This is a genomic window from Burkholderia sp. Leaf177 (assembly GCF_001424345.1).
Classification (GTDB): Bacteria; Pseudomonadota; Gammaproteobacteria; order Burkholderiales; family Burkholderiaceae; genus Caballeronia.
In genome coordinates this window covers 115,344-173,014 of sequence record NZ_LMPF01000021.1, presented here as the reverse complement: position 1 = coordinate 173,014, position 57,671 = coordinate 115,344, and the positions used below count along the sequence as shown (strand labels likewise).

General features: G+C 58.9%; 53 protein-coding genes. 24 read left to right on the top strand and 29 right to left on the bottom strand.

Features of this window, described 5'->3' with window-relative positions:
* Positions 1 to 43: 43 nt before the first annotated feature.
* Positions 44 to 886 (bottom strand): DMT family transporter, encoded by an 843-nt coding sequence (locus tag ASG35_RS16245; protein WP_056359347.1) that lies wholly within the window; start codon positions 884 to 886, stop codon positions 44 to 46.
* A 102-nt stretch (positions 887 to 988) separates the two neighbouring features.
* Here ASG35_RS16245 and gcvA point away from each other — a divergent pair, with 102 nt between their 5' ends.
* Together gcvA and yghU are read left to right on the top strand one after the other, a co-directional pair.
* Positions 989 to 1,897, top strand: coding sequence for a transcriptional regulator GcvA (gcvA, locus tag ASG35_RS16240; RefSeq protein WP_056359344.1), 909 nt, complete (start codon positions 989 to 991; stop codon positions 1,895 to 1,897).
* 87 nt (positions 1,898 to 1,984) lie between these two features.
* A complete protein-coding gene (yghU, locus tag ASG35_RS16235) occupies positions 1,985 to 2,857 on the top strand; it encodes a glutathione-dependent disulfide-bond oxidoreductase (RefSeq protein ID WP_056360739.1) in 873 nt (290 codons plus the stop codon).
* Positions 2,858 to 2,875: 18 nt separating this feature from the next.
* On the opposite strand, the gene ASG35_RS16230 is transcribed toward yghU, so the two are convergent.
* Both ASG35_RS16230 and ASG35_RS16225 read right to left on the bottom strand, forming a co-directional pair.
* Positions 2,876 to 5,140: a two-partner secretion domain-containing protein gene (locus tag ASG35_RS16230; RefSeq protein WP_056359342.1), complete on the bottom strand. Its 2,265-nt coding sequence runs from the start codon at positions 5,138 to 5,140 to the stop codon at positions 2,876 to 2,878.
* 336 nt (positions 5,141 to 5,476) lie between these two features.
* A complete protein-coding gene (locus tag ASG35_RS16225; protein ID WP_056359339.1) occupies positions 5,477 to 6,214 on the bottom strand; it encodes a hypothetical protein in 738 nt (245 codons plus the stop codon).
* 211 nt (positions 6,215 to 6,425) lie between these two features.
* Here ASG35_RS16225 and ASG35_RS16220 point away from each other — a divergent pair, with 211 nt between their 5' ends.
* From ASG35_RS16220 to ASG35_RS16210, 3 genes are all read left to right on the top strand, one after another.
* The gene (locus ASG35_RS16220; protein WP_056359333.1) at positions 6,426 to 6,740 is read left to right on the top strand and encodes a DUF4148 domain-containing protein; all 315 of its coding nucleotides are present in this window, start codon (positions 6,426 to 6,428) and stop codon (positions 6,738 to 6,740) included.
* Positions 6,741 to 6,812: 72 nt separating this feature from the next.
* Entirely contained in the window at positions 6,813 to 7,856 is a 1,044-nt protein-coding gene (locus ASG35_RS16215) for an alpha/beta fold hydrolase (RefSeq protein ID WP_056359330.1), read from the top strand.
* A 55-nt stretch (positions 7,857 to 7,911) separates the two neighbouring features.
* Entirely contained in the window at positions 7,912 to 8,439 is a 528-nt protein-coding gene (locus ASG35_RS16210) for a GNAT family N-acetyltransferase (RefSeq protein WP_056359326.1), read from the top strand.
* A gap of 10 nt (positions 8,440 to 8,449) precedes the next feature.
* Here the strand turns inward: ASG35_RS16210 and ASG35_RS16205 are convergent, their stop codons facing one another.
* Entirely contained in the window at positions 8,450 to 9,349 is a 900-nt protein-coding gene (locus tag ASG35_RS16205) for a LysR substrate-binding domain-containing protein (protein ID WP_056359322.1), read from the bottom strand.
* A 151-nt stretch (positions 9,350 to 9,500) separates the two neighbouring features.
* On the opposite strand from ASG35_RS16205, the gene ASG35_RS16200 reads away from it, so the two are divergent.
* On the top strand, positions 9,501 to 10,352 hold the full coding sequence (locus tag ASG35_RS16200; RefSeq protein ID WP_056359319.1) for a class II aldolase/adducin family protein: 852 nt from the start codon (positions 9,501 to 9,503) through the stop codon (positions 10,350 to 10,352).
* 93 nt (positions 10,353 to 10,445) lie between these two features.
* A complete protein-coding gene (locus tag ASG35_RS16195; protein ID WP_056359316.1) occupies positions 10,446 to 11,807 on the top strand; it encodes an MFS transporter in 1,362 nt (453 codons plus the stop codon).
* Here ASG35_RS16195 and ASG35_RS16190 read toward each other — a convergent pair.
* The gene (locus tag ASG35_RS16190) at positions 11,792 to 12,490 is read right to left on the bottom strand and encodes a GntR family transcriptional regulator (protein WP_056359312.1); all 699 of its coding nucleotides are present in this window, start codon (positions 12,488 to 12,490) and stop codon (positions 11,792 to 11,794) included. The two genes, ASG35_RS16195 and ASG35_RS16190, sit on opposite strands and share 16 nt — an antisense overlap.
* Positions 12,491 to 12,722: 232 nt before the next feature.
* On the opposite strand from ASG35_RS16190, the gene ASG35_RS16185 reads away from it, so the two are divergent.
* From ASG35_RS16185 to ASG35_RS31410, 3 genes are all read left to right on the top strand, one after another.
* Positions 12,723 to 14,264: a Rieske 2Fe-2S domain-containing protein gene (locus tag ASG35_RS16185; RefSeq protein WP_056359309.1), complete on the top strand. Its 1,542-nt coding sequence runs from the start codon at positions 12,723 to 12,725 to the stop codon at positions 14,262 to 14,264.
* 69 nt (positions 14,265 to 14,333) lie between these two features.
* Entirely contained in the window at positions 14,334 to 15,329 is a 996-nt protein-coding gene (locus tag ASG35_RS16180; protein ID WP_056359307.1) for a PDR/VanB family oxidoreductase, read from the top strand.
* A 23-nt stretch (positions 15,330 to 15,352) separates the two neighbouring features.
* The gene (locus tag ASG35_RS31410; protein WP_156393197.1) at positions 15,353 to 15,526 is read left to right on the top strand and encodes a hypothetical protein; all 174 of its coding nucleotides are present in this window, start codon (positions 15,353 to 15,355) and stop codon (positions 15,524 to 15,526) included.
* Here ASG35_RS31410 and ASG35_RS16175 read toward each other — a convergent pair.
* From ASG35_RS16175 to ASG35_RS16130, 12 genes are all read right to left on the bottom strand, one after another.
* On the bottom strand, positions 15,504 to 15,908 hold the full coding sequence (locus ASG35_RS16175) for a cupin domain-containing protein (protein ID WP_056359304.1): 405 nt from the start codon (positions 15,906 to 15,908) through the stop codon (positions 15,504 to 15,506). The genes ASG35_RS31410 and ASG35_RS16175 overlap by 23 nt on opposite strands.
* Complete coding sequence (gene ampC / locus ASG35_RS16170) at positions 15,905 to 17,065, bottom strand: class C beta-lactamase (RefSeq protein ID WP_056359301.1); 1,161 nt, start codon at positions 17,063 to 17,065, stop codon at positions 15,905 to 15,907. Before ampC ends, ASG35_RS16175 begins: the two co-directional genes overlap by 4 nt.
* A 316-nt stretch (positions 17,066 to 17,381) precedes the next feature.
* Positions 17,382 to 17,786, bottom strand: a complete 405-nt coding sequence (locus ASG35_RS16165; protein ID WP_056359297.1) for a hypothetical protein — start codon at positions 17,784 to 17,786, stop codon at positions 17,382 to 17,384.
* 196 nt (positions 17,787 to 17,982) lie between these two features.
* Positions 17,983 to 18,387 (bottom strand): hypothetical protein, encoded by a 405-nt coding sequence (locus ASG35_RS16160; protein WP_156393196.1) that lies wholly within the window; start codon positions 18,385 to 18,387, stop codon positions 17,983 to 17,985.
* A complete protein-coding gene (locus ASG35_RS16155; RefSeq protein WP_235527567.1) occupies positions 18,384 to 21,383 on the bottom strand; it encodes an ImcF-related family protein in 3,000 nt (999 codons plus the stop codon). Before ASG35_RS16155 ends, ASG35_RS16160 begins: the two co-directional genes overlap by 4 nt.
* Before the next feature lie 694 nt (positions 21,384 to 22,077).
* A complete protein-coding gene (locus tag ASG35_RS16150; RefSeq protein WP_156393194.1) occupies positions 22,078 to 23,376 on the bottom strand; it encodes a hypothetical protein in 1,299 nt (432 codons plus the stop codon).
* Between the two features lie 65 nt (positions 23,377 to 23,441).
* Positions 23,442 to 23,699, bottom strand: a complete 258-nt coding sequence (locus ASG35_RS16145; protein WP_056359286.1) for a PAAR domain-containing protein — start codon at positions 23,697 to 23,699, stop codon at positions 23,442 to 23,444.
* 662 nt (positions 23,700 to 24,361) lie between these two features.
* The gene (locus ASG35_RS31405; RefSeq protein WP_235527566.1) at positions 24,362 to 24,865 is read right to left on the bottom strand and encodes a hypothetical protein; all 504 of its coding nucleotides are present in this window, start codon (positions 24,863 to 24,865) and stop codon (positions 24,362 to 24,364) included.
* Positions 24,866 to 24,993: 128 nt separating this feature from the next.
* A complete protein-coding gene (locus tag ASG35_RS16140; protein ID WP_156393192.1) occupies positions 24,994 to 27,393 on the bottom strand; it encodes a M23 family metallopeptidase in 2,400 nt (799 codons plus the stop codon).
* A gap of 4 nt (positions 27,394 to 27,397) precedes the next feature.
* Entirely contained in the window at positions 27,398 to 29,722 is a 2,325-nt protein-coding gene (locus ASG35_RS16135) for a type VI secretion system Vgr family protein (RefSeq protein WP_056359280.1), read from the bottom strand.
* A gap of 277 nt (positions 29,723 to 29,999) precedes the next feature.
* On the bottom strand, positions 30,000 to 30,293 hold the full coding sequence (locus tag ASG35_RS31400) for a hypothetical protein (RefSeq protein WP_156393191.1): 294 nt from the start codon (positions 30,291 to 30,293) through the stop codon (positions 30,000 to 30,002).
* Between the two features lie 66 nt (positions 30,294 to 30,359).
* Positions 30,360 to 31,241, bottom strand: a complete 882-nt coding sequence (locus ASG35_RS16130) for an aldo/keto reductase family oxidoreductase (RefSeq protein WP_056359278.1) — start codon at positions 31,239 to 31,241, stop codon at positions 30,360 to 30,362.
* Between the two features lie 100 nt (positions 31,242 to 31,341).
* Here ASG35_RS16130 and ASG35_RS16125 point away from each other — a divergent pair, with 100 nt between their 5' ends.
* From ASG35_RS16125 to ASG35_RS16065, 13 genes are all read left to right on the top strand, one after another.
* Positions 31,342 to 32,247 (top strand): LysR family transcriptional regulator, encoded by a 906-nt coding sequence (locus tag ASG35_RS16125; protein ID WP_056359276.1) that lies wholly within the window; start codon positions 31,342 to 31,344, stop codon positions 32,245 to 32,247.
* Between the two features lie 120 nt (positions 32,248 to 32,367).
* Positions 32,368 to 33,063 (top strand): GntR family transcriptional regulator, encoded by a 696-nt coding sequence (locus ASG35_RS16120; protein ID WP_235527564.1) that lies wholly within the window; start codon positions 32,368 to 32,370, stop codon positions 33,061 to 33,063.
* 37 nt (positions 33,064 to 33,100) lie between these two features.
* Entirely contained in the window at positions 33,101 to 34,372 is a 1,272-nt protein-coding gene (mtnK, locus tag ASG35_RS16115; RefSeq protein ID WP_056359269.1) for an S-methyl-5-thioribose kinase, read from the top strand.
* A gap of 13 nt (positions 34,373 to 34,385) precedes the next feature.
* A complete protein-coding gene (gene mtnA, locus ASG35_RS16110) occupies positions 34,386 to 35,465 on the top strand; it encodes an S-methyl-5-thioribose-1-phosphate isomerase (protein WP_056359267.1) in 1,080 nt (359 codons plus the stop codon).
* A complete protein-coding gene (locus ASG35_RS16105) occupies positions 35,462 to 36,124 on the top strand; it encodes a class II aldolase/adducin family protein (protein WP_056359264.1) in 663 nt (220 codons plus the stop codon). Before mtnA ends, ASG35_RS16105 begins: the two co-directional genes overlap by 4 nt.
* Positions 36,125 to 36,200: 76 nt before the next feature.
* A complete protein-coding gene (locus ASG35_RS16100; RefSeq protein WP_056359261.1) occupies positions 36,201 to 37,310 on the top strand; it encodes a sugar ABC transporter substrate-binding protein in 1,110 nt (369 codons plus the stop codon).
* Between the two features lie 88 nt (positions 37,311 to 37,398).
* The gene (locus ASG35_RS16095) at positions 37,399 to 38,952 is read left to right on the top strand and encodes a sugar ABC transporter ATP-binding protein (RefSeq protein WP_056359258.1); all 1,554 of its coding nucleotides are present in this window, start codon (positions 37,399 to 37,401) and stop codon (positions 38,950 to 38,952) included.
* Positions 38,949 to 39,950 (top strand): ABC transporter permease, encoded by a 1,002-nt coding sequence (locus tag ASG35_RS16090; protein ID WP_056359255.1) that lies wholly within the window; start codon positions 38,949 to 38,951, stop codon positions 39,948 to 39,950. Before ASG35_RS16095 ends, ASG35_RS16090 begins: the two co-directional genes overlap by 4 nt.
* Before the next feature lie 31 nt (positions 39,951 to 39,981).
* Positions 39,982 to 40,992, top strand: a complete 1,011-nt coding sequence (locus tag ASG35_RS16085) for a dihydroxyacetone kinase subunit DhaK (RefSeq protein ID WP_056359252.1) — start codon at positions 39,982 to 39,984, stop codon at positions 40,990 to 40,992.
* Between the two features lie 10 nt (positions 40,993 to 41,002).
* Positions 41,003 to 41,629 carry a DAK2 domain-containing protein gene (locus tag ASG35_RS16080; protein WP_056359249.1) on the top strand — a complete coding sequence of 209 codons (627 nt, stop codon included), beginning with the start codon at positions 41,003 to 41,005 and terminating at the stop codon, positions 41,627 to 41,629.
* A gap of 400 nt (positions 41,630 to 42,029) precedes the next feature.
* Positions 42,030 to 42,473, top strand: coding sequence for a DUF2231 domain-containing protein (locus ASG35_RS16075; protein ID WP_056359248.1), 444 nt, complete (start codon positions 42,030 to 42,032; stop codon positions 42,471 to 42,473).
* Complete coding sequence (locus ASG35_RS16070; RefSeq protein WP_056359245.1) at positions 42,466 to 43,785, top strand: PQQ-dependent sugar dehydrogenase; 1,320 nt, start codon at positions 42,466 to 42,468, stop codon at positions 43,783 to 43,785. Before ASG35_RS16075 ends, ASG35_RS16070 begins: the two co-directional genes overlap by 8 nt.
* Positions 43,786 to 43,964: 179 nt before the next feature.
* Positions 43,965 to 44,357 (top strand): tautomerase family protein, encoded by a 393-nt coding sequence (locus ASG35_RS16065; protein ID WP_056359242.1) that lies wholly within the window; start codon positions 43,965 to 43,967, stop codon positions 44,355 to 44,357.
* On the opposite strand, the gene ASG35_RS16060 is transcribed toward ASG35_RS16065, so the two are convergent.
* Positions 44,358 to 45,014 carry a ProQ/FinO family protein gene (locus ASG35_RS16060; protein WP_056359239.1) on the bottom strand — a complete coding sequence of 219 codons (657 nt, stop codon included), beginning with the start codon at positions 45,012 to 45,014 and terminating at the stop codon, positions 44,358 to 44,360.
* Between the two features lie 144 nt (positions 45,015 to 45,158).
* Between ASG35_RS16060 and ASG35_RS16055 the strand changes: the two genes are divergently transcribed.
* Positions 45,159 to 45,851, top strand: a complete 693-nt coding sequence (locus ASG35_RS16055; RefSeq protein WP_056359236.1) for an HAD family hydrolase — start codon at positions 45,159 to 45,161, stop codon at positions 45,849 to 45,851.
* Positions 45,852 to 45,869: 18 nt separating this feature from the next.
* Here the strand turns inward: ASG35_RS16055 and ASG35_RS16050 are convergent, their stop codons facing one another.
* The 11 genes from ASG35_RS16050 to ASG35_RS16000 form a co-directional block, all read right to left on the bottom strand.
* Entirely contained in the window at positions 45,870 to 46,817 is a 948-nt protein-coding gene (locus tag ASG35_RS16050; protein ID WP_056359233.1) for a Dyp-type peroxidase, read from the bottom strand.
* 166 nt (positions 46,818 to 46,983) lie between these two features.
* Complete coding sequence (locus ASG35_RS16045) at positions 46,984 to 47,487, bottom strand: DoxX family protein (protein ID WP_056359230.1); 504 nt, start codon at positions 47,485 to 47,487, stop codon at positions 46,984 to 46,986.
* Positions 47,480 to 48,280 carry an HvfC/BufC N-terminal domain-containing protein gene (locus ASG35_RS16040; RefSeq protein WP_056359227.1) on the bottom strand — a complete coding sequence of 267 codons (801 nt, stop codon included), beginning with the start codon at positions 48,278 to 48,280 and terminating at the stop codon, positions 47,480 to 47,482. The genes ASG35_RS16045 and ASG35_RS16040 overlap by 8 nt, the downstream gene beginning before the upstream one ends.
* Positions 48,270 to 49,217 (bottom strand): MNIO family bufferin maturase, encoded by a 948-nt coding sequence (gene bufB, locus ASG35_RS16035; RefSeq protein ID WP_082508413.1) that lies wholly within the window; start codon positions 49,215 to 49,217, stop codon positions 48,270 to 48,272. The genes ASG35_RS16040 and bufB overlap by 11 nt, the downstream gene beginning before the upstream one ends.
* Positions 49,218 to 49,247: 30 nt before the next feature.
* Positions 49,248 to 49,559, bottom strand: a complete 312-nt coding sequence (locus tag ASG35_RS16030; RefSeq protein ID WP_056359217.1) for a BufA1 family periplasmic bufferin-type metallophore — start codon at positions 49,557 to 49,559, stop codon at positions 49,248 to 49,250.
* Positions 49,560 to 49,760: 201 nt separating this feature from the next.
* A complete protein-coding gene (locus ASG35_RS16025) occupies positions 49,761 to 50,660 on the bottom strand; it encodes an SDR family oxidoreductase (RefSeq protein ID WP_056359216.1) in 900 nt (299 codons plus the stop codon).
* Positions 50,661 to 50,778: 118 nt separating this feature from the next.
* Positions 50,779 to 51,498: a hypothetical protein gene (locus tag ASG35_RS16020; protein WP_056359214.1), complete on the bottom strand. Its 720-nt coding sequence runs from the start codon at positions 51,496 to 51,498 to the stop codon at positions 50,779 to 50,781.
* Between the two features lie 138 nt (positions 51,499 to 51,636).
* Entirely contained in the window at positions 51,637 to 52,779 is a 1,143-nt protein-coding gene (locus ASG35_RS16015; RefSeq protein WP_056359212.1) for an ACT domain-containing protein, read from the bottom strand.
* 146 nt (positions 52,780 to 52,925) lie between these two features.
* Positions 52,926 to 54,095 (bottom strand): zinc-dependent alcohol dehydrogenase, encoded by a 1,170-nt coding sequence (locus ASG35_RS16010; protein WP_056359210.1) that lies wholly within the window; start codon positions 54,093 to 54,095, stop codon positions 52,926 to 52,928.
* Positions 54,096 to 54,199: 104 nt separating this feature from the next.
* A complete protein-coding gene (locus ASG35_RS16005; RefSeq protein WP_056359209.1) occupies positions 54,200 to 55,087 on the bottom strand; it encodes an alpha/beta fold hydrolase in 888 nt (295 codons plus the stop codon).
* Between the two features lie 170 nt (positions 55,088 to 55,257).
* Positions 55,258 to 57,573: an NfrA family protein gene (locus tag ASG35_RS16000; protein ID WP_156393190.1), complete on the bottom strand. Its 2,316-nt coding sequence runs from the start codon at positions 57,571 to 57,573 to the stop codon at positions 55,258 to 55,260.
* Positions 57,574 to 57,671 lie beyond the last annotated feature (98 nt).

Below are 57,671 nucleotides of genomic sequence, written 5' to 3'. Positions count from 1 at the left end.
AAGATCGGTTTCAGGCGTCCCATCGCAGATAAAGCAATGCTGATCAAAGCCCCAGACAAACCGCTCCAGCCGCGACGATTACGCACGCCATCCATCGCCTTGCACTAACCGCTTCGCGCAGGAACATGCGCCCGATCAGCACCGCAAATACCACGCTCGTCTCACGCAACGCCGATACCGCGCCCATCGCGCCGGATTGCATCGCCCAGATCACGATGCCATACGCGCCTATGGAAACGAGGCCGCCCGCAAGCGACGAGCCGATTGCAAGGGGTGCGTCGCGCACGGACGTCCACAGCGCCGCAGCCCCGCGCATGGCAATGAACAACACCGGCATGAGCCAGTAGAAGAGGAACATCCACGCGGTGTAGGTGAGCGCCTCGCCGTTGGACAAGCGCACGCCGATGCCATCGATCACCGTGTAAAGCGCGATCGTCGCGCCTGTCGTCAACGCGGATAAAACGCCCGCGCGCGACACATTCCCGCCTTCCAGCGCGAGCGTCATGATGCCACCCGAGATCATCACGATGCCGATCGCGTGCAATGGTCCGATTGCCTCATGCGCAAAAAGCGCCGCGCCGAGCGTGACGAGCAAGGGCGAGGAACCTCGCGCAATCGGATACGCCTCGCCCAGATCGCTGCGCCGGTAAGCGCGTACGAGGCTCATGTTGTACACGATGTGCGTCAGCCCCGACGCCACGATATACGGCCATGCCGCGCGCGTGGGCCACGGGGCGAACAGCACAACCACGCTCGATACCACCGAGATCGCGATGCTCATCCACGTCATGGACAGGAACCGGTCGTGGTTGCCGTGGAGCATCGCGTTCCATGTCGCGTGGAGCAGCGCGGCAACGAGGACGAGACCACCGGTGTAAGTGAGCATTGCAGGTTCGAAGCGGGAAGAGATACAGTGAGCAGGATAACTATCTTGTCGTGGGCGAACAAACCAGATAAATTGGCTCATCGCGTTAGATAAACTATTTCGATGAAACGGACTCTGCCTCCGCTGAATGCCGTGCGTGCTTTCGAAGCCGCAGGTCGACTCGGCAGCTTCAAGGAAGCCGCAGCCGAATTGCACGTGACTCACGGCGCGGTGAGCCAGCATGTGCGTCTGCTGGAAGAGTGGCTGGGCGCGCCGCTATTCGAGCGCCACAACCGGCGCGTGGTACTTACGCCCGCGGCCGTGGTTTATTTGAATGAGATCGGGCCGTTGTTCGAGCAGCTTTCTCAGGCAACCACGCAATACGGCTCGCCCGGGACGATTGCCCGGACGCTGTCGGTGAATGCGCCGGCCACGTTCACGTTGCGATGGCTCGTGCCGAGGCTCGCAAAGTTTCATGCCGAGCATCCGGACGTGGACGTGAGGGTGGAGACATCGAACGAATCGGTGGAAAGTCTCAAGGACATTCACGACATCGTGATCCGGGGCGGTCCGGACACGTTCTACGGTTATTCCATGCAACCTTTCCTGGTCGAGGAACGGCTTCCGGTCTGCAGCCCGACATTGTTGCAGCGCGTGCCGCTCGGTGCGCCGGACGAACTCGCGCGGCATACCTTGCTGCATACGTCGAGTCTTCCGCGACTCTGGCCTGACTGGCTGGCGAAGGCGCAGATTCCCGCGCTGCGGCCGGCGGCGGTCATGACATTCGATCACTTTTATCTGACGCTGCAGGCTGCCATCGACGGAATAGGTATTGCAATGGGGCCAACGGCACTGGTAGCGGACGATCTCGCCGCCGGCCGACTCGTCAAGCCGTTTGCGGGACCTCGTCTGCCATCGCGGAGTTATTGCAGCTACATCCCCGACGGCAAGTCCACCGATGATCTTGTCTTGCTGTTCCGCTCATGGCTCGAGCGTGAGGGACTGCATTCGCGGATGGAAACGCCGGCTTGAGCGCTCCCGGCAGCATTTGTGCTGGTTTGTTATCCTCGCTTCGATATTTCGAGACAAACATCCCAATAGCTGCAAGGAGCCATGAGCATGAGCGATTCCGCCGATTACGTGCCGCCAACAGTCTGGACGTGGAACCAGGAAAACGGTGGGCACTTCGCGAACATCAACCGCCCGATTTCCGGGCCGACGCACGACAAGGAACTGCCAGTCGGCAAGCATCCGCTCCAGCTTTATTCGTTGGGGACACCAAACGGCGTGAAAGTCACCGTGATGCTGGAAGAGCTGCTGGCGCTGGGCCACAGCGGCGCGGAGTACGACGCGTGGCTGATCAAAATTGGCGATGGCGACCAGTTCGGCAGCGGCTTCGTGGCAGCGAATCCGAACTCGAAAATTCCCGCGCTCGTGGACCGCAGCGGCGCCGAGCCGATCCGCGTTTTCGAGTCGGGCTCGATCCTTCTTTATCTCGCCGAAAAATTCAAGGCTTTCCTGCCAACGGAGCCGGCCGCGCGCGCTGAGTGTCTATCGTGGCTGTTCTGGCAAATGGGAAGCGCGCCTTATCTGGGCGGCGGCTTCGGCCATTTCTACGCTTACGCGCCCACGAAGATCGAGTACGCAATCAACCGTTTCGCGATGGAAACCAAGCGCCAGCTCGACGTCCTCGACAAACGGCTCGCGGACAACGAATACATATCGGGCAGCGAATACACGATTGCCGATATCGCCATCTGGCCGTGGTACGGCGGACTGGCCAAGGGCTGGCAGTACGGCGCGGGCGAGTTTTTATCGGTGCAGGAATACACGCATGTCCAGCGATGGGCCAACGCCATTTTCGAGCGCCCGGCCGTGCAGCGCGGCCGGATGGTCAACCGGGTTTCCGGCGAGCCATCGAGCCAGCTGCACGAACGCCACGACGCCAGCGACTTCAATACAAAGACGCAGGACAAGCTCGCGGCAAAGTAGAAGTAGCGTCAGCCCGGCCTAGTTCGCCACTTGCCAGCGCAACACCGGATGGGTTGCGCCTGCCGGTAGCGCCCATACGCCGGTAGGGCTGAAGTCATACGACACGAACGACGTCTCCGTGCTCATTTGCGCGGTGGTGAGACCGTTCGATGCCGGCAGTTGCGTGCCAGCGCGAACCCCTTGCGTTTGCGTCGTGGTCTCTATGTTCCAGTACGAGTCGGGCGAGATCGTTCCATTGTTGACGAACGCAAAGCCGGCAGATCCTTGCGAGCCGAATCCCACTTTGCCGGTTGCGAACGACTGGCTGATCGTCCCTTCGTTGAAGCCGACGAATCCGCCGCCCGAACCGGTCGAGTATTGCGGCGTGACATTGCCGGTTGCGTACGACTGGGTGATCGTCCCGGTGTTGTAGCCAACCAGGCCGCCGTTGATGGCGTCGCCGGAAACGCTGGCGCTGCTCCACGATCGCGCGATCAGGCCTTCGTTCGTGCCAACCAGTCCGCCGAACGTGTTGCCGTCCTGAGAAGGGTCGAAGACACTTCCGGTCGAGTACGCGTTGACGATCGTGCCTTGATTGTCGCCGGCAAGCAGCCCGCTGCCACGCAACGATATCCCGGCCTTGCTGGTGACAACGCCGATATCGCGCACCACACCCGTCGGGCCGATAACGCCAAACAGCCCCGCGTTCAGGTCATTCGAAAAGTCCATGACTTGCGGCGACAGATTGGCGATGGTGTGCCACATGCCATCGAACTGGCCGGTGAATGGCGTGCCGTGGTTTCCTATCGGCCGCGACGCAACGCCGCCTGCATCGATATCCTTGCCAAGCGCATAAATGCCCGCAAGATCCAGCGATACGTTTTGCAAGTCCGCCATCGAGTTGACGAGTTTGTACGCGGTGATCTGGGTCAGCAGGCCGCTGTATTGCGGCGCCTTCCATGCCGTATTGCTGCGCAATGTTCCGGGCGTGAAGCTGCCGTTCATATCGTAGAGCGCGCTGACAATACCAGTGCTGCCCGACCAGTCGATAACCCCGCGGTTGATCACGCTGCCGCCGTTATCAATAGCCGAGGCGTCACTGCGCAGCGTCAGGTTACCGCCGCCTTTGTTAACCAGCGTGGCGTTCTTCCCGATCGTCAACGTCCGGTAAGCGGCGAGCGTCAGCGACGCCGGGCCTTGCCATCGGATATCCGAGTTCACGGCGATATCCCCGGCCGATCCCACGTTGACCGATGTCCCTCTGTTCAGGCTGCGCGAAAGTGCGCCGGCGGCGGCATCGCCGGCGGTGAAGGCCTGTGTTGTCACGTTCCATTGGCCAGCCACGACGGCCGGGTTGGTCGACTCGGCATTGCCGAACGACAACGTTTGCGCGTTTGTGTCGACAATGCCGCCCGCGCCGTCTGCATTCTCCGCGCGAACGACGCCCGTCTGGCGCACCGTTCCGGTATCGGCGACGAGCCACACGTGCCCATCGCGCGTCGCGGTGCCGGTGGCGCGGATCACGCTGTGATTGCCCGCCAGCGCATAGACGTTGCCGTCCGCCGCTTCGAGATTAACCTGGGCCGCGCGCAGCGTGCCGCTATTGACCACCGTGCCGCCGCTGCCCGCTTGCACGAATGTCTGCTTGCCACTCGATGAATCCTGCAGCAGCACTTGCGCGCCGGCGGCGAGTTCGGCCGTGCCGGTCGGCGCGCTTAGGGTGCCCTGGTTGTTCACCTCGCTTCGTGCAATCAGGAAGATATCGCCGCCGCTCGATGCAATCCTGCCGAGGTTGATCACGCTGGCGTTCGATGTGCCCGAAAACGTCAATGGACCGCCCTGCATGAACGCGGTGTTGGTCGTATCCAGCGTCGAGCCGACAAATCGTCCGCCTGTGCTGATCACGCCGTTCTGGCCAACGAGAATGCCTTGCGGGTTGATGAGATATACGCTGCCGGTTGCGCTGAGCGTGCCGAGGATCACCGACTGATTGCCGCCGGTCACCCGGTTCAGGGTCGCGCCGTTCGGGTTATCGAACTTGACCTTGTTGCCGTTGCCAATCGAAAAGCTGTTCCACTCGATGACCGTGCGCGATCCCGCGGCCTGCGTGATCGTCATTGCATTTGCGTTTGCGCTGATCGAGCCCGCGCCCGCAACGAAGTGTCCGCCGCCGGGCAGCGGTCCGGCTGCGTGCGCCGCGGGAATCAGCATGACGCTCGTCCCCATGCATGCACACAATGCCAACGACAGAGGACGCAAGCGCCCGGGAACAGATGCCAGTCTCAACGAGATAAGACGCGCCATGACGTCTCCGATTTAGAGTGCCGGGAAACACGCTCGCCGCAATGCGGGACGTGTGGTTTTTTCGACTTTTCAAACACGCAGACGTGCTCTTTCGCCGGGATTGAAACCCGGAGAACGATCTGGTGGTTTGCTGCAAACAGTGCTGTTGAATGCGGCGGTGACCGCAATCTGCGGTGCCGCTGAATCGGCGCGAATGATCGAAGTTTCACGGCTTGCGTGATGTTGATCCGTGGCCCTCGCGAAGAGTAAACGAAAGCAGCCTGACGATTTTGCAAGGGCCGAAAATCTTGAAATCTTGACCGATTTAGTTGAATGCCGAATGTTGTTTTCGTTGGATCAGCCGGGCTTGATCCATCGGCCGGAATCGGGGCAAAGCGTCACGCGTATGCCGTCAAGCCAGACCTGTTCCTCCGCTGGTTGCGGCGAAGCAGAAGGCGCTGTGTCGAAGACGATGCCAAGCGCCTGGGCGATGCGTTCGTTTTCAACCGGAAGCTCCCACGTCAGGAACAGTTGCGTGAAGTCCTGATCCGCCGGAAAGTCGGCGGTACTGAAACCGTCGCCATGACGCCGGATTACGCCGTGAGGCTGACAGGTATCGAAGATCACGACGGTGCCGCGCGTCAACGGAATGCGCAGGTCTATCGACGGGAAATGCAGATCCAGTCCTTTATCGTTGCTTACGAAAAGATTGCAGAAAACCGCGCTGCCATATTGCTCGCCATCGTGGTGGTATCGCGCGCCGCGGCAGACCATGAGCGCTACGTCGCTCGCAGCCACCACGCCGGGCAGTCCGAGCGCGCTCGTCCAATCCACGATCGCCTGCACGCAATGCTTGAAGTCCGGCCAGCGTGCGCGGGCGCGCGCCAACGGCATTTCTTCCACGTCGCCAGGTTCCAGATCCAGGCGCGTCGATATTTCCCTCTCCCAATCTGCAAGAAGGCGTGGCGGCGGCGCGGGTATATCGACGGTGTTTGTCAGCACGATGCCGCTTACGCAGCGGCTGCGGATGACTTCGTCACCTTCGTCACTCCAGAACCAGGAAGTGAGCCGATGTTGATGGGCGAGGGGATTCATCCGCGCATTGTAGATCGATCGGTTTGTATCCCAATGTATCCCGTGCGCCGGGCGTTACACAGCGTTTCATAAGCCGCCTTTCACGACACAAGCCAGATACGTCCAGCGGTTCTAATGATTTCAAGCCAGACGAACTGGCTTCGATGAACCGAATACGCAAACGGGCGTTTGCTGAAAGAACCATTCAAACATTCTCTGAAAGGTGCAAATCATGAAACTGATTCAATCGATGATCGTTGTTGCTGTTGTCGCTATTCCGGCATTGTCGTTCGCGCAATCGAACCCGCCGCTCACGCGCGCCGATGTCCGCGCGCAACTCGTCGACTTGCAAAACGTGGGTTACAACCCGTCGAGCGATCACACGCAATATCCGAGAAATATTGAAGCGGCGCAGGCGCGCGTGAATGCCGAACACGGTGTTGCGGCGTCGTCGTATGGTCCGTCGTCTTCTGGTTCGTCGCAATCCGGTTTGGGCACGACGGGCACGGACGTCATCGGTCTCGGCCCGATTTATTCGAATCCGTGAACGCCAAAAGCGCGCTGCTTTGGCTTGATGCCAGGCGCTCAAATACGACTCGTCTTTTAAGGAGAATCAGCCATGTCGGATCAGATCAACACGCGACGCCGCCGTTTGCTGGGAACGACCATCGCCGGTATCGGTTTGATGGATCTGGGTTTGAGCGGACTCGTCCACGCACAATCCAGCACCGCGCCTTCAGGCGCAAAGCCGTCAACGCGACTGGCTTCATTCGATACCATTCGCCAGGTCAACGCGGGCGCGCTCAACATGGGTTACGCGGAAGCGGGCCCGCAAAACGGACCTGTCGTGATCCTGCTGCACGGCTGGCCCTACGACATCCATAGCTTCGCGGAAGTCGCGCCGTTGCTGGCATCGGCGGGTTATCGGGTAATCGTGCCGTATCTGCGGGGCTATGGTTCGACGCGCTTCCTTTCGGCAGACACGCCACGCAATGGCCAGCAAGCGGTTGTAGCCGTCGATATCATCGCGTTGATGGACGCGTTGAAAATCGATCAGGCGATCTTTGGCGGCTTCGACTGGGGGGCGCGCACAGTGAACATCATCGCGGCGCTGTGGCCTGAACGATGCAAGGCGATGGTCTCGGTCAGCGGTTATCTGATCGGCAGCCAGGCGGCGAACAAAGCGCCGCTGCCGCCGAAGGCCGAGCTCACGTGGTGGTATCAGTTTTACTTTGCAACCGACCGTGGTTACGCGGGTTATGAAGCGAATCGCCATGATTTCAACAAGCTGATCTGGCACACGGCATCGCCAAAGTGGAATTTCGACGATGCCACCTTCGAGCGTTCCGCTGAATCGTTCAACAATCCGGAGCACGTTGCCGTGGTGATTCACAATTATCGCTGGCGTCTGGGACTGGTCGAGGGCGAGGCGCAATACGACGATCTCGAAACGCGTCTGGCGATGGCGCCGCCCATCTCGGTGCCGACCATCACCATGGAAGGCGATGCCAACGGCGCGGCGCATCCTGATCCGGCGGCATACGCGAAGAAGTTCACGGGCAAGTATGCGCATCGGAATATTAGCGGCGGGATAGGGCATAACCTGCCGCAGGAAGCGCCAAAAGCGTTCGCCGATGCGATTATCGACGTGGCTCGTTTTTAACCTGCGTTCTTTTGACGCTGGCAATATCCTGCTTTTACCGTGCCCGGAGAAACGCATGACTGAAGACGTAAGCGTACGACGCATCGGCGCCAGTGAAGTCATGTCCTACGTCGAAGCGTTGACCGACGTGCTGATCGATTGCGTAGAAGGCGGCGCTTCAGTCAGTTTCATGTTGCCGTTGCCGCGCGAGAAAGCGCTCGCGTTTTGGCGCGGCGTCGGCGAAGGCGTGATGCGCGGCGAGCGCGCGTTGCTTGTAGCAGAAGACCACGAACGGCAGGTTCTTGGCACCGTGCAACTGATTCTGGCGCAGCCTGAGAACCAGCCGCATCGCGCCGATGTTGCGAAGATGCTGGTGCATCGCAGAGGACGCCGAAGAGGCATTGCGCATCGGTTGATGACGGCCGCCGAGCAGACCGCGCGCGATGAAGGCAAGTCGGTGCTCGTGCTCGATACAGTCACTGGCGGCGACGCCGAACGCCTTTACGAGCGCGCCGGCTGGCAGCGCGTCGGCGTGGTGCCGAAGTACGCGCTGATGCCGGACGGCGCGTTTTGCAGCACGACCTTCTACTGCAAGCACGTTTGAGCGAAGCGTATTACCACTGCCCGCCCATCCCTGCAATTTCCGCCAGCCACGCCCGGAACGTCCGGACCTTTTCGACGTTCCTGTCGCTCGTCCTGAACGACACAAAATGCGTCTCGCGCATGAACGGCTTGAACTGCCCGGCGCCGAATTCCACCAGTTCGCCTCGCGCAAACTCCCTTTCCGCGAGACGCGTGGTTTCGAGCGCAATGCCCATTCCGTCGACGGCAGCCGAAATCGCCAATGCACCGCGATCGAACGACGGCCGCGGCTTGTTGGGAAACTCGATCCCGTTGAGCACGAACCAATCGCGCCACGTGATGCGGCTCAATTGCGAATCGATCAGCGTAAAACCCTTGACCTGCTCTTCGAGCGAAACGTCGTCGCGCAACATGCTCGGCGAGCACATCGGGACGATACGTTCGGCACCGAGCGCATCGACTTGCAAACCCGGACGCTCGATAGCCGCGCCATAAGTGATCGCGACATCGACTTCATGCAAACGCGTGAGGTCCACCGGCTCCGCGCCCGATGACAATCTGATCGTGATGTCCGTATGCGCCTGCATGAACTTGGGCAGGCGCGGACCCAGCCATTTCACGGCAAGACTCGGCGCGCAATGCACGGCGAGCACCTGCGCCTGAGGTGCGAGCGCAACTTCGCTGCAGGCGTTTTCAATGACATCGAACACGCGGCCGAGACTGTCGAAGAGGCGCCTTCCTTCGGCTGTCGTCTCGACTCTCCGATTACGCCGATGAAACAGCGGCACGCCGAAATAGGCTTCCAGCTCTTTCACCTGATGGCTGATCGCAGATTGCGTCAGATGCAGTTCTTCGGCTGCGAGCGTAAAGCTTTCGAGCCGTGCCGCGGCTTCAAAAGCGCGCAACAGCACGAAGTTCGGGATGCGTCGCATGCTTGTTTGTCTCCGGTTTTTCTAATGGTTTTCATCGATACATGAATGGGATTCATCTTTGTATGAACAGTCATCGTTTGTCAATCAGTGTTGCAAAGCCGAAAGTGGATCCCTGTTCAGGCAACCCAACGAATCAACAGGAGATAGGCAAATGGCGGCAGTCATGGAAGCGGGATCGGAAGTCGTGGAAAAGATCGTGAAGGACGGCAAGGTATCGATCTATCAACCGGAACAAGAGGGTCTGATCTTCCCGGATTTGCCCGTGTTTTCCGATCCGGCGGCGCATCGCCAGCATTTGAAGGAGCGTCTTGTCGGCGCGTGCAGGGCGTTCGCGTTGCAAGGCTTCGATTACGGATTCGCCGGGCATCTGACGGTGCGCGATCCGGAAAATCCAGGCTTGTACTGGACCAATCCGATGGCCATCCATTTCTCGCAAGTGAAGGTATCGAACCTGATTTGCGCGGATCACGAAGGCCGCGTGGTCGAGGGCAATCACGCGATCAACCGTGCCGGTTTCGTGCTGCACGCGGCGGTCCACGAGATGCATCAGGACATCGTCGCCATGTGCCACGCACACACGGTTTATGGCACGGCCTACGCCGCGCTTGGCAAGAAGCTCGAACCGATCACGCAGGACGCGGCGGCGTTCTTTGAAGACCACGTCGTGATCGGCGACGAAGCCGGGCAAGTCGCCGTGGAAAAAAAGGCCGGCCACAAAGTGGCGAACGCATTCAAGGGCGTGAAGGCGGCGATCCATCAGAACCACGGCTTGCTGACGGCGAGCCGGCACAGCATTGAGTCGGCGGCTTTCTGGTTTATCGCGCTGGAACGTTGCTGCCAGCAACAGCTTCTCATCGATGCAACCGGCATCACGCCGAAACTCGTCACCCCGGATCGCGCGCGCTACAGCCGCGAACACGTGGGCAGCGAATACATCGGCTGGCTGCACTTTCAGACCATCTGGAACGACCTCGTGGCAACGCAGCCGGACATGTTCGACTGATCTGCTGCAAGGCATCAGCACAAGAAAACGCAGGACGACACGGCCACCCAGAACGGCCGGCGTCCCGCTCCAATCCGTCCCCAGGAGACACGCATGAATCCCGCCAGTCTGGCTGCACTCAGCAAACGCGACGAAGCCGCCACGTTCGCGAAGATCACGTGGCGACTACTGCCATTCCTGTTTCTCTGTTATCTCTGCGCGTATCTCGATCGCATCAACGTGGCGTTTGCGAAACTGCAGATGCTCAAGGACCTGAATTTCAGCGATGCCGTCTATGGCGCCGGCGCGGGCGTTTTCTTCGTGGGTTATCTGCTGTTCGAGGTGCCGAGCAACCTGCTGTTGCTGCGCGTCGGCGCACGGCGATGGATCGCGCGAATCATGATCACGTGGGGCATCATCTCGGCCGGCATGATGTTCGTGACATCGCCCATGAGCTTCTATGTCATGCGTTTTCTGCTGGGCGTGGCCGAAGCGGGTTTTATCCCAGCCATCCTGTTCTATCTGACCTACTGGTTTCCGGCATCGCGTCGCAGCAAGGTGACCGCGCTTTTCATGACCGGCATTCCCATGTCCGGCGTCGTCGGCGGCCCGCTTTCCGGTTGGATCATGAGTCACATGGGCGGCATCCACGGGCTCGCGGGATGGCAATGGCTGTTTGTCCTCGAAGGCATCCCCACGGCTTTGCTCGGTCTTATCGCGCTGTTTTATCTCAACGATAAAGTCAGCGATGCCCGCTGGCTCAGCGCGCCGCAACGCGCTTTCCTGGAACGCGCACTCGATGAAGAACGTTCGCCCGACCTGCTGCACTCGGTTAAGGACGGCCTGATGCATCCGAAGGTTCTGCTGCTGAGTCTGATCTATTTCTTCTTCACGATGGGCCTCTACGGCGTGAGCTTCTGGCTGCCCACGTTGATCAAGGCGAGCGGTGTGCAGGACACGCTGGATATCGGTTTGCTGAGCGCGATTCCCTATGCCGCCGCGGCTATCGCCATGGTGCTCGTCAGCCATTCCTCCGACCTGAGCGGCGAGCGCCGCTGGCATCTTGCGTTGCCCGGAATCATCGGAGCGGCGGGCTTGTATTTCAGCGTGTCGTACGCCCATTCAACGCCGATCGCAATGGTCGCGCTGACCATCGGCACCATGGGCGTCATGACCACGATCTCGCAATTCTGGGTCTTGCCGCCAGCCATCCTCGGCGGTGCAGCGGCGGCTGCGGGACTCGCCGTTGCCAATTCCGTGGGCAGCATTTCTGGCGTCGTCAGTCCCTACGTGATCGGGCTGATCCAGACGGCGACGGGATCGACCAGCAATGGCGTGCTCGGCCTGGCGGTAAGCCTGGTGATTGGCAGCGTGCTGGTGTTCACGGTGCCGGCGAAGCTGGTGAACATCCGCCGGCGGGAAGCGCAGTCGAGCGCTCGTCCGGTGCTCGATGCCAGTCCTCAGACGCGTACCTGAGCGGAGGCGTTGCTGGTGTCGTCGGCCAGCACTTCGCCCAGGCGCTTGACGAGGTTTTCCCGGGCGCGATGCGTGTGCAGATTGGTCAGTTCGACGGCAGCGGCTGCGTCGCCGGCAATGATGGCATCGAAGATCGCCGCGTGTTCGTCCCAGATCGATTTGCGTTGCGCCGACGACTGCAGCACCGCGCCCATCACGCGGCGCAAATGCACCCAGTGGAGATGAGCGGTTTGCTCGATCAACGGATTGCCCGACGCACGATAGATGGCGGAATGGAAGGCCCAGTCCGCGTCGATCATGGCTTTGACGTCGTCACCTTTCGAAGCGCGCCGGCCCTTCGATATCAGCGTCTTGTCGAGCGTCGCGCCTCGCTGCGCCGCCAGGCTCGCCGCCAGCGAATCGAGCGCGCCGCGGATTTCGTAGAGATGCGCGATCCAGGTGGCATCGAGCGGCGCAACGAGCAAACCGCGGCCAGGCGCGTCCTGCACGAGGCCATCTTTTTTAAGCAGGCGCAGCGCTTGAAGAACGGGTGAACGCGATACCGCAAGCTGCTCTGCGATTTCTTCCTGCGTGATGCGTGCGCCGGGCGCGAGGGACCCTTCGCTGATGGCGTCGAGGAGCACTTTGTAGACTTCATCGACGTAGTCGGTGCGTGCCTGAAGCTTGAGGAGTTTGGCGGCCATGATTGCTCTCGAATGTTTCTGGATACAGAGTTCAAGAGCGTACAGGCAGTGCGCGGCGGGCGCAAATGGAACGGGGCAAGCTGGCCCAAACCTGACCACCAAGCGTTTACCTGTAGAGACATGGCCGCATTGCGAAACTAATCTTTGTATACAGAGTTCGGAGTTCAGAAGCCGGAATTCATAAAACAGCAGGTAGCAGTTCCCCTTATCGATACACCCAGCAGAGGCGCACATGAACATCAAGTCGGAAAAGGCAGAAGGGCAGAAAAGCAGCGGCGGTGGCGTGGTACAGAAGAAGCTGGTGCCCTTTGGCGGCTACTACACGAACAAAGTCCCGGGCCACGATCCCGAGCTCACCGAAACCGGCCCGGGCACGCCGATGGGCGAATATATGCGCGCGTTCTGGCATCCGGTATGCATGGCCATAGAGCTCACCGATACCCCGCGCTTCCTGAAGATCCTCGGCGAAGAACTGGTGGCGTTCCGCGACGGCAGCGGCGCCGTTGGCGTGTTGCATGCGCATTGCGTGCATCGCGGGGCATCGCTGGAATATGGCGCGATCCAGGAGCACGGCATCAAGTGCTGTTATCACGGCATGGTCTTCGACGTGGACGGCACTTGCCTCCACGTGCCGTTCCCGAATGGCGAAGAAAAAGAAGCCGAGAAATACGCGTGTTCAATCCAGCAGGGCGCGTATAAAGCCGTCGAGCGTCACGGCCTCGTGTTCGCCTATATGGGACCGCCCGACAAGGAGCCGCCGTTCCCCGAATGGGAAGGCGATTTCACTGTAGCCGCGACCGATGAACTCGTGCCCTACAGCAACTTCCAGCATTGCAACTGGCTGCAGGTTCAGGACAACGCCGCCGACAACTATCACCCGACCGCGCTGCACGCCGGCAAGAACGTGGTCAACGGCAAGTTCCAGGGCACGACCTTCGACGAAGTCGGCGCCAAGTCCATGGAAGTCGCGCCCGACATGCATTTCGTGCCGGTCCAGCAGGGACGCAGCCTCGCCTGCGCGGGCGCTCGCCGTGTCGACAAAGATCGTATGTTCGTGCGTGTCCAGCATCAAGTCCTGCCCAACTTGAGCCTGCACGCCTATACATCGGAAGATGGTGCCAAGAAGAAGCTCTTCAGCCGCTTTCACATCATTCGCTGGACCGTTCCTGTCGACGATGAAAATTCGAAGATGATCGGCTGGCGCGTCATGGGTCCGGGAATCGATACACGCGGTATCGGCGATAAATCGCTCGTCGGTTACGAGTCGATCGACTTCCTCGAAGGACAAGTCGCCATGCGCCGGCCCGAGCGCTTCGGCAAATACAAGCTCGAAGAATTGCCGCCGATCCCGACGAATCATCGCGAACGCGAAAACTACAAGGACGCGCAATACGCTCCCGGCGATTACGAAGCCATCATCAGCCAGCGCCCGATCGCTGTGCATTCGCTCGAAAATCCGACCAAGTTCGATGCCGGTCTGTTCCTCTTTCGCAAGATGCTGCGCGATGCGGTTCGCGGAACGAACCCGGCGGCAACGGCGGAAAATTTCGCGGAATGGTTCAAGGCAAATGCCGGTTCGCCCAACAGCTATTGCTCGGGCAACGTGTTCGATCTTCCGGAAGCGGCGAGCGTCGAGCAGGAAGTCGCCAACCGTCGCGCGCTGACGAAAAAGCTGGTCGCAATCCTGACGGAAAGCGAAGCGTTCAAGGGCGAGGAACGCGCGCAATTCGTGCGCGAGAAATTCGAATCGCTCGAAGCGTCGATGAAAGCGTGAAGATCAGCGGCGGCGCGCGCCGGGTCATGCCGAACGCGCCGCCGTTTGAAAGAACCAACAGGAAAGTCCATGGCAAGTCCAGACAATGACAACCCGGCGAACGGGCGCACGCTCGATCTGATGGTGCGGCAGATCCGCTTCGAAGGAAAAGGCATCAACTCGTATGAATTCGTCGATCCCGAAGGCGAAGCGTTGCCGCCTTTCACGGCCGGCGCGCATATCGATATCCATCTGAAGGGCGGCACCGTCCGGCAATATTCGCTCAGCAATGCGCCGAGCGAGCGGCATCGCTACGTGATCGCCGTGTTGCGCGACGAAGCCGGGCGCGGCGGATCGAAAGCCGTGCACGACACGCTGCGAGTGCAGGATCGCGTGAAGGTCAGCGCGCCGCGCAACAACTTCGAACTCGCCGCCGATGCAAAAAAAGTCGTGCTGCTGGCGGGCGGCATTGGCGTGACGCCGTTGAAAGCGATGGCGCATCGGCTGGAGGAAGCGGGCATCGAGTACGAGATGCATTACTGCGCGAAGGACGCGCGCTGCACGGCGTTCACCGACGAACTGGCGAGCATCAAGTCGGCCGGGCACCTGCATTTTCATTTCGACAACGGTGATCCGTCGGCGGGATTGAATATTGGCGAACTGCTGCGAGAACCCGCCGATGACACCCACGTCTACTATTGCGGCCCGGCGGGATTCATGAAAGCGTGCGCGGCCGCGGCGCAACACTGGCCGTCAGGCACCGTTCACTTCGAGCACTTCAAGGCGCCCGAACGCGACCTGAGTCAGCAGGTTGCGGGCGCGGTGGGCGAGTTCATCGTGAAGATTGCGAGCACCGGGCAGATGATTCCGGTGACTGCGGACCAGAGCATTGCCGACGCGCTCGACGAAGCTGGCGTGCCGATAGAAACATCCTGCCGCGCGGGCCTTTGCGGCACGTGCAAGGTGCGTTATCTGTCGGGTGAAGTCGAGCATAACGACTGCATTCTGGGCGACGACGAAAAGCGCGATTACCTGACCGCGTGTGTATCGAGGGCGGTGAGCAGGGAACTCGTGCTGGACCTGTAACGCTTGCCCGAGGCGGAGACATCATGTTCGTGCGCTGGGTTTGCTGGATCCGCTGGGCGATAAAGCGAATATGCAATAGCCACGCCGAGCTGATCGGCGATTCCGGCTGGTCGATGACCCGGCGCGATGACGACAATACTGGTCATATCGAGGGCGCCGTGCCGGAGCCGGATTTCAGTTCGAAGCCGGAACGTTGAACGGCTTCCCCGGAACCCATGCCCAGGTCGCCAAGACCTTCGCGCCCGCAGGTCCGGCGGTCGTGACATGGGCGACATTCGTCGGCATGGCCCAGCTCTCGCCCGCGTGAACGGTTCGTGGCGGCTCGCCGTCGGCCAAGAGGGTGACTTCGCCTTCGAGGACGTAGCAAAGTTCCGGGCCCGTCGCCTTGTGCCGTGGCTTGGCTGCGTTCGGCGGGAACTCTGAAATTCCCATGCCCATCTCGCGGTCAGTTCCAGCAACTGGAATCCTTTGCAGAACGACGGTTTCTTTGGCGGCAGGCGCCTTGCCGGCTGCGAACGACTGCACCGACTGCACGCTTATGACAGCGGCTATTACTAGTAAATATCGATGACGGGTCATTGCGCCTCCTTCGCCAATGATTCGAGAATCTGGTATGCCGCCGTGACACGTGCATCGTTGGGAATGTTCTTGTTTGCCAGCATCACGATTCCCAGGCGCTTTTGCGGAATGAACGCCACGTAAGCGCCGAAACCGTTGGTCGAGCCGGTCTTGTTGATCCAGACATCGTCACGCGGCGGTTGCGGCGGCTTGAGTTCGGTAACAGGCGTTGCGTTCAGAATCATCGCGGGCGCATTGCCTTCCAGCAGTTTTTCAAGCGCGACCGGATACGGATACTGTTCCCATATCAAATCTTGCGTCATGGGCCCGGCGTTGAAATAGCCCGTGTGGGTATCGGTTATTGCGCGTTGCAGTTTTGAGTCGAGATCGATCAGGCCCATGTTGGCTTGGAGAAAACGCAGCATGTCGGCCGCCGTGGTCCGGATGCCGTATGCCTCGGACGAAAGTACGCCGGGTTTCATCCTGATCGGCGCGTCGGTTTTGGTGTAACCCTCCGCGTAGTCTTTCATTCTTGCTGCGGGCACGTTGATGTAGCTGCTCCGCAGGCCGAGCGCGGGAAAGAGGTTTTTTTCCATGAGCGCGTCGAAGTCCTGATTCATGCTTTTCGCCGTGATGAGGCCGAGCGTTCCAATGCCGGGATTCGCATACGTCCGATACGTCCCCGGCGCGTATGCAGGCTTCCATTGCCTGAAGTACTGCATCAATTCGCCGATATTGTTCACGTTATCCGGCACCTGCAACGGCAGGCCGCCCGGCGTGTGCGTTCCGAGGTTCAACAGGGATACATTGCCGAACGGCGTGTTTTGCAGCACGGGAAGGTACTTGCTCGTGCGGTCCGACAAAGACAGGTAGCCGTCGACCCGCGCCTTGGCGGCAAGCGTTGCGGTGAATGTCTTGCTGATCGATCCAAGCTCGAACAAGGTGTTATCCGTAACCGGCTTTCGCGGTTGCGCCGATGCCAGACCATAGTTGAATACATACGGCTTGCCGTCGGAAATAACGCCGACTGCCATGCCGGCGATTTCGTACTGTTTCATCAGCGGTTGTATTGCGCGGTCCACTTCCGTCCGGATATCTTTACCGGTCGCGTGAACCACGCCTGGAATCGTGCACGAAAAAACGATTGCTGCAAAAAGACGGACTGCTCTCAATTTCATTTCCCTGATCCTTGGCGGGCTTGGGTTGAGCCAAACTGCTGAGGCAGGAGTATCCGGTTTTTCCGGTCAACGGACTATCGACGATAAGTTATCCGAGGCAAAAGAAAATCTATCGCCGGGAAAATGCCCGAAGAAGCCCTAAAGAAAACGCCGCTCCGGCCGATATGCATTGCAAGGACATCGTTGCACAGCTTGTCACCGTAATTGCCATGATTCGGATATCGTGGCGCGGTCGGGGAGGGTGCACCTTTTCGAATTAGAGCAGACAGCTTCAATGATCAAGACTCACAACAAAAGGCGCCTTCCGGCGCCTTTTTTATTTATTATATCTAGCTTTCCCAATTTCGGCCTTAGCTTCAGCAAGGCGCACGATTAACCGATGTTCTCGCTCGAACTCACGAATGCCCCTGCCAGCCGCTTGCTTCGCTTCCAGCGCGAGCCTCCTAGGAGCGAGCCGCTCATTGGCTTCATGTTCGCCAAATCTTTCAACTAGGTCTTTTCGAGAAGGCGCGTCTGGCGGATCGGCTTCAAGTAGGTGCTCATATGCCTCCGCATCCGCATCCCGCAACGCTTCGTATTCGGCATAGAGCGCAACCCGTTCTTCCTTTGTATAAAACTCGTCAATCATCTTGAGTAACGCAATCGCAGACAACGGCACGCACAGTCTTTCAATTGCTTCTAGGATCGGTTTCTGTATTGCTGCTATCTCTTTTGTTTCCAACTTTCCACTCCTTATGGTGGCGCACTTGCGCCGATTAATAATTTTCGTCGGACGGCGTCGTAGCGGAAAACGAGCCGGGCAACCTATCAGCTCGTCATATGTGCGATGCGCGTAGCCCACTCGGCTTCGACCTTGAAACCATAAAAGCCATTTAGTCTTACCGCGCTGGCGCAGTTGATCGCGAAAGCTACATACGCTAGCCGATGTGCGCGATGTCTCCCACAGAATCCGTCGACGCGACTGAATAAGGCGCCATACACGTTGCGCGAAACAGCTCGAACGTCTTATCCGGTGCGAGATAGCGAACGCTGGGCTCGTTATAAATGATATGTACGACGTTCAGGACACCGAGCAACGCGGGACCAGCAAACGCCTTGGTTGCACCTTGGCGCACTCGGGTTTCCGGCACGCCTGCGTCTCGTCGCGATGCAATGTAACGGGCGATCTCGCCGACTTTGGCACACATCACCTCATCAATTGCGTTCGCCCGGGCTGGGTTGCATATGGAGGTGATAAAGACAAGAACGGCAAGCGTGGCGCGTCTTATGGCTGCCTTTGGTGATGCCAATATTGCACCTGAGTGTTCGTTATGCAAGGTCATAACTGACCTCCCACGTCGCCACCGGGCAGCGGCATGGCCGCTTGTTTCGCAGCCTCGCGTGCCGCTTTTGGCAACGGCGGCGGGCTTGCGCTCCGCTCTATTTTCGTACCGCGCGGTTTTTCGATGAACATGTGGTTCGGCAACTTCAACCCTCTTAACGCGAGCAATTCCAACGGGCCTTTGCCGATATCAACCCGCATAAAGTAGCTCAGGGGATAGCTCAGATTCGGCGATGCAGCGGCGAGCGGCTGCTGCGTGATGAGGCTAACAAGCGATGCGTGATTCGAGACTGCGCTGACTTGCGTTGATTGCGCTGAAGCGCCCCAATCGTCGCCACTTCGAGCTGCGCCGTGCTCGCTGGAAGCTACGAGCGCCGACGCCAGCGGCGCGACTGCCCGCATCCCCCGCGTATCCGGTTCAGCCTGCCATGTCAGTTGAAACGTGGCGTCATCGATTGGTTCAATCTTCGCGCGCTCAAGCATCCGTACCAACGCCCAGCGTCCGCCAAACTCAAAATTCTTGCTGGTTCCTGCCGTTTCCGTTTGCCACTGAAGCCGCGTTCCCACAATCTGCGGATCGTTCGATGGCCATTGCAATCCCTGCCACCGTTCGCGCTGATTGTAGTAATGCAGTTTTTGCGCATCGAGCGTGAGGACCGTATCGGTAATACCAGGTGTCGGAATCGGCTTCAGATCGAACCGATATCGCGCCTCACCCTCCGGCATCCAATGCCCCCCGACGCGCTGCAAAATATTCATGACGCGCAGGAATTCGGGATCGAATGTCAGCGCGCCGCCGCGCGTGTTGGCTTCGACCCATCGATCGCCTCGCAATTCCAGAACGCCCGCCAGCTGCGTGCTCAGGAACGACGCAATCAGTCCTCCTCGCGGCCGGATGAATCGCGCGAGTTCAGGAATCGATGCATCGTTGTCGGTGTTATCGAACGGGTATCGACCGGTGAATGCTGTGTTCCAGTGCGCGGCGATGTCCTCGTTCCAGACATCGTTCAAACTGGCCTGCGCGGGCTGGATGACGATCTGCGTGGCTTGGGCCACGGGCCGCACGAACAGCGCGTCGCCCATGCCGGACCACTGCGCCCCAAGACTTGCCGAGACGAGTTGCGCGTAGGCTTGGGTATCGGCGAGTTCGGAGTTTTTACCCTGAAACAGGGCTTGCGCGAGTTGACGCGTTTGAATATCGGCATCGGTGCCGTTGTCGATTTGCTGGAGCTTTAAACGCAACGCGATGATGCGTTCGATGTAGCGTTGAAAGCTGACATCGCTGATGGCGACGTTGGCGTTGGCTTTACCAGAAGTCGTGTCATTAATCTGACAAATAAGCTTGAGCACCGGGCCAAACGATGCCGATAACGGCCCTGCGTTTTGGGCAATTGCGACGGCTTGCGGATCGTATTTCTTGCCGAAGATGTTCTGCGCCTTGGCAACCAGCGTGTCGGAGAGTGACGCTTGATGCACCCCTGCCGTGCCTTGGTAATCAAGCGATTCTATCAGTGCGATGACCGGCGATTGGCGTGCATCGGCGAGCAGTTTCATTTGTTCGATTGCCGCAGGAATGTTCGATGCCGACTGCCACTGCAACGCGTTCATGAACGACTGCCAGTGCTCGGCATAGTCATTGAAGTATTGCGTGGTGAGGGCCGCTTCGAGCGTTTCGGTGGATTGGGCTTTTGACGTGTCGTTGCCATCGCCGTTATTCGCGAGTACCCAGTCGCGCGTCACGTCGCGGCTTTTAGCGGCATCAGTGATGGCCGCTGCCACATAGCCTTCGTAAGCTTGACGTGTGTAGACGCCCGGCACGCTCGCGCTTGAACGGATGAGGCCGCGTGTATCGGTGCCAGTGGTCAGTGATGCCAATGTTTGATCTGGAAACTTGCTACCGGCGCCAGCGAGCACGCTTTGATACACCGTGTCCTCAGAATTGCGCACGCCAATCATCGAAAGCAACGTCTGACGCGATGCGTTCACGAGTTCTGCGCGCGGCTGAATGCGCCAGTCATCGTGTGCTTTGAGGTGTTGCGCATAAAAGCCCAGCAACTGCTCACCGATATCAAGCTTCGCACCCACGGAAACGTTTGCGTTCGAAGTCCAGTAACGGGTAAGTTGTGGTTTGATAAATGCAGATTCAACCCGGCCGGGTTCAGCGAGCATCAAGTATGTTTTAAGCGCATTATGCCCTTCGAGGGCGGCGCTGTTTGCGTGGTCATCAAGGGAATCGGTGGGCATCTGGCTTAAATCCACCAGCGTCGCTTCGAGGTTCTGCTGGATCGGCGAGACTAGAAGCGATTTGCTCGCTGAGACATACGAGGGCCATAAAGCGGAGAGGATCGCTTTATCCTGATTCAGGCCGAAGCGGGACCATAACGGCGGCTGATGCGCAACGCGTTGTTCAGAGAAACCGATTTGCTGCTGCAAGGCGAGCAGTGCGTTGAGCTGAGCGGCGGAATCGGGCGCGTTCTTGAGCGTTTGAATAAGCTCACGCGCATTGAACACGTTGCGTGCGTTGGTTATGCCGGAGATCAGCATGCCGGTAGTCCACAACCCGAGAAGCACAAGCGCGATCGTTGAAAACACCGTCACCGGATGCATGCCCACGCGCTCGCCGTGCGCCTTACGCGAGATCGCTGCAAGATGCGTCCACAACGGCAAGTCGGCACTCGTCGGTCCGTTCGATTCGACGCTCTCACCCGCTGCAACCGGGAACGGCGCAAAGAACGCACCGCTCACCGATTGATGCCTCTTGCCACGATTGGACAGCGACGCAATCATCGTGGCAAGCGGTGCGCTGCGCTCATCAAGTCTCTGCGAAAGTTTTGCGCCATAGCGGTCCTTATCATTTCGGATCAGTTGCCCGATGGCCGCATCCGCGAGACACCTGCGCAACGCCAATAAATCCGCTTCAATCACACGCTCTTCAGCGCCATCCGCAAATGCACATCCGACCAACGCGGAACGCTCGCGGTTAAGAGCATCGGTCAAAGAAACATCGAGCGCATAAACGGGTGGCGACCAATGCAACGCATTGACTATTCGAGCAAGTTTCACACTATGTGCATTCAAACCCCGTTGTTGAGGCGCTAAAGCATCGCTACCATCTACCGTTAAAATGATTGCATCAATTGGCCTGTGACGACGCAATTTGTAGAGTGCCCGTAGCCAGTTTTCATCCGGGCTGCCGTCGGCGTTTGTCTTCGTTAAAAGGAGTATCGCGTTGTCCATGATAGCCCAACGATTCGCGGTGAACTTTGGCATCAACCTGCTAATGGCCGAATCATCGCCGGCCAGTAATAACCACGGCCGCCGATACTTCCAGCGCCACCCCAACTCCGCGCGAAGATGGGCACGCAGATCGTTCAAATGCTCATCCCCGTTGGTCACTCTGGAAGCGGAAGAATCCCCGCCTGCACGCCGCTTGAAAACGACGCCAGCCGCATGAAACGCCCCGGTCCGGGAAACGAAAACGCTAAGCAGTACGAGCGCTGCGAATATCGCCAGAATCCAAGCGGATGCCATAAGCTTGTCTTCACGCTGGGAAATTGGAATCCAGTCACCCGCCAGCCAGACGAGACACAGCGCGCCCAATGCAAGCACCGCAAGCATCAACGCGATTCCCCATACGCCTATTTTCTCAACATCGGAAACGGATGGATCGATCTCATTCAAGTGTGCAAGGTCATTGAGGTTCTTGAGGTTCTTCAGTTTCGGCTCGATTTTCATGCTTGGGCGGCGGATTTGCATAGAGGATGGCCGACTGAGCCGTCCCCGATTGATTAAGAATAAGTTGTGGGCCTTCTTCGCCTGATTCAATTGCGGCAGCGATCGCGAGCCAGGGAGCAGCCGAACCAGCATGTCCGATGATTCGATCCGGGATGTGTATCGCGGATAGATTGGCAAGACCTTCGAACGATGCGTTCTTTAGGGCGGACGCCAATCTTTTATCGAAATCAGGATCAAAACCGCTAATCCATGCGTGAAGTACTTCTGAGGCTGAGGTCTTGCCCCACAGCGCGGACATGGCAAGTTCGCGGGTTACGCCCATTGCGTTTTGCACGTTAATAGCCACAGGACGATGCAGCCTACCGATAGTCTTGAGAGAATCGGCTGCCAAATGTATTTCGGAGTCCCGGCTAAAAAGAATTGCAACACCACCTTCAGTGCTTCCGACCGGTGGGACCACGTCGTACCATTCCGCAGCGATCACGAGCAAGGGTCTCGTTTCCCCGACGTCAAGCCATTCATCCAGTAACATCAATCCATCATTGGCGGCTACAACTTCACAGCCGATAGCCGCAAGATCAAGTTCTGAAAGCGCGTCGTGGACATGCTTCAAGCGTGAGGATGCGGTGTCAGCATCGACGACAATAATGCGCGCGACGGGTATGTACTTCGACTTTGAGCGCGACAATGCGCGCAGCGTATCGGCGAGTGGCGCAAGTATGTTTGCAATGACGTGACTGAAACCATCCGGTTTGGTTTGACTTTTGCCGATATCCCGAACGACCGCAATGTCACTGCCCTCCGTATTCTCCGCAGAGGCGTTCTCTTCTTGCGCGTGTTGATAATCGACATCGGGCTCAATGTCCGGCAAGCGCGAATGGAGTACCCGTCCAGTCGATGCGCGTGGCGATTGACTCGCTAAAACGTTTTTCTCTGAAATTATGGTGGCGGCTAGCGCTTCGTTATCGACGGGAAAAAGATAAGTCTGCGTCAGGACATGAAGTGGCGTTTGTGCATAGCTGATCCGATTACGCAGCCAGTTTTGACGATGCTGATTTCTATAAAGTGCACGAAGATGAGCAGTCTCGAAGCTTGCGCGTGCGCAGCCAAAAACCAGCAGAAATGCCGCATTGGGCATTCCAACAACAAATAGCCAGAACTTCGCACTCGCGGCAGGCAGACTTGCAGGCCACAACAGCAGCGCGACACAGGCGCCGATTGAGCAGAACACGGCCCAGATAACAATCCACGACACGAGATTGAACCGGCGCTTTGGGTAGGGACTTGGCGGACCGCCAGGTGTGAGATCGACGGGCACGCTTAAGCGATGGTCACGTTCACGAGCGACGAGAGTAAGCGGCAACCGCACGCGCAACAATGGTGATGCAGTGCAATCGACTTGCCCTTGTCGTTGAAAAATGGATGGCCTTCGGAAATGGTGGTATCGCCGTGCAGATCGCAAATGGCCGAATCACCTTTGCGCGCGATGCGACGACCCGCAAAATCCATGTCTGGAGAGCCGCTTGTCACGTGACCACCGTTTTCGAGTTCATCACCGACGCGGATAGGGTTTTTCATTTGAAATGGTTTGGTCCAGAAAAGGGCGGAAGTGAACGGGTCATCTGTTATTTGCGCGTTGCCGTTGCGAAGCTATCTATTTAACTTCATTTGAAAGTCGCGTAATACAGATTTAGGTATGTTTTTATCAAAATATGTTGATTCCAGGTACCGATGCCGATTGTTTTTTGTTAGGTTTAAAAACTGGTCGCCGCAGGCCGGATTTTGTTCTAAAAATTTATTTTTTTGTTTCGAGTAAATGCAAACCCGGTAAATCATCTACGCTTACTACTTTTCAATTTTAGTCCAAGCCAGTTCGATCTATTTCAAAAAATTTCCGCGATCTTTCAGTTAATTCCATTTGGATCGTATTGAAAAATTGATGTTTTAACCGGGGTAAGCCGTCGTTTTTATACGAATTCGAGCAACTAAAAAGCAATGGGCTGACTGTAAGCTCTTGGAACATACATTGACATCCCACAATGATCGATTGCTGAGTTTTTTCAAAATCGGTGAGTCGAGTGACATACATTGATGAGTAAGTTGGGTTGCTCGAAAGCAGTACGCGAGCAGCGATTGCCATGGCATGGACTTCATCTGAAGCTACCGTTCTTATTTCCAAATATTGCCCCAGAAGAGTTTGCGAGCGGCGTACCGGGTTAGGTGCGCAGTATTTGGCTTGTTCATTGGTTTTCGTCAAACAGGTGAGCGCACGCCAGATCATCGGCAACGACTCGGATATTTTTTTCTATCTCCCAGACCCCCGGATAAGCATCCGCGCTGCAATCAAGCTCTCCCGAAGGAGCAACGAACCGTCCGTCCGGGGAAATCGCAGACGATCCAGCGTCACCTGTCCCACCAAAAGCATATTTTTTTAGTTGTGAAATTTTCCGTCCTGCAACATTCGCCCCTCTTAAGCTAACAAGATTGGTCGAACTGCCGAGACGAGCTACTGTAGCTACGTAAAGAAATGGACGCACGTTCACAAAATCAAGAGAAATATAGATTTTTTTTATTAAATTAACATCCGTTAATACACCGACAGCTTTTGGAATTAGCGATACCGACAAAGGCAAAGTTGCACTGCAATTTTTTAAACTAGCAACTGCAATATACTCACGTTCCGATAACATTAAAGCTCGTCGATCAAAACTTTCTATCGCATATCGTGGAGTTGTTGCTAACAAGCAACTTCTTGTAGAACCGTTTTCGCTTACTACTAACGAGTTCCTAACAACAGTGAATTTGTCGACGGCAAGCGCCGGATTCAAACAGGTAATTATCGCAATTAGCGCTAGCGAAGATGGGATTTTATTCATATCAGAATATTTTTTGCATTGCGAGTGTAATCAAGCCTGCGCGGTCCGTCGATAAAACCGCCATTTATCGCATACGTAACTGCCGACGATATGGTTGTTTCTAGTTGTTTTTCTGAAATAGAGATTGCAGCCTTGATGTTGTCCTTGTCGATCTCGCGAGCGACTTTAGGTCGGCAGAATCTCATATAAAACCCGCCACTATCTATGCAGTTTTCGGGAATCGCTACACGCTGAGGGTCTGCGATGAGCGCAGGTTGTTTTTTCATTTTTACTCGGGCGCGATCTAAGTATGCAGGATCAGTCCACCACGACGATGAGAATGAGGTAGCTGCGAGCCAACCTCTAAACAACCAATAATCAGCATAGTTACTTCTTCCTGTTAGTTGCTTGAAGCCGCGACCACGATATTTTTGTGCATCCTCTCGGTCGCAGTTCCCATTTCTCCAGTCATAAGAGCCTGTTATTCGTTTATTCGAGCTGGAGAACTTAGTCAAGCGAAACCATGGGTCGTCTTCGGTCGATATGGCGCCATACCAATGCCCAAGGGTCGACTCCTTCATTGTCGAGTCAAGATTTACAACTCTCCCGTAAATTTCAAATCCCTTTACTTCACCCACCATGCTGGTCTCCTGCATCAAAGTCAGCCACGAACTTTCCACCGCTCCTTGCCCTAAAAAGTGCGAAGCTCGCAGCGGGGTTGTCAAACCGTACTTACGGAGCGCACCGTTAATTGATCGTAGGTATGTCGCCCGTATCTCCTCTGGATTCTGGGTGCGTTTATAACGCTTATTCTCGTAAACTTGCTTAAATTCTTCCTCGCTCAACCATCCGCACTTCCTAAAGTGCCGGATAAACTCAAGCGGATGAAAGAACCACAGCTTCTCTCCCGCCACTAACGGCGTGCTGCCCCAGAATTGAAACTGGTTCAGCAGATGCATAAATTCCGCATATCCGCGCGGGTTGTTCTCATAAAACTCGCCAGCCTGCTTCAACTTCGCATATCGCGCCTCATGATTCGAGCTATCCCATTCGCTCGGTGCCTCGCACACTAGTCCGCGCAATTGCTTTCTAATCGCAGGATGCGATTTGACGTACGCAATGAGCTGGTCGCCCTTCTTCTGAACAGTAGAAACAACCGTCGCCGACACGTTGCCGCCGCTCGCAGCAGCGTCCGTCTTCGCATCGCCCAGCAGTTTTTTGAGCGAATCGATATCGCACAAACCGTCCGAGTCGAATGGGCCGTGATCTTCGCTCAGCTTTTTCCATCCGGTGAAGAACGGGAAATCGGCATCGGATAGTTTTTGAATGGCATTGTCCGCAACGTCGATGTATCCCTGCGTGCCGGCCTCATCGAACACCACGGAAATCCACGTTTTGCGCGCAGCCGAATCCTGCAACGTGACCGGCGTGCTGAGGATTCGGCCGAATCTCAACATCTCGTAGCCATCGCTCGGGCACGCGGGGTAAAGGGCGGTGGCGCGTTTGTAAAGATCGTATTCGTAATCGACGCTCGCATCGGCGACAGGCGAGCGCGTGAGCAACATAGGCTGACCGTCGCCTTTATCGAGCCATGAGCGGGTATAGCGCTGTCCAAGATGGAAATACACTTCAACGTACAACTTATGATTTGCCGGCAGCCTTCCATCGGTTTGCGCCTGAAACGCAATGCCGTGGAGCTTGTTCTCGCGAGTCATGGTCTGATCGACGGGCACGCGCGTAAAGTTGTACGCACCGCTGATGACGTAGTAGGTGCTGCCCCAGCAATCGGGTTTCGCGGGCGTGGTGAGTTGCGTCTTGCCCAATTGCGTCGTGCCAAAGTAAGCATTGAAATCAGCCTGCGTCATGAAGATTTCGAAATGCAAATGGCGTTGACCGTGGCATTTCCCCATCAGACCAAGCACATCCTTGCGATACACCTTCTGGCCCGAACCCGATTGCGAGGGAGGTGCGACCGGTGGATGCATGTCGGGCCCCGGCGAGCACACACGCAAGAAGGGCGGCAGAACGTCTAAGGGCGTTCCATAGTCGTTGTATCGATCAAACTCAAGCAGATGCATGTACAACGAATAAAACGTCAGCACGCGACCATCGCCGGTTTCGGTCTTGTGCTTGAGCAGAACGAAACCCGCGCTGCTGTCGGCCGATCCCGGGCTTCCTTCAATGGCGTGCTGACACACGCGGTAAGCGACGACTTCGCCATCGGCGATCGCGCGGACTTTCTCGGTAAGCACCGACGGCGCCAGATGCGCGCCGGTGTGCCAGCGCCGATCAAATGCCACGGGATAGATGCCGTGCGCCAGTTCGAGCTTGTCGACTGCGTCCATCATTGGATCGACAACGGTGGGACTCGGTGCGCTGACGCCGGTCTCAGGCAGGAAAGGAGGGCTAATGATCATGGGGTTACCGCGACGTGTTATAGGACGTGGACAACTTCAGGGTGCTGTCGGGCAGCTTGGGCATGGGTGCCTCGAAAGTCTGGGGACCTTCGAAAGTGAATGACGCAGCTTTGATCTTGAAGTCGCCAGGGCATGTGATTACAACGCCGCCATTCGCGAGTTCGAGGCTCGCTCCGCCGCACGCCAGAATGAGCTTCTTGCATGCAGCTACGAGCACGTCTTCATCTGTGCTTGCAACGCGCAGATGCTTTTTGGCAACTAGATCCAGGGCATCGCTCTGCGCCTGTATTTCGATTTTTCCTTTCGCCGCGAAGAGCTTGATTCCGAGCTTGTGCGCGCACATGGAGATGGCTTCTCCGGCGGCGACCGTAAAACGTTTCACTACACCAATGTCGGCGCTGCCGCCGGCGGTTGCGATCAGGTTGGCGTTCGCGGACATTTGCATGTGACTGCCGGATGTCAGAGCAACACCATTGGGTGCGCTTACCAAGATCCCCGCCTGTTTTAGCTCGTTCAGAGTCCCTTCGAACAGTGCTTTCTGCTTGTGAAAATTCGCGGCTAGGGCATTGGCAGCGGTTGTTGCTTCGGCGAGTTCTTGCATCTGCTGCAGAGCGCGCTCGAGCAATCCTCGAGCGGCGGACATTTCAAGCTGTTTATCGGCTGCGCGAGGCTGATCGTCCGCCGATATAAACATGCCCTTACCAGCGCGAATCGCTCCATACCCCGACGTTCTTAACTCAAACCCTTCGCCGCGTTTCTTCCGCGTGTTATCGACCAAATGCCCGAGGCTTAGCTGACTCTTGCCCGAGTGCTCGGTGCTGATCTTGATGTGCTCTTCGTTCTCCCAATCCTCCATCCGGATCTTGTTATTGCTTTGTGTCCGGATGACATTGCGCGACATCCATCGTTCGTGATTGTGGATCAGGTCCGATTGAATGCTGTTGTGGTGGAACTGCGAGATGAAGAGTTTGTTCGGGTCGCCATCGCGAGCCATGATGACCGCTTCCGTGCCGTCGCGCACCGGGAAGTGGAAACCGGTTTGCAGCGCGCCTGCGAACGGTTTTGCCAAGCGCAAGGGCACGCTTTCGCCGCCTGGATTCCAGGTATCGAAATCGAGGTCGAGACGCACGGCGTAATGTCCGGCTTGCGTCAGATATGCGTAGGGATATTTTTTCGGCGACGTCACGCGCGCGCTCAATGCGCCGTGAATCTTCGGCCACTTAGTTTCATCGATTGGTAACCGGAATCGACGATTGGATGGGATCGCTTTATACGCGTTGCTGTACGCCACGCCGCGTCCACCCGAGTGCGTCACTTCGATAATCACTTGTCCGCTGGGCGCATCGGGCAATGGTTCATCGATACGCAGAATCCTGCCCGGCCGCAACTCCAGCACATTGCTTTGTCCGTGATACACGATCTGCCACGCAATCGCCGCTTCGTGCCGCAATTGCGCTTCCCATTCCGCGCCGATCTGGCTCAGGTGGTTCGTGCCGTAGACGTAAGGCTGGCCGTAAGTCGTATTGTCATCGATGGCGACATTCGCTTCATCCTTGAAGCGTTCCCACGCGACCAATGGATTGTAGTCGGCAACCAGAACCGATTGCGGCACGACATCCGCGTGGGTTTCGAGCGCAAATATCGCTTCGACGCCCGCCTCAAGCCCCGCATTCTCGCGATACGGCACCTTGAGTTCGGGTGTATAGACGTAGTGATCGATATCGTCACCGAACACGATTACATCGCCATGCTTTCCTTGTTCGGTATAGAAATAAATTCCTTCCTGCTCGCACAGCAGCTTGATGTATTCGAGATCCGATATCTGATATTGCAGTCGGAAATCATGCACGGGGTAATCACGACGCAGTTTGAATTCAAACTGGTGATCCATGAATTTATCTTTGAGCAGGATCGATTCGATAATGCGCGGCGCGTTCTGATGTTGAAACACGCGGCTGCGATGCAGAAGGCCAAGACGCTTGATCTGCGAACAGACAACGATCGTGTAGCGGAAGAAATCCTTGGTCTTTTTGATCCGCTTGAACTGCGTAACGATGCCGCGATAAACCCGCGGCTGCGCGCTGTCTTCAGCGGTGATGGTGAAGTGACCATCGCGTCCGAGATAATCGGCGCGAGTGAGTAATTCGGGATGCGTGAGCTCGATCGTTATCTCGTACGGCGTCGCCATGGCTTCGCGTGCGATAAACGAAATAACCGAAATGTCTTTCGAATTGGCTGCGCTTGGCACATCGAGGTGATAGGGCTGCTGCCTGATTACGTGTCTTTTACGCGAACTGTAAACTTCGTCATCCTGATATGTCCCACGCATTTTTTTGTCTTAACCTTTTTTGAAACGCGCTCGGCAGGCGCTGGTGGCTCGATAATTTGAACAATCGTTCTTGTCGTTGCGAGAAAAATGGATAATCGTGAATCATCCTTCAACCTTGAGCGCATGGGCAAGAGGGCCAAGGAAAATCGGATTTGTCTGAGTGGGGCAATCGAGCACGGTTCTATCCGCGTCGCTGAGTGACAGGCGCGCCGTAGCGTGCCCGGTTGAAGTACATGCGAGGGATGTGCGGGCACTTTGGTCAGTGCCGGTTTTCAAGTCAATTTCGCGCACCTTCGTCGCCAAGCTGGCGTAGCTCGATCACACCTTTCTCATTGGCTTCGTATAATTCAGTGGCAGCGGCCTCAAGATACTCATCATCGATCGTATTGCCGTTGCGGATAACGCGAATGTTTGCGTCTCCCACGTTTTCGATGTTCACTTCCATCGCATCGCTCCTTCGGGTAGTCGGATCAATGCGCCTGATGCCGGTTGCTGTAAACGCGGTGCAGCAAGCCGGGTTGGCTTCGGCATTTTTGGGGGTGGGTTGCGCGACGCGGGAGATTTTGTACATGGCGCGTCCTCTTCATGACCGCGTCAGCGGTCACTCCTTGACCCGCGTCCGCCGGTTATTCGGCCTTCAATGCCCAGGCTTCGCCTGGCCAAGCGTATCGAGTTCGGCAAGCACGTCGTCCGGCAATTTCAGTTTCGACACCTGAAGGTTTTCGCGCAGATGCGTGAGCGACGACGTGCCCGGGATCAGCAGGATGTTCGGTGCGCGATGCAAAAGCCACGCGAGCGCGACCTGCATGGGTGTCGCGTTCAGCGCCTGGGCGATTGTCGAAAGTGCCGATGACTGAATCGGCGTGAAGCCGCCCAGCGGGAAAAACGGCACGTAGGCAATGCCTTGAGACGCAAGGTCATCGACCAGTGCGTCGTCGGTTCGCTGGATCAGGTTGTAATGATTCTGCACGCAGACAATCTCCGCAATCCCCTGCGCTTCCTTGATCTGCGTTGCCGTCACGTTGCTCAACCCGATGTGACGCACGAGTCCCTGGCGTTGAAGTTCGGCGAGCGCTTCCACCTGTTTTGCGATCGAACCTTCGGCCGGCGCGTGGATATCGCCCATGTTGCGCATGTTGACGATATGCAAAGCATCGAGCCCGAGATTGCGAAGGTTGTCGTGTACGCCGCGTTTGATATCGTCCGGCTCGAGCGCCGCATTCCATGAACCGTCCGCGCCACGATCGGCGCCGACCTTCGTGACGATCACGAGGTCATCCGCATACGGTTGCAGCGCTTCGCGGATGATCTGATTGGTGACGTGCGGCCCGTAAAAATCGCTCGTATCGACGTGGTTGACGCCCGACGCCACCGCCTCGCGCAGCACGGCCACAGCCGCTTCGCGATCCTTCGGCGGCCCGAATACGCCGGGTCCCGCGAGCTGCATGGCGCCATAGCCCACGCGGCGCACCGATTGGCGAGCAAGCAAAAAAGTATCGGTTGTATCGAGGTTCGACATGATGTTCTCCGTAGAAGGTTGCACGCAGTATGAGACGGATTGCGTTGTTCGATAATCGGGTCTAGATTGCACGGGTCGTGCACTATTTTGAACAATACCCATGGAATTTAATGATCTCGCGGCGTTTGTATCGGTGGCGCGCGCTGGCGGCTTTCGCGACGCCGCGCGCGTCAGCGGCGTGTCGGCGTCGAGCCTCAGCATTGCCGTCCGGCGGCTCGAGTCCAAACTAGGCTTGCGTCTGCTCAACCGGACTACGCGCAGCGTTGCGCCGACCGAGGCGGGAGAAAGGCTCATCGAAAAGTTGTCGCCGTTGTTCAGCGAGATGGAAGCGGCGCTGGACGTGCTGAACGGCTTCCGCGACAAACCCACGGGCACGCTCAAGCTGAACGTGCCGTCGAGCGCCGCGCGAATCGTGCTGCCCACTATCATCGCGCCGTTTTTGAAGGCGTATCCGGATATCCGCGTGGAAGTCGTGGTGGAGGATGGTTTTGTCGACGTGCTGTCGATTGGTTGCGACGCCGGCATTCGCTACGACGAGCGCCTGGAGCAGGACATGATCGCCATTCCGATCGGTCCGCGCGTGCAGCGCTTTGCGACCGCCGCGGCGCCCGATTATCTCGATGTTCACGGCCGCCCCTCACACCCGCGCGAGTTGCTTTCTCATGCGTGCCTGCGCGGCCAGTTTGCCGGCGGCGCCATGCCAACGTGGAACTTCGAGCGCGACGGCGAGCTGGTTCGGCTCGATCCGCCGGGGCCGCTCCTGGTGAGACCGGGCGCAGCCGTGGACCTCGCGATCAGTAGCGCCGTGGCGGGCGTGGGTGTGATCCATCTCTTCGAAGACATGCTGCGCCCGCATCTGGAAAACGGCGCGCTGGAGCCGATCCTGCAGCCGTGGTGGCAGGCGTTTTCCGGGCCGTTCCTGTACTACCCGGGACGTAGGCATTTGCCTGCGCCGCTGCGCGTGTTCATCGAATTCGTAAAGACGGAAACCTGGGTGGACAGTTGATTTCGGGCCATTTAGATATCTCGAAATCAGGGTAAATCCCAAATAAAACATCAGACGTCTGATGTATATTGCAAAAAAGTTTGAGAGAAAGCTTCCATGCGTTTGAGCGTCGAACAATCGATGAGTGACAAGATCCAGGATTCCCTGCTGGCCATGATTCGCGAAAAAGGCCTTAAGCCAGGGGACCAGATTCCGACTGAGATCGAGTTGTGCGAGTTGCTGGGCGTCGGACGGTCGAGTTTGCGCGAAGCCGTGGCGCAAATGATCTCGCATGGATTGCTATCACGGGTACAGGGTCGCGGCACGTTCATCAGACAAATTTCGTTGAAACTGAAGGGCGGTCTCGATGATCTGATGTCCGTGACCGACATGATCAAAAGCGTTGGCGCCGTGCCGTCCACGAGCAGGTTGCAGATCGAGAATATCCCGGCGTCGGAAAGTCTGGCGGAGAAGCTGGCGTTGAAAGTAGGGGACCCGTGCGTGCGCATTGAACGCGTGCGACGTGCCGACGACGCAATTGCGGCATATTGCATCGATATCGTTCCGAAGGAAGTCTTCGATGCTGTCGGCAACGATCTCGGCGAATCGCTCTTTGCCATGCTCGGCCGAACGGGACGCAGGTTGTCGCATACGCATACGTCTGTGCAGCCGACCATCCTCACGCCGCGCGACCTGCCTGAACTCGGCGATGGTTTCGGCCTGTTTCTGCTACTGGACGAAGTCGACTTCGACCAGAGCGGCGACCCGCTTTGCTATAGCAACGACTACTACAACACGAGCATCTTCAAGTTCGACCTGGTCCGCAAACGTCACTAAGACGCACGCGTGAGACAGGAGACACGGAGGAGACATCATGGAATTCGAAGCGTTGAATGCTTCCGAATTGACCGCTTACCTTCAGGGCATTCCTGCGGTGTATGCCTTGTTGGGCGAGCCGGCGGAACTCGAGATCGCGGAAGTAGGCGACGGCAACCTGAACTACGTCTACTTTGCAAGCAATGCGCGGGCGGCCGAAAAAAGCGTGGTGGTGAAACAGGCGCCGCCGTTTTTGCGGCTGGTAGGCAAGACGTGGCCGCTCGGACGCGAACGCATGGAACGCGAAGTGGCCGCGCTCAGGCGCTTTGGGTCGCTGTGCCCGCAGCATGTGCCGACGGTGTATCACGCGGACAGCCAGCTCTTCCTGATGGTGATGCAGCGGCTTGCGAATCACCGGATCTTGCGGCAAGGGCTGATGGATGGCGTTGTGTATCCGAAGCTCGCGGATCATCTTTCCACGTACCTCGCCAACACGCTGTTTTTCGGATCGGACCTGTTTCTTGCAGCTGACATCAAGAAAAAGGCGATGAGCGCCGCCGTGAACAGTGAGTTGTGCCGGATCACCGAGGATCTGGTTTTTACCTATCCGTTCGAAGAGCATTCATCGAATGTCTATAGCCCGAAGTTGCCGAGGTCCGCACTGGAACGCCTCAGGCAGACGCTTGAACTGCGGGTCGCCGCCGCCGAGATGAAATGGGCGTTCATGAATCACGCCGAGACCTTGCTGCATGGCGACCTGCATACGGGGTCGATCATGGTCAACGCGGACGAGACCTATGTGATCGATCCGGAATTCTCGTTCTATGGCCCCATGGCGTTCGATATAGGCGCGGTGCTCGCCAATCTTTTGCTGGCCTATTTCTCACGCGATTGGCATGGCCGGCTCAACGACGGCCGGCCCGAAGCGTATCAGGCATGGCTGCTGGAACAGGTCGGCACAATCTGGACGGAATTCGCCGCCAAGTTCCAGAAGCTCTGGCGCGAACACGAAGGCCGCAGCAAGACCGCTTTTATTGGCGATGATCCCGATCGCCAATGCGCCGACGCTTTCAAGGCGCGTTTCATGCAGCGCCTTCTCGCCGATACCCTCGGTTTCGCCGGCTGCAAGATGATCCGCCGGATCGTGGGTATGGCGAAGGTCGCGGAGATCACGCACATTACCGACGACACGGCGCGCGCGGAGATTGAAGTCCGGTGTCTGCAATGCGCGGAGACGCTGCTGGTTCAGAGGCAATCCCTGACCGATATCGAACACGTGGTCCGACTGGCAGAAACGCTCCAGCGCGCCAACCATTCCAACAATCATTAATACCGGAGCACGCATGATCTCGGCGCCGCTGTTTTCGAGTCTTCCAGCGACCATTACGTGGGAAAACGACAGCCTGTCGATCCTCGATCAGACCCGTTTGCCTCGCGAAACCGTCATCGAAAAAGTGACCACGGGCGAGCAGGTCTGGCGTGCTATCCATGAACTGCGGGTTCGCGGCGCGCCTGCAATCGGCGTGGCCGCGGCCTACGGCTTATGCGTCGCAATGCGCGCGTCCGTTCATCTGCCCATACAGGCGTTCCGCGCCGAACTCGCGAAACAAGCCGCTTATATCGACAGCGCGCGTCCAACCGCGGTCAACCTGAGCTGGAGTCTGAAGCGCATGTTGCACGCCGCGCAGGCATCGGATGCAATTGAATCTTCAGCGCTTCTGGGCGCGTTGATTGCAGAGGCCACCGCGATCCACGCCGAAGACCAGGCTTTGTGCGATGGCATTGGCGAACATGGTTTGCCGCTGATTACAGAGGGCTGCGGCGTGCTCACGCATTGCAATGCGGGCGCGCTTGCAACCACCGGTCTTGGCACGGCGACCGCGCCGATTTACAAGGCGCATGGCGCTGGCCTGCAGTTCCGCGTCTATGCCGACGAAACCCGGCCGCTCCTGCAAGGCGCGCGCCTGACCGCTTACGAGCTTCAGCAAGCGGGCGTCGATGTAACCCTGATCACCGACAGCATGGCGGCGTCGATCATGGCGCAAGAACTCGTGGACGTGGTGATCGTCGGCACCGACCGGGTGGCGGCCAATGGCGACTTCGCGAACAAGATCGGCACGCTTGGACTTGCGATCGTCGCGCGTCATTTCAACATTCCGTTCTATGTGGCCTGTCCCTCGTCCACGCTCGATCTTCACACGGCGACTGGCCGCGACATTGTCATTGAAGAGCGTCACGACAGTGAAATCACGCATCTGTACGGTGAGCGGGTGGCGCCGGAGAACATGAAGGTCCGCAATCCCGCCTTCGATGTCACGCCCAACCACCTCGTGACCGGTTTCATCACGGAGCGCGGCATCGTGCAAAAGCCCTTCAATAGCAACCTCGCCGCGCTGTTTGCCATGGAAGGGGATGCAGCATGACCGAAGCGGCGCTGCGCACCGGCATTGTGGAAACAGCGCGCGAGATGGAGCGGCTCGGCATCAACCAGGGCACGTCGGGCAATGTGAGCGCACGCTTTAACGACGGTTTTCTGGTCACGCCGAGCGGCATTCCTGCCGCACAGCTGGACCCGGCTTCGATCGTTTTCCTGCCCATGAATATAGATGCCGCGTCGCCGTTGTTCGGGGAGTCGCGGCCTTCGTCGGAATGGCGGATTCATCGCGACATATTGAAAGCGCGACCCGAGATTGGCGCGGTGGTTCACACGCATTCGACCGCGGCCACGGCGCTCGCCATCCATTCCCGCGATATCCCCGCGCATCACTACATGGTCGCGGCTGCAGGCGGCAATTCGATCCGGTGCGCGCCATATGCAACCTTCGGCAGCAAGGAACTATCCAATTTCGCGATGCACGCGCTGAAGGATCGCACGGCATGTCTGCTGGCGCATCACGGCGTGATCGCGCTCGGGCCGAATCTGGCGCGCGCGTTGTGGCTCGCGCACGAGGTCGAGGTTCTCGCAAAGCAATATTTGCTTGCATGCCAGTTGGGAACGCCGCCGGTTTTGTCGGATGAACAGATGGACGAGGTCGTGGAGAAATTCAAAAACTACGGACCCCGAAATAAAGAGAATCACTGAGCAATAATCCGTTTCAAATGCCGTACCCGCAGCTCGCAACAGAACCGCCTTTATAACTTGAAAAATGGAGACAGTCATGGCCTGGAATTCAGGAAGATTTGACGCATGGAGCAAGCTCGGCGCACGTACTGGAACAGCGGTCTTGTGCGCGGCAGCCGCGCTTTCCGGCTGTTCGAAGAGCGAATCGCCATCAACGACCACCGCCGCGAGCGATGCCGCCGCAAGCCCTGCCGCCGTGGCAAGCGCTGCGCCGGCGGCATCGGCGTCGGGCGGAAAAACCAAGATCGGCTTTTCGGTATCCACGCTGAACAACGCCTTCTTCGTCGGCTTGAAACTCGGCGTTGAAAAGGGCGCCAAGGATCAGGGCTTCGATCTGGTCCAGACAAACGCAAACGGCGACGCACAACAGCAGGTCAACGACGCCATCAACCTGCTGAGCCAGGGCGTGACCGCGCTGGTGCTCAATCCTATCGACTCGAAGGCGATCATCCCGGCAGTCGAAAAGGCCAACAGCATGGGCATTCCCGTGTTTACGCTGGATCGGGGATCGGATGGCGGCAAGGTGACGTCGTTCGTGGCATCGGACAACGTGGCGCTCGGCACGACAGCCGCGAAGTGGATCGCCGAGCAACTGAAGACGCGTTACGGCTCGCCCAAAGGCAACGTGGTCGATCTGATCGGTCTGGTCGGCACCACGGCGGCGACCGACCGCGAGAAAGGTTTCTCCGATGAAATCGCGAAGTATCCCGACATCAAGGTCGTCGCGCGGCAGGAAGGCGCGTTCGACCAGGAGAAGTCGCTCAACGCCATGACCAACATCCTGCAAAAGTATCCGCAGATCGATGCGGTCTTCGGCGCGAACGACGACAACACCGTGGGCGCGGAAAAGGCCATCGACAACGCCAATCGCTACAAGCCGCTCGGCGACAAGGAGCACATCATGGTGATCGGCGCCGACGGCACGGCGCAGGCGTTGTCCGCGATTCGCGCCGGCAAGCAGGACGCGACGATCTCGCAAAACCCCATTGAAATGGCGGCGAAAGCGCTGAGTTTCATCAAGGACTACACGGCGAAGAAGGACGTGCCCGCGAACTATGCGTGGCCGACCTTGTTGATCGACAAGTCGAATATCGACTCCGATACGACCAAGAAATATGGTCTCTGGTCGCTGCAGGTCAGCCAGTAATCGCTGTTTTTGACTGAGCGCATGCGTTGCTTCGATGTCGATGTCGACGGTCTGAAGCAGCGCATGCCTTTGCAAGAGAGAACCGATCATGAGTGCCGAAACGAGTTCGCCCGATCTTGCCGGCGGCCTGCAACAGGCGCCGGGAAACCGCGACGTGCCGCTGTTGCGCATGGAGGGCATCGTCAAGAGTTTTCCCGGCGTGAAGGCGCTGCGAGGTGTCAGCCTGACGCTGCAGGCGGGTCACGTCATGGCGATCGTGGGTGAGAACGGCGCAGGCAAGTCGTCGCTGATCAAGACGTTGTCGGGCGCGTATGAACCCGACGAAGGCCGTATCGAGATCAACGGCGTGCCGCTTGCGCGCGGAACGAACGCGGCTATCGATGCAGGTGTGGCCGTGATCTATCAGGAGCTTTCCCTGATCAACGACATGACGGTCGCGGAGAACCTGTTCCTCGGGCGCATGCCGTCGCGCGGCGGTTTTGTGAAGCGCGGCGAAGCCAACGAACACGCGCGTCAGGCGTTGGCGCAGGTCGGCCTGGACAACGTCTCGCCGTCCATGCGTCTCGGCGATCTGCCTCTGAACAAGCGCCAACTCGTGGAAGTGGCGAAGGCGGTTGCGCGTGACGCCCGCATTCTCGTCATGGACGAACCCACGGCGGCGCTGCAACGTGGCGATATCGCCAATCTGTACGCGGTGGTCAGGCGGCTTCGCGCGGCGGGAATGGGGATCATCTTCATCTCGCATCATCTGGAAGAGGTCTTCGAGCTCGCCGACTCGGCCGTCGTGATGCGCGATGGCGCAACCGTGAGTTCGCGGCCGATGAACCAGTGGACCGAGCAGGAACTCGTGCAGGCCATGGTCGCGCGCAATCTCGATTCGTTTTATCCGTGGGAGCCGCGCGACTATGGACCGGTCGTGCTCGAGGTGCGCGATCTGGCGAGTCCGCCGATCGTGCGGCATGCGAGCCTGAGCGTTAAGGCCGGCGAGATCGTGGGTATCGCGGGGATTGCGGGCGCGGGACGCACGGAGTTGTTGAAGGCGATCTTCGGTGCGCTGCCCGTGACCAAGGGCGAGATTTCGATACGCGGCAAGAAGGTCAGCATCAAGTCGCCAACCGATGGCATCCGCCATGGACTCGTCTATACGGCTGAGGACCGCAAGCTCGAAGGGCTCGTGCTCGAAGCGAGTATTGAAGAGAACGTCGCGCTCTCGAGCCTGAAGGCGCTTGCAACCGGGGGATTCACCAGCAATGCAAGGAAACGCAAGCTCGCGCAGGAAGCCAGCACGCGCTTCGCGGTGCGTTCGCCCTCGGTCATGCAGATCACGGGGAATCTTTCGGGCGGCAATCAGCAGAAGGTGATCCTCGGGCGCGCCACGGCGACTGAACCGGCCGTGATCATGCTCGACGAACCCACGCGCGGTATCGACGTGGGCGCCAAGACCGAGATCTATGCGCACATGGTGTCGATGGCGCGCGCGGGCGCGGCGGTGATCATGGTCAGCTCGGAATTGCCGGAGTTGCTCGGCATGTCCGACCGCGTGCTGGTGATGTACCGAGGCAGCATCGTCACGGAAATTCCCCGCGATAAAGCGGACTCCGAGACGGTGATTCAATGGGCTACGACAGGAGTAGGCGCATGACCTCCACAGCAGCAAAGCAGGCCGATCAGGAGGCGCTCTCGCGCCGTTTTGTCCGGCAGTTACGCAGCGGTATCGGACCTTTGTTCGCGGCGCTCGTTCTCATATGCGTGGTGTTGTCGATTGCATCGCCTGAATTCCTCGCGACGAGCACGCTCACCAACATCATGGTGCAGGTCTCCGTGGTGGGCATTGCGGCGGTCGGCGGCACGTTCGTGATCATCACGTCGGGGATCGACCTGTCGGTCGGGTCGCTGGTCGCGCTGAGCGGCATGGTCGCCGCGACGGTCATGGCGGGTTCGGTGCCGGGGAACGTCGGACTGGGGATCGGCGGACTCGCGGTTGCGCTTGCCGTGGGCGCGTGCGTCGGCGCGTTGAACGGGCTCTCGGTGGCGTGGTTCAGGCTCGTGCCGTTCATTGTCACGCTGGCCATGATGGCAATGGCGCGCGGCCTCACGCTCGCGATCTCCGACGGCCGCACCAAGTTCGACTTCCCGAACGCGTTCACCGCATTCGGCGCGAAAACCGTGGCCGGCTTGCCGGCACCGATGATCGTGATGCTGGTCGTGTTCATTGTCGGACATGTGTTGTTGCGCAAGACCACGTTCGGCCATCAGGTCTTTGCGGTCGGCGGCAACAAGGAGGCCGCGCGACTCGCGGGCATTCCCGTGCGCCGCGTGATTTTCCTGACCTACACGCTCGCGGGCGTGACGGCGGCGATCGCGGGCATCGTGCTCGCGGGAAGGTTGAACTCGGCGTTGCCTTCGGCGGCAAACGGACTCGAGCTTCAGGTGATTGCAGGCGTGGTGATCGGCGGCACGTCGCTTGCCGGCGGGCGTGGTTCGATCATCGGCACGTTCATTGGCGTCGTGCTGATCGGCGTGATCAACGTGGGACTGTCGCTGCTCGGCGTCAATCCATTCTGGACACAATTCATTCAGGGCGGCGTCATCTTCGCCGCTGTCATGCTCGACGCGCTCAGCCAGCGCCGCAAGGTGTGAGCCATCGCAGTTTCCTTTCAAGGAGCATCACGTGAAAAAGATCATCAACCAGCCGGATCAGTTCGTGGACGAAGTCATCGATGCGCTCTTGCTCGCGCATCCCGGCTGGATCAAATCCGCGACCGCCGATAACCGTGCGCTCGTGCGCGCCGATGCGCCGAAGCAGGGCCGCGTGGGCATTGTGACGGGCGGCGGGTCGGGACATATGCCAGGCTTTCTGGGCTACGTGGGCGAGGGTTTGTGCAGCGGCGTGGCGGTGGGAAACGTGTTTTCATCGCCGTCGTCGGAGCAGATTTTCGAAGCGACGAAAGCCGTCGATGGCGGCGCCGGCGTGCTCTACGTGTACGGCAATTATGGCGGCGACGTCTTCAACTTCGACCTCGCGGCGGATCTCGCGGAACCGGAAGGCATCGATATAAAAACCGTGCTGCTGACCGACGACGTAGCGTCGGCACCGAGCGCGCGCAGTGCGGACCGCCGCGGCGTGGCCGGGATGGTATTTGCGTTCAAGTGCGCGGGAGCTTCGGCGGAACGCGGCGATTCGCTCGATGAAGTTGCACGGATCACAGCCAAGGCGAACAACCAGTGCCGCACCATGGGCGTGGGTCTTTCGCCGACCATTCTTCCCGCTGCGGGCAAGCCGACGTTCACGCTGCCCGAGGGCGAGATGGAGATCGGCATCGGCATTCATGGCGAACCCGGCACGCATCGCGGCACGCTCGAAACCGCCGATCAAATTGCCACGCGTTTGACCGGCGAGATCCTCGCCGACCTCGATGCGCCCAAAGGTTCGCGCGTCGCCGTGCTGATCAACGGGCTCGGCGCCACGCCGCTCGAAGAGCTGTATTTGTTGTATCGGCGGGCGGCGGCGATCATCGGCGAACAGGGCTTGACGATCGCGCGCTCGTACGTGGGCGAGTATGTGACGAGCCTGGAGATGGCGGGTGCGTCGATAACGATCATGCTGGTCGATGACGAACTCGAAGCGCTGCTCGCCGCGCCGGCGCGTTCGCCGTTCTTTCGCGAATGGTCGCAAGCCTGAAGGAGACGTCATGAGTATTTCTTCCATTGAACTTCGCGCCTTGCTTGCACGTACGCTCGCCGCGCTGCCCGCTCATGCCGATGAGCTTCGTGAACTCGATGCCGCCCTCGGCGACGGCGATCTCGGCATTACCGTGCAAGCGGGATCGGCGGCGGTCGTAAAGGCGCTTGCCGCGCTGCCGGACGAGGCGAGCGTGGCTGAAGTGCTGCTCGCCGCGGGCAAGGCATTTTCGACGGCGAATCCATCGACGTTCGCGGCACTGATTGGCGGCGGATTGCTGGCGGCGTCGAAGACGATGGCAGGTAAGGACACAGTCGGCAAAGAGGAGGCGTTGGTTATCGGGCGTGCGGTTGCGGGGCGCATTATCGAGCGTGGCAAGAGTCAGGTCGGCGATAAGACCGTGCTCGACGCGCTCGTTCCAAGTCTTGATACGCTGGAAAAAACGGATGGCGATACCACTGCGTTGCTTGCCGCCATGATCGCGACATCGAAGGAAAGGGTGGAGGCTACGGCGGAATTGCAATCGCAAAAGGGTCGCGCGGCGTGGGTGCAGGAACGCAGCATTGGACATGCCGATCCGGGCGCGACCGCGTATTTAAGGTTTCTCGAGGCACTGCGGGAAGGCGCAAAGGGTTAAGCCTTCAGCGTGCTTTTATTGCGTAGTATCTCCACAAATACAGCCCATCGACTGTTATTTTCTAATGCAGTCGTAAGGCTGTATTTTGCTTTTCCGGACGCCTTATAAATAAAACATAAAGCCTCGGGCACGTGATGTGCGTCACGCTTGAGGCTCGTCCAACTGGAAAACGCTGTTCGCATGACATGCGCGCGAGCTTCGGATGATTCAGGATCCAACGCTTGCAAAATCCTTTCGATGAAAGCGTGTTAATCGCTGATGACTGCACGCCATACGGGGTTCAGGTTGCGTGACGCGATGCCCGAGCGGTCGAGCCGGGAAAACGATGCACCGTGGATTCGATCGTCTGTCACCGGTGCACCGTTTATCGCATCTTTACCTTCAGTAAAGGACTCAACCCATGACTTCAACCAGCCCGAGATATCGGTCAAGACTGGCGACATCACTCTTCGATCTATTCAATCCCATCCCGTACGGAATGTTCGTCGGTACCCTGATTTTCGACATTATCTACGCCATAACAGAAAACATTTTCTGGGCAAAAGGCGCCGCGTGGCTCGTAACGGTCGGGCTGATTTTCGCGATCATTCCGCGCTTCATCAATCTCGGCCACGTATGGTTCGGATATCGCTATGCGGGTAAAAACCGCGAGCGGCTCGCGTTCTGGTTGAATCTGCTCGGCATTATCGCGGCAGTCCTGAATGCATTCGTCCATAGCCGCGATGCGTACGCCCAGGTTCCGCTGAGCGTCATTCTTTCAGTCATTACCGTTGCGTTGCTGAGCTTTGGACAAGTCGTGCTCGCGTTCGACAAGTTCGCTTTCAAGGAGGCGACTCGTGAATAGATCCATCCTGACCGGCGTTATAGCGGTGTCCGTCGCGGCCTTGTTCAGCGGTTGCGACGAGAAAGCGCAATACGACTCGGCACATCAGGCCGGCGCCAATCCGCCGTTGCCGAGTGCACAGAATTTCTTCACCCCGCCAATGCAAGTGCCCAAGCACGTCGGCTGGCGAAACAACGAGGCACCGAAGGTCGCGGACGGCCTGAAGATCGAGAAGATTGCGTCCGGGCTCGAACATCCGCGGCAGGTCTATGGACTTCCCAACGGCGACATCCTGGTGGCCGAATCGAGCAGTCCCGATGCCGAACCCGTGACCACGCCGAAGCAGCTGATTGCCGGCATGGTCCAGAGCCGTTCGGGCAAGGAAGCGAAGGGCGGCAACCGCATCACGCTGCTGAGAAAACGCGCCGATGGCAGCGGCGAATGGGACAAGCATGTGTTTATCGATCATCTGCATTCGCCGTTCGGCATGCAACTGGTCGGCGATACGTTGTACGTGACCGATACCGACGCCATCCTCAAGTTTCCGTACAAATCCGGCGATACGGCCATCGCCACGACCGGCGTGGAACTCACCGACTTGCCGGATCGCGTGAACCATCACTGGACCAAGGCGTTGCTTGCCAGCCCCGACGGCAAGAAGCTGTACGTTGGCGTGGGCTCGAACAGCAATGCCAGCGAAAACGGGCTCGACGTGGAATACCGCCGCGCAAATGTGCTCGAAGTCGATATCACCACGGGCGCCAGCCGCATTTTTGCAGCCGGCATACGCAATCCGACCGGGCTGCAATGGGAGCCGAAAACGGGGCAGCTCTGGACCGTCGCGAACGAGCGCGATGAGATTGGCGCCGATCTCGTTCCCGACTATCTGACGTCAGTGAAAGACGGTGCTTTCTATGGATGGCCGTATAGCTACTACGGGCAGCACGTAGACCGGCGTGTCCAGCCTCAGCGTCCGGATCTCGTGGCGAAAGCCATCCCGCCTGATTACGCGATCGGCTCGCACGTTGCGCCGCTTGGCCTGCTGTTCTACACGGGCGACAACCTTCCGGCGCAATTCAAGGGCGGGGCGTTCATCGGCGAGCATGGCAGTTGGGATCGTTCGCCGCTGAGCGGTTACGCGGTGGCGTATGTCGCGTTCCAGAACGGCAAACCTGTTGGCACGCCACAACCTGTCGTCACAGGCTTCGTGTCCGCCGATGAGAAGGAACTGCACGGTGCGCCGGTCGGGATGACGCAGGATCACGACGGCGCGCTGGTCATTGCCGACGATGCCGGCAACACCGTCTGGCGCGTGTCGAAAGCGGGAAGTTAGGCATGACGTGCCCGATGTCTCCGATTGCGTATCGGAGACATCGGGTTGGAACGCGAATTAAACCGCGCTACAAGACGGCTTCTGAAAGGCTCTCCGTTTCTGTCGAAAATTTGGAGTTGCCGCATAATCCATGCGAGCAACAGCCTTCACCACGCATTCGATAAACGTAAGGAGCCGATATGCCGTTAGTCAGAATCAACGTCTCGAAAGACGCCTCCGCTGAAAGCGTTCAAGCCATCAGCGACGTCATTTACGAATCCATGCTCGCCGTCGCGAACGTTCCGGCGAACGACAAGTTCCAGATCATCACGCGCCACGCGCCGGGCGAACTCATATATCCCGCGGAAGGATATATGGGCATCGATTATTCGCCGGGTATCGTTTTCATTCAGGTGACGTGGAACGCGGGACGTTCGATCGATGTGAAAAAGGCCTTCTACAAAGCGGTTGCAGAAGGCATTCACAAAAGGGCGGGGGTGCGGATCGAGGACGTGTGGATCAATCTGATCGATGTCCAGCGCGAAAACTGGTCATTCGGGAACGGCGAAATGCAGTACGCGCCGGCCGATTGATCAGGATTCGTTGGGCTCGGAAGTCGCGGCCTGCGCCGGTTCTGCAGGCGCGGCCGGCGATTCCGAAGTCGCAGCAGTTGCCGGAGTCGCCGGAGTCGCCGTCTGCGCTTTAGCCGCGACGCGGGCCACCCGCGCTTCTTCGAGCTTCTGCGCGCGAACCGCATCTTCCGGCGATACACGTCCGGCCTCGGCGCCTGCCAGATCGACGCGGATGGCGTCGGCGGTCATCGCGCTCCAATAACGGCTGCCGCGGCACCAGACCTTGATTGCATCGCGCAATTCCGGCTGAGTCAGCTTCAACTCGGCGATATGCGGAATCAGGTCCTCAAAAATGCCGATCTTGAGCGGAACCTTGGGCGCCGGATTCTTCGGGAATGCTTCAGGGAAGCGTTTTTGCAGCCTGCCGATATGCACCACGACCGGATCGACGGGTTTCGCGTTGACGGGCGGTTTCGGCCTGGGCGCAGCCTTCGGTGCCGGATTTGCGGACTTTGGGTTGGGTCGGACTTTGGCCCGGTTATCAGGCCTGGCGTCGGCAGCCGGTTTCCCTTTCGAAACGGCAGCGGGCGCCCGGTTGCGGTCTGCGGGCGCGGGAGCCTTCGTCTTAGCCGATTTTGAAAGCTGATCCCTGAGTTTTGCTAGCTGTTCGAATCCCATTACGTCCGTCCGGGCAAAAAGAACAGGAATTGTAGCAGTCCCGCGACCAGCAGGCGCGAGCGCCCGCTAGCCACACCTTGCGCCCGAGCCGCGTGCTCTGTGCGGTATCCTTGCCCGTTCTGCGGACCCACACTTTTATCGCCCATGTCCAAGCTTCCTTTCGATGCCGTCCTCTTTGACTGCGACGGCGTGCTCGTCGATTCCGAACTCATCACCAATCGCGTCCTCAGCGAAATGCTGGGCGAACTGGGATGGCATGTGAGCGTCGAGGAAACGATGCGGATTTTTATTGGCAAGGCCGTGAAAGACGAGGCGCCCCTGATCGAAGCGCGTACCGGCGTGCCGCTCACGGAAGAGTGGCTCGTGCAGTTTCGCGAACGGCGCAACCTGGCGCTCGAACGCGGACTGGTCGCCATCGACGGCGCGCTCTCGGCTGTTCAAACGCTGCACCACGCATTCGGTGGCCGCATTGCAGTCGCCTCGGGCGCCGACCGCTTCAAGGTCGAGATGCAGTTGACGAAAGTAGGCATGATCGATTACTTCGATGGCCGGGTTTTCAGCGGCCATGAAATGGCGCACACCAAACCATATCCCGATGTATATCTGGCCGCGGCCAAGGCGCTGGGCGTCGATCCGGCGCGTTGCGCGATCGTCGAGGATACCGTCACGGGCGCGACGGCCGGCGTGGCCGCGGGCGCCACGGTGTTTGGCTACAGCCCGCGCGAGGACGGCCATAGCGAGCCGGAAGCGCTTCGCCAGGTGGGCGTGGCGCACGTCTTCCGTGACATGGCCGGCTTGCCTGCATTGCTCGCCCAATGGCCAAGCCGGGCGGCCTGATTTTGCAGTGCCCGCAAGTCAGGGCTTGCGGTCTGCAAGTTCTTCGAGCAGATCAGCCGATGGCACGAAGAACAAGCCGCCCGTGACCGCGCGGCTGTAGTCCAGAAGCCGGTCGTAGTTGCCAGGCGGACGGCCGACAAACATGTTCTCCAGCATTTGCTCGATAGGCTCGGGCGAACTCGCGTACCCGATGAAATACGTGCCGAACTCGCCCGCGCCGGGACGCCCGAACGCCATGTTGTGACGCAGGATCTTCACTTCCTGGCCGTCCTTTTCGATGGTCGTCAACGAGCTGTGCGACGACGAGGGTTTCACCGACTCGTCGAGCTCGACATCCGACAATTTCTTTCGTCCGATGATCCTCTCCTGTGCCTCGACCGGCAGCGATTCCCACGCCGTCATGTCGTGCAGGTATTTCTGCACCATCACATAACTACCGCCGGCAAAATCGCGATCCTGATCGCGGATCACGACAAAATCGAAAGCTTCGTGGCCTCGCGGGTTCTCGGTGCCATCGACGAAACCCACCATGTCGCGCAAGTCGAAATAACGGAAACCGTGCACTTCGTCGACGACTGAAACGGCAGTGCTCAAACGCGCCATCAGTTGCGAGGCGAGCTCGAAACACAGGTCCATGTGATCCGCGCGGATGTGCAGCAGCAGGTCGCCCGGCGTGCCGACAGCGCGGCGGTTGCCGTCGCCGAACTCTCGGAACGGATGCAGGTTGGCCGGTCGCGGCGCGCCGAAAAGCGTATCCCAGACGCCGGCTCCGAAGCCGGCCACGCACGACAGTTCGCCCGTCGGTGCGCGCGTGCCGACCGCACGGACCAGCGCCGCAACGTCGCCGCACAACGAGCGCACGGTGTCGGCGTTTTTAGCGCCGGGCGAGAGCGTGGCGACGATGAAAATCGCGCTGCGGGTAACGGGATTGCATACGGCTTGCGGTTCTGGCGTGTCGGTCGGCATGGAAGGCGGATCTCGGCGCATGGAGGATTCCGGCGAGTTGGTATCGTCGCCGCTGGAAACCTCGGGGTTTCGGGGAGTGGTTTTCGATCGTCCCGCCAAGATTAACGAATTCCTTTAATCGACGCGAGACTTGCCGCCGCGGACTTCCCCGAGCCCAAGCGTGTGCTCAGGACCTAAACGACTTGTCACCCAGCAGATAATCGATGGAAATCCGGCCCGGTCCCCACGCGGCAATCGCAAGCGCCATGGCGAGCCATGTCAGGTGGATCGGCCAGCCTTCCGGCACCGTCAACTCGATGATGCACGTCATCAGTATCAAACCGAGTGCGGCGAAGCGCGTGCCGAATCCAAGCACGAGTAGCACCGGAAACATCACTTCACCGCAACCTGACAGGAAAGCAAAAACCGCAGGATGAGGAAATGCGTATGGACCGCCGGGGAGATGCAGCTTGAACTCTTCGGTGAACAGATCGATGGCGGTGTCGTTGAGTTGAAGGAATCCGTGCCACTTGAGAATGCCCGACTTGTAGAACGGCACGGCGAGCGCCAGCCGCAGCACGAGTTGAACGAGCCAGGGTTGCGCGAGCCGCTCGACCAGCCGCCGGACCGCGCTAATCGCCGAAACAACCGTGGTGGGGAAGGGAAGTGTTGCATCGTGTCGATCAGACATGGTGTTGGTCTCCAGGTTGAATGGCGGTGAATACGCCGGCCGAAATCATTCCTGCCAGGTTGGCGTGGATATCGAAGGCGGGGGCTTCATCGAACGCGGCCGCGATTGCGTTGCCGAGCGACGCGCCATCGAGAAGACGGATCAGGAAAGCCGCGCCGCCCGCCGGAAGGCGCGAGACGATCACGGCCTGATCCGGTCGCGTGACGAGTGCATCCTCGGAATCGCTCGAACAAAGCGGGGAAACGGGGCCGTCGGCGCGGTTCATCGCGAAGATCGAAACGGCGGGGTAAGCCGAGCGAACAATCCGCGTGGCGGGATGCGCTTCGAAACGCGCATCGGCGAGCAATGCCGGGTCAATCGATGCCAGCGCCTCGGTTGCAAGCACGACCGCATCGGCCGCGTGATACGCGTCGAGCCACGCACGCTCGATACGCGCCGTGTCCGCGAGCCACGGCATGTCGCGCGCGTACTCGTATGTTTCGATGAACGCCGGGAAGTCTCGTCCATACTCGAACAACAACGGAGAAGCAGGCGGCGTTTCGCGGACGTGGAAACGCGCCATCGCCCTGAAAAATTCGATGCCGGTAATGCGCTGGACCGCTGGATAGATCGCGGCGAGTGCATCGATCAGACTGACCGTGACGTTGTTGCGATACACGTTGTAGCGTTGGATCACGCCCTTGCCATGTGCCGCGACCACATCTCGCGGCGCGACGATCGCCGGGTCCGTGAGTCCCGGCGCAAACATGGACGCGTACTCGTTCGCGCGTTTCTGACTCTTCTCAGCACGCATGACTGACCTCCCGGACATCCAGCATGGTGCTTTCGTCCATCACTCGTCGCGCGATCAGCGCCTCTTCGCGCAACACGGACCAGCCGGGAAGCTTGCTGTCCCATTCGATCAACGTGGGCACCGGTCCAGTTTGCGACACGACATCGGCGTAAAGCTTCCATACCGGATCGGCGATAGCGCGATCGTGGCTATCTATGAGCAGCAGTTCGTGCTCGTCGTCTTCCTGCTCGCTGTGTCCCGCGAGATGGATTTCGCCGACGCGTTCAAGCGGAAAGTCAGCCAGATACGCCGACGCCGAAAAGCCGTGATTGTTCGCCGATACAAATACGTTGTTGATATCGAGCAGCAAGCCGCAACCCGTGCGCTGCGCGACTGCGCGGAGGAATCCCGTCTCGCTCATGGTCGATGAAGCGAAGGCCACGTACGTCGATGGATTCTCGAGCAGGATTGGACGTTTGATCGTTTCCTGAACCTGATCGATGTGCGAGCACACCTTGTCGAGCGTCTGCCTGGTGTACGGCAGCGGCAAGAGATCATTGAAGAACGACCCGCCATGCGACGACCACGCCAGATGCTCGGAAACCATCGCGGGTTCGTATCGGCTGACGACGTCGCGAAAACGCGCGAGATGGACATCGTCAAGCGCATCCGGACCGCCAATGGACATGCACACGCCGTGAATGGAAACCGGGTAGTTCTCGCGAATCGCTGCAAGCATCCGATGCGGCGGACCGCCCGCGCCCATGTAGTTTTCGGCGTGGACTTCGAAGAAAACTTCCTTCAATTCATCTGCGAGGATCGCAGAAAGATGTTCATGCTTGAAACTCGTGCCAGTCAGCTTCCGGGCGTTCGGCGACTCGTGAGGGAAGCGGCCTGCACGTTGCGTGGCATCAGATGACGCATGAAGCACCGCGCTGGTTTTCGTGGAATCGTCCATGACCGCTCCCGTTGTTTATCGTTCGCGGGATCAGGACTTCATCGGTGTCAGGGAGCCGTGATCGCCACCCGGAACCTGGATGCTCGTGCACGTTCCGCCTTGTACGAACTTCCAGGAGTTGTGCTGGAAATCCATCGTGGATGTACCTTGGCATGTTGTGCCGGGACCGGCGGCGCAGTCGTTTTGCCCCTTCAGCGCAACGCCGTAGCACTTCTCTTTATGAGCCGCGATGGCAGCGCTTTCTTCGCCCTTCGTAAGCGGCGCGGCCTGAGCAACCGATGCGAGCAGGCTCGCAACAACGCCAGCGAGAAGGGAGGCGCTAACAGTGGTTTTTGCGGACATTTGAATCTCTCCAGTGGTTGAGGTAGACGGTACCCGTGGCGGGTACGCTATCTATTTCGCCAAGTGTCGAGATCCGGTTACAGCGGGTTTGAATTTTTTGGTTGTTTAGTTTTCTGCTTTGGCTGCGCGAGACGATCTTCGATGAAAAAAGGGCCGTCTGTCGGGACGGCCTTTGCTGGTTCAATCAGCACTAAGCAACGCTCAAGGCAAGTGATTGCCACCCGTCACGCCGTAGATTTCACCGGTCGTATAGCTCGATTCCTGCGATGCCAGCAGCACATAAACCGGCGCCAGTTCCGCGGGCTGGCCGGGACGTTTCATTGGCGTTTCGGAACCGAACGTAACTATCTTTTCCTGTGGCTGCCCGCCGCTCGGCTGCAACGGTGTCCAGACCGGTCCCGGCGCAACCGCATTCACACGAATGCCCTTGCCGGCGACCTGCTTGGCCAGCGCGTGCGTAAATGCGGTAATGGCGGCTTTCGATGACGCATAGTCGAGCAGGCTCGGGCTCGGCTGATAGCTTTGAATAGATGTGGTGTTGATGATCGTCGCGCCCGGCGGCATGTGCGGCAGTGCGGCCTTGCAAAGCCAGAACATGGCGAGGACGTTGGTGCGCAACGTGGCTTCGAATTGCTCGGTGCTCAGTTCGGCGATGTCTTCAACCGCTGTTTGCTTGCCCGCGACGTTCACGAGGATATCGATCCCGCCCAACTGTTCAGTCGTCTGCGAAACCAGCGATTTGCAGAACGCCTCGCTGCCGATATCGCCTGGAAGTGGAACCGCCTTGCGTCCGGCTTGTTCGATAAGACTCACGACTTCGCGTGCGTCTTCTTCTTCGCTCGGCAAGTAGTTGAGAACAATATCGGCGCCTTCCCGCGCGAACGCGATTGCAACCGCGCGGCCAATGCCGCTGTCTGCGCCGGTGATGAGCGCACGCCGTCCGACAAGCCTGCCGAAACCCTTGTAGCTGGTTTCACCGTGATCGGGCCGGGGGTTCATGTCGGCGGTGAGTCCGGGGGCGGATTGCGGCTGTTTATCGAATTCAGGTTGCGGATATTGCTTGGTAGGGTCCTGCATTGCGTATTGATTTCCGGTGCTCATGCGCGCTCCTTGGCGAATTGATAAACGAGTAGTCGTCGGCCAAGAGGACAGCAATGCACGTTCCATGCGAAGAAAAGCCGAAGCGAATGCTTCGGCTTTCAACAAAAAAACCCGGAACTTACAGCGGGCCGGTGCCCGGACGCACTACGCGGCTACGCGCGGAGATCGCATCGTTGCCTAATGCCGAGCCGCCTACATCTTCAAACGGCGGCTGATGACGAAATCCCGCGCCGCCCGAAACAATGGCGATAATCGCGCCTACAACGAGCGCGGCAAACGAGAACCAGCTTGCGCGAGCGACACCGCGCGCGGCGGTATCGGCTGCCTGTCTGGCATCTTGTTCAGCTTCGGGGCTCGATGCAGCCGATGCCACCGATGCAACCGCGGCCTGCAGCTGCTGCTTGGCCGAATTCATCATGGACGGGTCCGCGTTCGCCTGGTTCGCGGCTGTCGCACCAACTTGCGCGCTCGTGGCCGCAACGCTGCCAACGGTGCTCACCGCGCTTCCGATCACCGAAGCCATGCCGAAGACAATCAGCAGCGTCATCACTGCCCAGGAGAGCAGGCCGTGCAACCAGCCGAGCACGGGCGCGCATCGGCCAGCGAAATAAGAGCCGATAAACACAGCAAGCACCGTAGTGACGATCACCCAGACGCCGGAGCCGAAACCGAATCCGTGCGTAGGATTAGGCTGGGACAACGGAGACAGGAGCGAAGCGCCTATTGCCGCGCCGAGCACGCTCATGATGAGATAGACGATGGACGAGAGAATCACGCCGGCGATTACTGAACCCCATGAAAGGCGCGGCAGGCCGTCTTGAGTAGTAAGCAGTTTCATAAGTTTTCCTGATTGAACGGAAGCCGAAGCCATTGGAGATTGTGTCCATGTATTTGCGCGCGGTCGCGTGCCCCATCATGGAGCAAACGCCGTGCCGCATGCTTCGGAAATCCTGCGTCAACAGGATGAAACCCAGGATCAGGCGCTGCCTTCCCCTAGCGCCATGTCGGCCAGCATGTCGGCGGCCAGCGATTCAAGCAGCGTTCGGAGTTCATCGATCGATAAGGTTCCAGGAACCGCAAGCACCGCCTTGACGTTGAACTGATGTGGCCGCTCGGTCTCGTGCGTGAGTTCCGTGCCCAGTTCTTCGATGCTGATGTCGTGCGCCGACAGACTCGCCGACAGATCCTGCACGATCCCCGGACGATCGGCAGCGCTCAACTCGAGCGATACACGGCGCCGCCCAAGGCCGAGCGGCGGCAGGTCGCTGCGCGCGATCACCACGCGCAATCCAGCGCTCTCCAGATCGCGCAATGCGGTGGTAAGCGCGTCGGCGTGACGCTGCGCAACATCGAACTGGACCATCCCTGCAAACTGGCTGCCGATACTCGCCATGCGGCTGCCGGTCCAGTTCGCGCCGAACGCTCGCGCGCGTTCCGACAGCAGATTGACTATGCCCGGACGATCCGCGCCGATCGCGGTGACAACCAGCGTTGCAATCGGCCCCGGCGATTCTTCGACAAGATCGATGCGCCGGCGGATGATCGGCGCGCGCGTCGCAAATTGTTCGTCCTGAGCGTTTGCCGGCAACTCGCCATGTTCGCGCGCGTGATGCGCTACGCGCAGCAGCAACGCAAGACCCATTGGCGCCAGTGCGCGTTCCCAGAGTTCCCGCGCGGTTTCGCCCTTTCTGACAAAGCACCAGTCCTGCGCGGCGATCGCGCCGGCATCCCAGCCATGAGAGAGGTGATAGATCGAACCGCCCGCAATCGGGTCGCCTTCCAGAATGGTCCACTCGACCGCTGCAATGCCTCGATGACGCGGCAGCAGCGAAGGGTGATACCCCACGCCGCCGAGGCGCGAGCGTGCCAAAGCCTCGTCGCTCACGCGCGCATGCGTGTGGGCAGCGATGATCAGGCCGGTATCTTCGGGAATGGCGCTGGCATCGATAAACTTTGGATTTTCGTGGATCACCGTCGGCAATCCGGCTGCACGGGCAGCCACGGCCAGGCGATCATCGGCGGCAGGCGCTACTACACCGGCAATCTCGATACCTTCAGCCCGGAAGGCTTCCAGCACCGAGGCGCCGAAATAACGCGATCCCACGATCGTGCATTTCATTCAGCTGACTCCCATGCAACATGGTTGATTGTGCGCGGGCGGCCGGCTGAGCCGGCTCCGCATTTTTTAAACAAAGTCCACATTGTCATACGAACAGCTGCTCGAATCCACAACGGCGCAAACCCGTAGGCGCGAGCGGAAAGTCCTTACGGTTTAATGACTACCTTGATACAACCGTCTTCCTTGTCGCGGAAAGTCTTGTACATGCCGGGACCTTCTTCCATTGAAACCGTATGCGTAATCACGAAGGACGGATCGATCTGGCCTTCCTGAATCCGGTTGAGCAAGTCGTCGGTCCAGCGCTTCACATGGGTCTGCCCCATCTTCCACGTCAGGCCCTTGTTCATCGATGCACCGAAGGGAATCTTGTCGATCAAGCCGCCATAAACGCCCGGCACGGACAGGATGCCCGCTGGACGGCAAACATAGATCATTTCGCGCAACACATGAGGACGATCCGACTCCAGCATGACCGCCTGCTTGACACGGTCGTACATGGCATCGAAAGAACGGGTCGCGTGAGATTCCATGCCGACTGCATCGATGCACTTTTCAGGACCCTTGCCGTTGGTCAAGTCCTTTAGCCGGTCGAGCACGCTTTCTTCGTCGAAGTTGATGGTGATCGCGCCACCTGCCTTCGCCATTGCCAGGCGTTCAGGCACCCGATCGATCACCACAACCTGTTTTGCGCCCAGCAGCACGGCGCTGCGAATCGCCATCTGGCCGACAGGACCCGCGCCCCAGATTGCGACCGTGTCGTCGGGCTGGATATCGCAGTTGACGGCCGCTTGCCAGCCGGTCGGGAAGATGTCGCCGAGGAAAAGTACCTGCTCGTCGGTCAGGCCGTCGGGAATCTTGACGTGCGTGGTGTCCGCCATGGGAACGCGTACGTATTCGGCTTGCCCGCCCGCATATCCGCCGGTTAAATGCGAGTAACCGAACAGCCCGGCAGTCGTGTGGCCGAACATCTTGTCTGCCTTGTCCTTATTGCGGTTGCTGCGCTCGCAGACGGAGAAATTGCCGCGTTTGCACTGATCGCAATCGCCGCAGAAGATCGTGAAAGGAACGACAACCCGATCGCCAACTTTGAGCGCCTTGTTGTCTTTTCCAACTTCGACGACCTCACCCATAAACTCATGGCCCAGGATGTCGCCGCTTTCCATGGTCGGCATGAAGCCGTCGAAAAGGTGCAGGTCGGAGCCGCAGATTGCGCACGACGACATCTTGATGATCGCGTCGCGCCCTTCTTCTATGACCGGGTCGGGAACCGTGTCACATCGAACATCGTGTTTTCCATGCCAACGCAGCGCTCTCATTTGCAACTCCTGAATATTCGTGAGCCGGGATCCGCGAACACACCATGCGACGTTTTCACGCCCGGCACGATAACTCAGCAATACCTATACCTTCGGGCCGGCAATCACCACGATCCGACTTCGAGAATCGCAGCGGCAAACACGTCAGGCGCTTCCTGCGGCAGGTTGTGACCGGCGTTGGGAACCACGCGGTTCTCGTGACGGCCCGTGAACCGCTTCAAGCCGGCCTGACCGCCTCCCGGAGGACTGACACCATCGGCGTCTCCTTGCAAAGTGATTGCAGGCACCGTGATCGGCGGCGAGGCGGCCAGGCGGCGCTCCATGTCATCGAACTGTGGATCGCCATCGACCAGTCCATAGCGATGCCGGTACGAGTGGATAACGACATCGACGAAATCCGGGTTGTCGAACGCGGCGGCCGAACGCGCGTACGTGTCGTCGTTGAAATGCCAGGTGGGCGACCATAACGACCATAAAAGCCGGCAGAACTCGCGCCGGTTTTCGGTCAGCCCGGCACGCCCGCGCTCACCGTGAAAATAATACTGATACCAGAGCCGATACTCCTTCTCCGGACTTTCCGGCTGCCCGGCGATGGCCAGGTTCTGGATGTTGTAACCGTTCACTGAAACCAGGCCCCGGGCTCGCGAGGGGTAGAGCGCCGCCACGATACACGCCGCCCGACCGCCCCAGTCATAGCCGCCCAAAACGGCTTGCTCAATATGAAGTGCATCGAGCAAGGCCAGCAGATCGGCCGCAAGCGCTGCTTGCTGGCCCGACCGAACCGTCGCCGCGTCAAGGAAGCGCGTGGGACCGTAGCCGCGAAGATAGGGCGAGAAGACTCGCGCGCCCTGTGCTGTGAGTCGGGGCGCGACGTCGTCGTAGGCGTGGATATCGTAAGGGAAGCCGTGCAGCAAAACGACCGGCCGTCCATTCGGATCGCCTTGTTCGTCATACGCGATATCGAGCAAGCCGGTTGCGATGTTTTTCAGCATGACGCTGTCCTCAGGATGGTTTGTATCGGAGGGATTCGCTTTATGCGCCGAGGAAGGATATCGAGCACCCGGCCGGCGGGCAATCCAGATAAATTCGGAGTTCGCGTTAGATTAACTTTCGCGATCGACGGCATGGAAAGGGCGATGTTGCCCCGATCCGCAGCTTCATTTCAGTAGCTGAAGCTGGCGTTGAAAAACACGCCTTTCGCCCGGTCATCGCCGACAATCTTCAGCCGGTATTGCAGCGAGAAGTCCACGAACGAGCGCGGCGCGTGATACGTGTCCTCACGGAACCAGTAACGCAAGTTCAAGCCGACGCCCGCGCCCATCGACGCGCGATTGTTGATCTGCGTGTTGTAGTCGCCGCCGAGCACCGCGTACGGGAACGCGACCAGATGTGGATCGATGGCATCGAGCCGATAGCTTCGTCCAAGCTCGCCGGTGAAGGTTGCATAGTTGTCCGGATGCGTCACGTAGTGGCCGCCTTCCGCGTAAAGCTGGCCGGTCCACCAACTCGGCGTGTCCACACGCAAATCGGTGCCGAACCCGTTCGAATACGCGATACGTCCAAGCCAGTCCGGCTGCACGGCGCTGCCAAGCGGCACGATGCGCTCGAACGCGAACACCAGGTTCTGGCTCGCGAACGGCCTGGCGCGCACGCCCAGCGCGCCTTCCAGACTCGGCGTGCCCGTGGTGTTGCCCGCCTTCGAATAGAGCGTCTCGTAGGCGCGCGCGTAGAGCTCGACGATGTGTCCATCGAGATATCCGAAAGGGCGCCAGTACGCTTCGGCGCCGGCTTGCACGCTTTTATCGCCGGTGCTTCCGGGACTGGCCACGAAGGTAGTCTGGTCGCCTGTTGGTCGATATCCCACCGACGCATTGACGCCCCAGGTCCGGTCGACTTCGGACATCGTGCGCCGCGTTTCATAGGCTTGTTGCGGCGGCAGTGAAATGTCGCCGTTGTTGTTCGCATCGATTCCACGCCGGAAATATCCGGCCGCCTCGGGCGTCGCGCCCGCGTTCAGATTGGCATAACCCGCGTCGAGCAGGCTGGACGGCGGTAATTCCTGGTTGCGGTCGGCCTCGTTGTAATAGCGCGCGGCAAGCGCCGGCTGTCCTGCATTCGACGCAAAATACGCCGCGTTCACGCTCGGCAACACATCGATCATGCCGCTTTGGATCAGGTTCGACGCTTCCTGTCTGGACTCGGCTTCATCGCCGTTCGATGCCAACGCCTGGATCAGCAGCAAGCGATGCACGGGATCATCGGGCGCGATCCGCACGGCCTCGCGCGCCTGGACCACCGCGAGCGCGTAGTCGTGCTGGTCGTAGGCGCGCGCCGCCGCGGCGTATTGCGCGTAGGCGGGATCGAACGGATGAAGCGTGCAGAGGATGCCCGAATCGATGCGCACGCAGTCGAGCAACGGCAGCGGCAAGTCGCCCGAACCGGTTGCTGCAACCGACGACGATAACGCGCGCCGCGCTTTTTGACGGCGTACGTTGATCATCAGGTCGGTGGCGTCGCCATTGGGCTCGAGACCGTTCAACGCATCGAGCGCACGTTGGGGATCGCCGGTTGCAAGCGCCATGTCCGCGATCACGATCCGGCCGTTGCGGCTTTCCTGTTGCGTTTCATCCTGCAGCCGCAGCGCTTCCGAGAAATCCGCACGCGATGCTTCATGCCTGCCGAGCCGTTCGCGGATCGCGCCGCGTAGCAACATCGGCGTGAGAGCGGATGGATTCGCGGATATGGCGTCGGTTGCGGCTTGTTCGGCTTCATCGAAACGATTGGCTTGCATCAATGCATCGATCAACAATTCACGCGCACCCGGTACATCCGGCGCATAACCAATCGCGGCGCGGGCGCGTTCTATTGCAGTTTGCGTATCGCCACGCTTGAGCGCGTCATAAGCTTCCGATGCCGCCACCGGCCCAAGCCGCGCACCAATAAAACCGCGACGCGCACGCAGCCCTTCGTTGTCTCCGCTGCGCTGCGTTTCCGCGATGACCGCGTTGTATGCATCCAGATCGCGGCCTTCGGCGGTCAATGCATCGATCACGAGAAGTTGCAGCGGCATGACATCCGGCCGCACGGCAAGCACCTCGTTTGCCGATGTCATCGCATTTTCATATTCATGCTTCGCATACGCCCGATACGCGCGCTCGGCCGTCTTCGCCAACTCGCCGGTCAGCGCGTTCGGATCGGCCCGGCCATTCCCGCCGCCGGCGATGATCGCGAGCAACGCACTGCGACGGGCGCGCAACGAGGGATCGGGGCCGAGGTCCCTGATTGCTGCATCGATTGCGCGCACCGCCCCGCGCCGGTCGCCTTGTGCTTCGAGCGCGCTCGCAAGCAGCAGGCGCAGCGAGATCACATCGGGGCGTTGCCGGATGGCTTCGCGTGCATAACCCACACTCGCTTGGTAACGATGGCTGTCGTAGCTGCCGTACGCCTGCCGCGCGACCTTGTAAGCGCTTCCGGTCAAAGGCAGCGGCAAAGTTTGATCAGCGTGCGACGCGGCGGAATATGAGCATAAAAGCGCGACGCCGAGAACGGAAGCTTGCACACGTTTGGGAAGCGGAC

What these genes read in the sequence shown, in the direction of transcription:
- ASG35_RS16040 (WP_056359227.1), bottom strand. Translation starts at nt 48,280, where the DNA reads ATGCGTGCTGAGAAGAGTCAGAAACGCGCGAACGAGTACGCGTCCATG.
- ASG35_RS16095 (WP_056359258.1), top strand. Translation starts at nt 37,399, where the DNA reads ATGAGTGCCGAAACGAGTTCGCCCGATCTTGCCGGCGGCCTGCAACAG.
- ASG35_RS16030 (WP_056359217.1), bottom strand. Translation starts at nt 49,559, where the DNA reads ATGTCCGCAAAAACCACTGTTAGCGCCTCCCTTCTCGCTGGCGTTGTT.
- ASG35_RS16050 (WP_056359233.1), bottom strand. Translation starts at nt 46,817, where the DNA reads ATGCCGACCGACACGCCAGAACCGCAAGCCGTATGCAATCCCGTTACC.
- ASG35_RS16015 (WP_056359212.1), bottom strand. Translation starts at nt 52,779, where the DNA reads ATGAAATGCACGATCGTGGGATCGCGTTATTTCGGCGCCTCGGTGCTG.
- ASG35_RS16005 (WP_056359209.1), bottom strand. Translation starts at nt 55,087, where the DNA reads ATGCTGAAAAACATCGCAACCGGCTTGCTCGATATCGCGTATGACGAA.
- ASG35_RS16220 (WP_056359333.1), top strand. Translation starts at nt 6,426, where the DNA reads ATGAAACTGATTCAATCGATGATCGTTGTTGCTGTTGTCGCTATTCCG.
- ASG35_RS31400 (WP_156393191.1), bottom strand. Translation starts at nt 30,293, where the DNA reads ATGTACAAAATCTCCCGCGTCGCGCAACCCACCCCCAAAAATGCCGAA.
- bufB (WP_082508413.1), bottom strand. Translation starts at nt 49,217, where the DNA reads ATGGACGATTCCACGAAAACCAGCGCGGTGCTTCATGCGTCATCTGAT.
- ASG35_RS16100 (WP_056359261.1), top strand. Translation starts at nt 36,201, where the DNA reads ATGGCCTGGAATTCAGGAAGATTTGACGCATGGAGCAAGCTCGGCGCA.
- ASG35_RS16210 (WP_056359326.1), top strand. Translation starts at nt 7,912, where the DNA reads ATGACTGAAGACGTAAGCGTACGACGCATCGGCGCCAGTGAAGTCATG.
- ASG35_RS16020 (WP_056359214.1), bottom strand. Translation starts at nt 51,498, where the DNA reads ATGAAACTGCTTACTACTCAAGACGGCCTGCCGCGCCTTTCATGGGGT.
- ASG35_RS16065 (WP_056359242.1), top strand. Translation starts at nt 43,965, where the DNA reads ATGCCGTTAGTCAGAATCAACGTCTCGAAAGACGCCTCCGCTGAAAGC.
- ASG35_RS16195 (WP_056359316.1), top strand. Translation starts at nt 10,446, where the DNA reads ATGAATCCCGCCAGTCTGGCTGCACTCAGCAAACGCGACGAAGCCGCC.
- ASG35_RS16045 (WP_056359230.1), bottom strand. Translation starts at nt 47,487, where the DNA reads ATGTCTGATCGACACGATGCAACACTTCCCTTCCCCACCACGGTTGTT.
- ASG35_RS16025 (WP_056359216.1), bottom strand. Translation starts at nt 50,660, where the DNA reads ATGAGCACCGGAAATCAATACGCAATGCAGGACCCTACCAAGCAATAT.
- ASG35_RS16230 (WP_056359342.1), bottom strand. Translation starts at nt 5,140, where the DNA reads ATGGCGCGTCTTATCTCGTTGAGACTGGCATCTGTTCCCGGGCGCTTG.
- ASG35_RS16205 (WP_056359322.1), bottom strand. Translation starts at nt 9,349, where the DNA reads ATGCGACGCATCCCGAACTTCGTGCTGTTGCGCGCTTTTGAAGCCGCG.
- ASG35_RS16120 (WP_235527564.1), top strand. Translation starts at nt 32,368, where the DNA reads ATGAGTGACAAGATCCAGGATTCCCTGCTGGCCATGATTCGCGAAAAA.
- ASG35_RS16200 (WP_056359319.1), top strand. Translation starts at nt 9,501, where the DNA reads ATGGCGGCAGTCATGGAAGCGGGATCGGAAGTCGTGGAAAAGATCGTG.
- ASG35_RS16125 (WP_056359276.1), top strand. Translation starts at nt 31,342, where the DNA reads ATGGAATTTAATGATCTCGCGGCGTTTGTATCGGTGGCGCGCGCTGGC.
- ASG35_RS16145 (WP_056359286.1), bottom strand. Translation starts at nt 23,699, where the DNA reads ATGAAAAACCCTATCCGCGTCGGTGATGAACTCGAAAACGGTGGTCAC.
- ASG35_RS16130 (WP_056359278.1), bottom strand. Translation starts at nt 31,241, where the DNA reads ATGTCGAACCTCGATACAACCGATACTTTTTTGCTTGCTCGCCAATCG.
- ASG35_RS16055 (WP_056359236.1), top strand. Translation starts at nt 45,159, where the DNA reads ATGTCCAAGCTTCCTTTCGATGCCGTCCTCTTTGACTGCGACGGCGTG.
- gcvA (WP_056359344.1), top strand. Translation starts at nt 989, where the DNA reads ATGAAACGGACTCTGCCTCCGCTGAATGCCGTGCGTGCTTTCGAAGCC.
- ASG35_RS16225 (WP_056359339.1), bottom strand. Translation starts at nt 6,214, where the DNA reads ATGAATCCCCTCGCCCATCAACATCGGCTCACTTCCTGGTTCTGGAGT.
- ASG35_RS16135 (WP_056359280.1), bottom strand. Translation starts at nt 29,722, where the DNA reads ATGCGTGGGACATATCAGGATGACGAAGTTTACAGTTCGCGTAAAAGA.
- mtnK (WP_056359269.1), top strand. Translation starts at nt 33,101, where the DNA reads ATGGAATTCGAAGCGTTGAATGCTTCCGAATTGACCGCTTACCTTCAG.
- ASG35_RS16175 (WP_056359304.1), bottom strand. Translation starts at nt 15,908, where the DNA reads ATGACCCGTCATCGATATTTACTAGTAATAGCCGCTGTCATAAGCGTG.
- ASG35_RS16245 (WP_056359347.1), bottom strand. Translation starts at nt 886, where the DNA reads ATGCTCACTTACACCGGTGGTCTCGTCCTCGTTGCCGCGCTGCTCCAC.
- ASG35_RS16190 (WP_056359312.1), bottom strand. Translation starts at nt 12,490, where the DNA reads ATGGCCGCCAAACTCCTCAAGCTTCAGGCACGCACCGACTACGTCGAT.
- ASG35_RS16180 (WP_056359307.1), top strand. Translation starts at nt 14,334, where the DNA reads ATGGCAAGTCCAGACAATGACAACCCGGCGAACGGGCGCACGCTCGAT.
- ASG35_RS16010 (WP_056359210.1), bottom strand. Translation starts at nt 54,095, where the DNA reads ATGAGAGCGCTGCGTTGGCATGGAAAACACGATGTTCGATGTGACACG.
- yghU (WP_056360739.1), top strand. Translation starts at nt 1,985, where the DNA reads ATGAGCGATTCCGCCGATTACGTGCCGCCAACAGTCTGGACGTGGAAC.
- mtnA (WP_056359267.1), top strand. Translation starts at nt 34,386, where the DNA reads ATGATCTCGGCGCCGCTGTTTTCGAGTCTTCCAGCGACCATTACGTGG.
- ASG35_RS16105 (WP_056359264.1), top strand. Translation starts at nt 35,462, where the DNA reads ATGACCGAAGCGGCGCTGCGCACCGGCATTGTGGAAACAGCGCGCGAG.
- ASG35_RS16140 (WP_156393192.1), bottom strand. Translation starts at nt 27,393, where the DNA reads ATGATCATTAGCCCTCCTTTCCTGCCTGAGACCGGCGTCAGCGCACCG.
- ASG35_RS16160 (WP_156393196.1), bottom strand. Translation starts at nt 18,387, where the DNA reads ATGACCTTGCATAACGAACACTCAGGTGCAATATTGGCATCACCAAAG.
- ampC (WP_056359301.1), bottom strand. Translation starts at nt 17,065, where the DNA reads ATGAAATTGAGAGCAGTCCGTCTTTTTGCAGCAATCGTTTTTTCGTGC.
- ASG35_RS16075 (WP_056359248.1), top strand. Translation starts at nt 42,030, where the DNA reads ATGACTTCAACCAGCCCGAGATATCGGTCAAGACTGGCGACATCACTC.
- ASG35_RS16090 (WP_056359255.1), top strand. Translation starts at nt 38,949, where the DNA reads ATGACCTCCACAGCAGCAAAGCAGGCCGATCAGGAGGCGCTCTCGCGC.
- ASG35_RS31410 (WP_156393197.1), top strand. Translation starts at nt 15,353, where the DNA reads ATGTTCGTGCGCTGGGTTTGCTGGATCCGCTGGGCGATAAAGCGAATA.
- ASG35_RS16185 (WP_056359309.1), top strand. Translation starts at nt 12,723, where the DNA reads ATGAACATCAAGTCGGAAAAGGCAGAAGGGCAGAAAAGCAGCGGCGGT.
- ASG35_RS16215 (WP_056359330.1), top strand. Translation starts at nt 6,813, where the DNA reads ATGTCGGATCAGATCAACACGCGACGCCGCCGTTTGCTGGGAACGACC.
- ASG35_RS16080 (WP_056359249.1), top strand. Translation starts at nt 41,003, where the DNA reads ATGAGTATTTCTTCCATTGAACTTCGCGCCTTGCTTGCACGTACGCTC.
- ASG35_RS16060 (WP_056359239.1), bottom strand. Translation starts at nt 45,014, where the DNA reads ATGGGATTCGAACAGCTAGCAAAACTCAGGGATCAGCTTTCAAAATCG.